Here is a 57,671-nt window from a genome sequence, read left to right as displayed (position 1 = left end):
AAATTAAAAATATGCCAGACAGTTTGAGATATAAAAATTATTTAGCCATAGTAAATGATAAAGTTAATAGTAAGGGCAAGACGTCCTTAAAGAGCAGAGACCTGTTGTATGAGCTGTTTGCGAATGAAAAATCAGTTGATCAACACATTAACGATATTGTTAATTTAGCCTGTGAAGGCGGCTATGATGGAGTCGAAATTGATTATGAAGCTATTAAAGGTACTGACCTCTGGCATATGTATTTAAACTTTACATCTAGACTTTATCAAAAACTAAAAGAACATAATCTTAAGATGAGAATAGATTTAGAATCTTCCGCGCCTATTAATAAATTAAAGTTTCCGGAAGGTCCCGAATATGTAATGATGTGTTATAACCTTTACGGAGCAGATAGCAAACCAGGTCCAAAGGCAGATAAAAAATTTCTTCAGGCTATGGCCGATAAAATGGCAGCTTTACCCGGAAAAAAGTCCCTTGCTATTGCGACGGGGGGATTTGATTGGAGTGAAAACGGAAAGGTTGAAGACATTACGGAGCAAGAGGCTGATTCCTTGTTGAAAAAATACTCAATTATTCCCCAACGGGATTCGGAAAAAAGCAACGCCTTAACATTTAAATATTCCGACCAAAGTGGTTTAAAACATCAAGTATGGTTTGCAGACGGATTAACACTTAGCTCATGGATAACTACTATTAAAAATAAGGGCGATTTCTATATCTCTTTATGGCGATTAAATGGAAACAATAAAGATTCCCTAAAATTACTTAGCAATTCCTGAAGAGCTAAATGAATTGATTTTGACTACGAGATGAGCTTGCAGGTTTTGAATAACGGTTCTGTCTCCTAAAAGACTTAGGCACTCCGCAGTTGAAGTGCCTAAGTCTTTTTTCAAGAGGTTCGTTTCCGCGGTTTATGGAGAGTCTATAGGGAAATTGGATTATTCGAGTTTGTGCCCTATGTCTTTCATTCAACAGCTAAATTTTAAAGGAATTTTATCATTGTGTGTATAACTATATAAAGTTGGACTTAATTTACAATCTTGTGGTCTGGAGTGATCTCTTCCGATAGGGCTGGAAGCAGTGGCGATTTCCAATATTCGAATTTTATGGTTTAAGGACTGGGGGTATATTGTCTTGGATAAGTTAAAACGGCAAAAGGATATAATCCGATATATTGCCCTGGAGCCATGGCTTTTTACAAGTTCGAGTTTGGCTAAGAAGCTGGGAGTTAATCTGATTACCGTACATCGAGATCTGGAAGATTTAAGGGATAATGGCTATATCTTTGAGCAGAACCATGCAGGAGCTCTCTATTTGGAGACGGGGGGGTGGAACGGGGTGCCTCCGGTTAATAAAGCAACTCTCCGGCAAATGGAAATCTTACGGCTTTTGACGGCAAACCCTAAAGGATTGACGCTTACTGAACTTTATCAGAGATTTAATCGGCAAGACGAAGAAGAAGTCAGCGGCAAGACCTTAGAACGGGCTGTAAAAGATTTGGAAAAGAGGAACCTCGTTAAGCGTGTAACTGAAGCTTTCATGGTCTATTCAGAGTCTATGCTTCTCCCTCTTCAGCTATCAGAGAAGGAAAAGATTCTTCTCTTTGAGGCTTTGCAACTTGAACGTGCCTTAGCTCCGATCCCTGAAGAAATGAGATCTCTTGAAGCTAAACTCAAACTCCGCATAGGGGAGACAGCAAAGGCACGGGAAGCTTTATTTGTTCATGGCAGGACTCCCAGTCAGGATATTCACCGGAGTAAATACTGTATGGAACTTGAGGATGCTGCACGATGCAGGAACAGTGTTACGATCCTTTATCGCAAAGAAGAGGAGCCTGTTCGTGAAATTAGGCTAAATCCTTTGGGGATTGTATATTACTGGGTGTTGGACAATTGGTATCTCATAGCGCAAGACGAAAAAAGTCAAAGGATAAAAACGTATCAAATAAACCGTATTTTGGATGTAGAGAGGCTCGAAGATACCTTTTCACCGGTGGAAGGATTTAGCTTACAAAAATGGTTTCAGTACGCTTGGGGAGTTTATCGGGATCATCATCCCAGATTTGTGAAGATTCGATTCTATGATTATTATTCAACGTTAAATCGAGTTAGAATGGAAGTTGCTCAACGCCAAACCTGTCAATTAATTGAGGAAGAGGGAAGTCTCTTGATGATTGATCAGGTTGAAGGGTTGGACGAATTAGCTGTATGGCTGCGCGGGTTCGGGGCGGGTGCAGAAGTACTTGAGCCCCTTGAGCTTAGGGATAAGCTTAAGGATCAGTTTACTCAACTCTTGCATTTGTATGGAGGTAATTCGGATGGACATGATTGAACGTCTTGAGAAGATAATGGCTTTGATCGAGGCCCATCCAGAGGGATTAACGGGGAAGGCTCTATCGGAAGCCTGCGGCGTTCCTTGGGGGACTATGAAACAAGATTTGAGGGCCTTGCTTCTTTCACCAGAGCATTCAATTCCCTTGTATACGGATCATGATGAGAGCAATGATGAGAGTGGAGAAGATCTGCTGAATCCAGATGTTAAGTGGTTTTTGGGAACAGCAGAGAAACAATTTACTCCGGTACACCTTAACGTTAGAGAAGCCTTAGGAATTTTGAGAGCTTTAGAAGTTCTTCAGGAAGAAAACTTCTTAAAAGAAAGTCTCAAACAGAAAATTCTAGCGGGCTTTGATCTGGGTACAGAAGAGACTTATCGCTATATTAAAGGAGATTATACTCCTTTAGAACCTATTAAGGGTGAGATTTTCGCCTCTATCGAGAAGGCAGTTCAGACAAACCGAAAATTAAACATTATTTTTAAAGGCCGGTCTATAATCGTGGACCCTTTGGGGATTGTTTACTATTCTCGGCTAAGAAAATGGTATTTTGTTGCGCGGCAGGGAGACACCATTAAAAATTACAATCTGAATAATATCATAGAGGTCTGTGAAACGGATCAAGCCTACACCTATCCGGAAGGCTTTTCCCTAAAGACGTGGTTTGGCCCCCGCTGGGGAGTGGAATATGGTGAGTTGATTCGGGTCAAAGTACGATTCTTAAATCGTTCGCAAACTTTGGCCAAGGTGCGCAAAGATGTTGCCCATCGTAAGAGTAAACTGTCTCTCATGGACGATGGCTCTCTGATCCTTGAAGATACGATCATCGGCGCTAATGAATTTGTTAACTGGATTCTTGGCTTCGGATCAGCGGCCGAGATTTTGGAGCCTAATGAACTGCGTGAACTAATTTTTAACCAGATTTGTAAGACGTTAGAGAATTACTAAGCAACAATTTCTTGTCTTAATCCTCTGGTACAATTGACATAACAAGGACTGCAATAGAGAGGATGAATTTAATGCTGAAAGAATGCAAGAATGGGGAGCGATTTGCAGGAACTGTTCTAGTAAATGAGTGGAAAGAGGTTCCTTTTCGCCAAAAGCCAGGTGCTTTTCTCACGTTAATTTGCCAAGACCGTTCGGGTGTTCTGCAGGGAAAGATGTGGGAATATCCCCCCCAGGTCCTTGGTTGGCTAAAAGAAGGCCATGATATCTTTAATATCCGAGGGGTAGCCTCTGAATATCGAGGTACTCTCGACTTATCTATTGATGAAATACAGCTGATTCCTAAGGAAGAGATTGATTTAACCACCTTGCTGCCAAGTTCCCCTGTTTCCGCGAACGAGTTGGAAAGCCGTTTGCAAACACTCCAGACTAAAATTCATAATCCATTTCTTCAGTCGCTGCTAAACCACTTTTTAGAACATCCTCGATGGGGCCAAGCCTATCGGCAAGCCCCTGCAGCGGTGAAAATCCATCAAGCATATCTGCGAGGCCTTTGGGAGCATAGTGTCAGAGTAGCGGAATTAGCAGATGGGATTGGGGGACATTTTCCGAGTATTGATCAAGATCTGATTATAACAGGTGCACTCTTGCATGATGTAGGGAAAATCGGAGAGTATTCCTATGATCGGGGCATTAAATTTACGACAGAAGGAAGGCTCCTGGGACATATTATTCTGGGCTTGGAGCTTATTTCTGCGGAAATTTCCAAGATCTCGGAGTTTCCTCAAGAACTGCGCTCTAAGATTCTTCATATAGTCTCCAGTCATCATGGGAAATACGAATGGCAGTCGCCGAAGCGGCCCAAGATCATGGAAGCTTTAGTCATCCACTATGCCGATATCATGGATGCAGAACTTTACCAGTTTGAGCAGGCCAGAAATGACCATCCCGGCGATGAATGGTCCCCGTATATCCATAGTATGGAACGTTACCTCTATTTAAAATAATCATGACTTTCTTGCTTGATATTCCCAGAAACGATTGGCAACGAGGCGCAGGCAAAACGGATGACTTCCCCAGGCGGCAAAGTCATCAAGAGAAATCATTAAGGCATAGGCTTGACGGCATATACGTAGCAGAGGGTAATCTTTGGCGATGTAAGCCAGAACAGAAAGGATGGCTTCACAGCGCTCGGGATGAAATAAATTCTGAATGTAACGGCGGCTATGTCTGGTAAGGTTGAATCTTGCCAAATCGGCGGCTAAGGGTCTAATTTCATCAAGAGTAAAGGATATGACTTCAAATTGGGGTAAATCTGCCAAGACATCTGCAGCTTGTAAAAAACGGATTAAATTTTCTTGGATTTCACAGGGGGGGAAGGAAAATATCCCTGGAGTTTCAGCGAGAATGCGAATACGCTGTAGATTGGATTTCAGGAAGGTATTGCTGGTAAACAGACACGGGAAATAGATGGACAGATAATGGATCAGTGTTGATATTAATTCGTTGCCTTGACAAGCTTGTTGTTCCCAATAGGGTAAAAGCCTGATAACTTCATCGACCAGAGATTGCCCAGGACAGTCAAAGATTTGGTCTAAGAGTTGGTATTCAATGATCGTACTCAGAGATTTACAAGTCGGATTTGCCAGCAGAACTCGCCGGAATTCAGGGTGGACGGCAACAGAGGTGAGTTTATTTTCTGGGCGATTCATCAAATGAGCCTCCCTTGATAATCAAATAACTTAGAAGAAAAAAGAGACCTACTAATGTAGTTTATGTAGTTAACATGGTTCTATCCTTTCCCAACCATCTTATTTAGTGTCGCACTCCCACTCCTACAAGTGGGAGTGGTTCCCATACCTTGCTTGACTAAAACGGTCTGGGAATCTAGGCCTAAATAAGATTGAAACAAAAGATTATCTAGAACAATTGCTTTAAGTTAATATAAGGAGTGAAACTAAAAAATTCTTAATTTAATTAAATTTAACATTAAAGTTAAATTTAAGCGTTATGCGATTAAATTCTTTTAAAAATAGACTAAATAATTTGTCGTTACATGCCAATTTTTACTGAATTAGGCTTGAATAATATGAACAATGGAGCAATATTATTTATTTTGTTCATAATTGCATAATTTTCAAGAACTCTATTAAAGGGATAATACACTTTAATAGAGAATACATTTCTGAGATAGTTATAATAGGAATTACAGATATCAATCGACGTCAAGTTTCCTTTGAGAAGAGTGATCAAGTAATGCTGAAGAATAAAGTTATTGAGCTCGAACAAAAGGTTGCCGATCTCGAGGCCGCTTTAGAGAAAGTACAGAACGACAACAAAATCTGGGATAGGATTTTTACAGAAAGCTATTGGGGCATGATGATTTGCGATGCTGTAAGCTTAGAACTTCTCAAAGTAAATCCCAGTTATGAGCAAATGCATGGTTATGAGACTGCTGAGTTACTTGGCAGAACAGTCTATGATCTTTTTGCCCCAGAATGTCGAAAAGATGTGTTGGATATCATAACAAGTATCCATGACAATGGACATAGCGCTTATACAACTGTTCATCTAAAAAAAGATGGGAGTCGTTTTCCTGTTCACACGGACAGCTTTGAATTTTTACTTGAGGGGAGACGTTTAATCTCCGTTTCTGTTTGGGATATTTCGGAGTTCGAACGGACGCAAAAAGAATTGACGTTGTATCGGGAACACTTAGAGGAACTTGTCAAATCACGTACCAATGACCTTGAACGGGCTAATGAGCAGCTGCAAATTGAGATGATTCGCAAAGAGACCGCTGAAAAGGAATTAGCTAAAGCAGATCAAGTTCTGGTAAACACCTTAAATAGTATTAGTGATGGCTTCATAGCCGTAAATTACCAATGGGTTATAACTTACGCTAATAAGGCTATTATACGGGCACTTGAAAAACGTGGCCTTGATGGGCGGCTCGTAGGTTCTATTTTTGGGACTGCCCATTGGCAAAACGATAGAATGCTATGGAACTCGTGCCAGAAGGTAATGGAAGAGGGGCAGTCAAAACGCTTCGAACTATATTCAGACTTGATGGGACATTGGCTTGAGTTCAGTATTTACCCAACAGAGAATGGTATTTCAATTTTTATTCGCACTATTGATGAACAAAAAAAATTAGAAAAAGTTGTGGAGGAAGAGCATCTTCGTCTTTACACTTTATTTAATGCATTTCCGGGTTTGATTTATGTTATCGAAGAAGGTTACAAGATACGTTTTGCTAATTACAAGTTTAAAGAACAATTTGGTGAGTGTGAAGGCCAACTTTGTTACACTGTTGCTGCAGGCTTAAATGATCCCTGCAGTGATTGTGATATACCATCGATAGGAAAATATACTCTGCGGTCCGGAAATGAATGTCTATATAATCACAGATTATATGAAGTTTTTACCCAACCATATACGGATGTTGACGGAACGAAATTATATTTTAAAGTGCTTATGGATATAACGGACCGAAAAAATGCTGATCGGGAATACTTCCGCTTGGAAAGATTGAATCTGGTTGGCGAAATGGCGGCTGGGATTGCTCATGAAGTTAGGAATCCGTTAACTACTGTCAGGGGATTCTTGCAGTTGCTTTCTACCAGAGATAATGTCCAGCAATATAGCGATTATTTTAAAATCATGATCGAAGAATTGGATCGGGCAAATCTAATTATTACGGACTTTTTAAGCCTGGCAAGGGAAAAAACTGTGGATTTTACTAGTGTAAATTTAGAGAAAATTGCGAAATCATTAATGCCCCTCTTAGGAGCAGATGCCCTTAACCAAGATAAAGATATTAACTTGGAATTAGAACCAGTCCCTGATATCAAGGGAGATGAAAATGAACTCCGCCAACTTCTTTTAAACTTGGCCAGAAATGGGTTCGAAGCTATGCAAAGCGGCGGGGTTCTTTTGGTCAAGACCTTTGAATTCGGTAACTATGTAGTTCTTCAAGTTGCTGATCAAGGTGGAGGTATCGATCCACTGGTGCTTGAAAGAATCGGAACCCCGTTTTTAACGACAAAGGACCGCGGAACTGGGCTGGGTTTGGCAATATGCCAAAATATAGCGGTAAAACATGATGCCGTTATGGAATTTGATACAGATTCCTTGGGAACAAGGGTAAGTGTTAAATTCAATCTAAAGAACAACGAAGTCGAGTAGCTTTTCAAAATAACTCTAATCATGTTTTTAATAAGAATTAAGAAAGAAGCTTGACAAGTCTGCGATGCTTTAATAAATTAAAGGGAGAAAGTATTCGGAGGAGGGTATACCATGTCAAGCGATGAGCGTTTGCAAAATCCTTTAACGGACGCCTTGTTCGAGGCTATTTTGCTTTTGCGAACTAAAGAAGAGTGTTATCGTTTTTTTGAAGATATTGCAACTATCGCTGAAATTAGGGCTCTGGCGCAGCGTTTGGAAGTGGCAAAGATGTTAAAGCGAAATGAGACTTATACTGCCATTGAAAAAGTAACCGGAGTGAGTACTGCTACAATCAGTCGAGTCAAGCGCTGCCTGAATTTCGGAGCAGATGGCTATCAATTAATTTTAAGCCGTCTACCAGAGCAACATGACTAAATTGGCGACTTTGTTTTTGAAATATCGTAATGCAAAGATATTGAACGATACTTAGCAGCTTAGCGAAGGAGAATTATAAGAATGCTTAGAACAAATTTGGGACAACGAATCCCTGAAGGTATGCGTGATTTACTGCCTGAGGAAATTGCTTTACAGGAGAACTTGGAACGTGAAGTTCTAGCTCTTTTTCAGCAATGGTCTTACCAGAAAGTTTTATCTCCAACATTGGAATTTACAGCTTGTGTTCAACCTGATGTTGAACAAGTTGATTCACTCTATAAGTTTTTTGATCGTGATGGTCGAATATTAGCGTTACGTCCCGAATTGACGACTCCTATTGCCCGCCTTGTCAGTACACGTATGCGAGGAGCAAATTTACCGCTTCGTTTGTGCTATGGTGCTGATGTATTCCGCAATTCGTCTGTTCGGTATCGCGAGTTCCGCCAGGTAGGGGTTGAGCTAATAGGTGCTGACCAGGAAATAGCTGATGCGGAAGTAATCGCCCTTGCCGTTGAATCCATAGCGTGCCTTGACCTCGAAAATTTCCAATTTAACCTTGGACATATGGGGATTTTTTCAGGCCTTTTGTTGGAAGCTGGCGTTGAGGAAGGATTTCGGCAAAAATTAGAAGAGGCTCTGGCCAGGAAGGATATGGTGGGCGTAGAACGGTTAGTCCAACAAAGCGGTTTGCCTGAACGAGTTCAGGAACTGTTGCTGCGTTTACCTCATTTTCATGGAGGCGAAGAAATTCTGGACGAAGTTCTGGATTGGAGTTCCCTGCCAACTATTCGTGAAGCGGTAGAGAGTTTGCGACGTATTTATCGTTATTTAAATTATTTTGGAGTTCAAAAGTATGTCTCTCTGGATTTAGGCATATTAAGGGGGTTTTCCTACTATACTGGGGCAGTGTTTGAAGGGTATGTCGCCGGGATAGGTTTTCCTGTACTTGAGGGGGGACGGTATGATTCCTTATATGCTGATTTTGGAGTTCCTCAGCCGGCTACAGGATTTGCTATCCACTTAGGCAGTATGTTAGAACTTTTCCCCTTGCCGTCAATCCCAGGAGCAGATATTTTAGTCTATGGCCCCGATCCCCAAACAATAATTCGTGAGTCTCGAGACTTGAGGCTGCAGGGCAAGAAGGTTGAAATGGCCTTGGAAACTATAGACAGGGATGCTGCCGAGGCTCTGGCCAGACTAAAGAGTATTTCGGAAATTAGGTTAGCCGGTGAGGAGGTTTCGCGAGGATGAACAAAATTGCAGTTCTTACGGGGGGAGGAGATTGTCCGGGGCTCAATGCTGTAATCCGCGCTGTTGTTAGGAGCGCAAACCAATATGGCCTTGAAGTTCTGGGAATTAAGGACGGCTTTCATGGAGCTGTGGAAGGGGATTTTATTCCGTTGTCTTTGGCGGATGTTTCTGGGATCTTGCCCCGTGGCGGTACGATTCTTGGAACAACTAACCGGGATAATCCCTTTCAATACATAACAAAAGTTAATGGAGTTGACCAGCCTCTTGATCGTTCCAAGGATGTCCTGAAAAATTTTAAGGAAGCCGGAGTTGATGCTTTATTAGCCATCGGTGGTGATGGGAGCTTGAACATTTCCTTGAAATTTGCGAATAAAGGTTTTCCGGTTATTGGGATTCCCAAAACCATCGACAATGACCTCATGGCTACAGATCAGACTTTTGGCTTTCAAACTGCCGTGGAAACGGCGCAGGAAGCCTTAGATCGTTTGCATACTACCGCCGAATCCCATCACAGGGTAATGATTCTGGAAGTTATGGGACGGTATGCCGGTTGGATTGCCCTTTATGCAGGCGTGGCAGGAGGTGCTGACGTTATATTGATTCCCGAAATCCCCTATAATCTCAGCAGGATTGCCTATTCAGTACAGCAACGGGCAAAACAAGGAAAAAAATTCAGCATTATTGTTGTGGCTGAAGGAGCAAAGCCTTCAGGTGGCGAGATGGTGGTTGAACGATTATTTCCGGGTCGGTCAGATCCGGTCAAATTAGGTGGAATTGGCAGTGAATTGGGTGACGACCTGGAAAAACATTTCGGTCTGGAAACCCGAGTAACGGTGCTTGGGCATCTTCAGCGCGGAGGCTCCCCTAACTCTTACGATAGAGTATTAGCTTCCCGCTATGGTGTGGCAGCAGTAGATGCTGTACTTGAAGGTAAATTTGGAATTATGGTTGCCCTTCAGGGAAGGGAGATCGTACAAGTTCCTCTTCAGCAAGCCGTTGACCAATTGAAACTTGTGCCGCTAAATGATCCGTTATTAATCACGGCACGCGCTTTGGGAATTGAAATGGGGGACTAAGATCTTCGAAATTTATAAAAATATGAGACAAGGCATTTGGTTGTCTTGTCTCATACCTGTTTTCGTAGTATTACCTTTAAAGTATAAATAGAGGAATAACCTTTTTAGGAATAATTTTGGTGCATATCATGATGTGAGAAGACAGCCGGCATCTTAAAGGTTAATCAAATTTCCTAAAAGTATTGCCAGAGAAGAGGATGGTTGGTATAATACTATTATATTTTAACGCTTTAACAAACTAAAGCATTAAAGAAATGGGGCTGAAGAAAGGGGAAACTCAGTGGACAACGATTTTTTAACTATTGCCTTGCCTAAAGGGAAGTTGCTTATCGACTCTATTCAACGATTGAGTCGTATTGGGATAGAATGTCAACACGTTAATGAAGATTCAAGGAAGCTTTTCTATGATCTTCCGCAGAGTAAAATAAAGATCATTATTTGTAGGGCAACAGATATACCGACTTATGTTGAATATGGGGCTGCCGATTTGGGTATTGTTGGTAAAGATACTCTTTTAGAAGAAAATAAAGATGTCATAGAATTGCTGGATTTAAAATTTGGATATTGCCGTTTTGTTGTTGCCATGCCAGAGGGGAGTGTTCCGCCGAAACATGCCAATGGGGAGTATGATTTAAGCGGCCTGAATCATCAACGAGTGGCTACGAAGTTCCCAAGAGTGGCGGAAACGTATTTCAGTGAGTTAGGCATGCAGGTTAATCCCATCAAACTTCATGGAAACATTGAACTTGCACCTTGTGTAGGCCTGGCAGAAATGATTGTCGATATTGTATCGACTGGGAAAACATTGCGTGAAAACCATTTAGTTGAGGTCGCTCCCATCCTTGAGGCAACCTCTCGTTTAATCGCTAATCGAGTGGCTTATCGTATGAAATATGAAAGAATTAGAGACATTGCTGGAAAACTGCGTAATGATATGAACGAAGATGTTTCAGAAATACAGTCACTATAGCATGAAGGTAAGTAAAAAATAAGAAATCGGATTTCAAATTTGTTGTTTTGAATTTGTTATATTGTTCGATGTATATAAGGAGGATGCAGGACGTGAAGGTAGAGAATTTAAAGGATATTGATTTAAAACGTCTCACGCGAAAATCTTATGGGGATGATAAGGCCCTTGAACAACGTGTTGCAGAGATTTTAGAGCGCGTTCGTGAAAAGGGGGATGAGGCACTCTATGAGATGACGGAGAAATTCGATCATGTCAATCTGCGTCAAAAGGGGTTAAAGGTTACTGAAGAGGAACTTCAAGGAGCTTACCGAGAAGTTGGTGACGATTTTATCCAGGCTTTGCGCAGAGCAAAGGAGAACATCCTGGGCTACCATGAGAAACAGAAGCGAGTTTCCTGGCTGGACCCGGAATCCGATGGGAGTATTTTAGGACAGCTTCTACTGCCCCTCAAGCGAGTCGGGATTTACGTGCCGGGCGGCACAGCGTCCTATCCATCGTCGGTATTGATGAATGCGTTACCCGCTGTCGTTGCTGGTGTTAAAGAAATTGTAATGGTTAGTCCGCCTCGTCAGGACGGTTCGCTGCTTCCCGAAGTATTAGTGGCCGCCGCTGAGGCAGGAGTGACTGAAATCTATAAAGTCGGAGGAGCTCAGGGAATTGCTGCTCTGGCCTACGGCACAGAGAGCATTTTGCGGGTTGATAAAATTACCGGACCGGGTAATATTTATGTAACATTAGCCAAAAAGCAGGTCTTTGGCTGCGTGGATATTGATATGCTGGCGGGACCCAGTGAAATACTGATTTTAGCTGATGAAAGCGGGAAAGCAGAAGAGTTGGCTGCTGACCTGTTGTCCCAGGCCGAGCATGACCGTCTTGCTTCCGCAATTTTAGTATCACCTTCACGTGATCTCCTTGAAGAGACTGTGAAAGAGGTAGAGAGACAGCTGGATGAATTACCGCGAAGAGAAATTGCCCGTGCATCCTGGGAAACCTATGGCGCGGCCATCTTGGTTAACGATTTGAGTGAAGGTATGGCTTTAGCGAACGAAATTGCTCCTGAGCATTTTGAACTGGTAGTCAAAGATCCTTACTCTTGGTTAGGGCAGGTTAAAAATGTCGGGGCCGTCTTTTTAGGCAGGTATTCCCCGGAACCGGTAGGGGATTATTTTGCTGGGCCTAATCATGTATTACCCACCGGCGGAACGGCCAGATTTTATTCTCCTCTCAATGTCGATACCTTCATGAAAAAGGTAAGTGTTATCGGCTACTCGGAGGAAGCTCTTAAACGAGATGCTCAACAGATAGCGCTGCTTGCCCGCCGTGAGGGTCTGGAAGCCCATGCCAGAGCTGTTGAAGTTCGAGTTAACCGCACCCTTTCCCAGTAAACTATAAGACGGAAACAAGTATTAAGGAAGGAGTATAATCCTATGGGAATGATGATAAATGAAATCGAGGAACTTTTGCGTCCAGAAGTGCGGAAGCTCGTTCCTTATAAAGCGAATCATATGCCCCAATGCATTACTCTTGATGCCAATGAGAACCCTTTTTCCTGGCCGGAGGGGATGCGGGAAAAATTATTTGCGGCCAACATACCTTTTAATCGTTATCCTGACGGAATGGCACAAGAACTGAAACAGGCTATCGCTGAGTATGCCCAGTTATCCCCCGAGGGAATCCTGGTTGGCAATGGGTCTGACGAATTAATCCAGCTCCTCCTTCTGACCTTCGGAGGAGGCGGAAAATCATTAGTCATTCATCCGCCGACCTTCAGCATGTATCAAATCGCTGCTCGTTTGACAAGTACGGCGGTTTTGGAAGTTCCTCTGCTTGAGGGCCTCTATTTGGACGTGGAGAAAATGTTACAAGCGGCTCAGTCTCCCGATGTCCATATGCTGATCATTTGTAATCCGAACAATCCAACAGGTTCTTTGTTCCCCCGGAAGGACATACTGAGGCTTGTAAGGGAGAGCGGCAAAATTGTGGTAGTTGATGAAGCTTATGCGGAGTTTTCAGGGGAAACTCTGATTCCCGAACTGGCAAATTTTCAGAACTTGGTAATCTTGAGGACCTTCTCCAAGGCTTTTGGCATGGCAGGCCTTCGTTTAGGGTACTTGCTCGGTCAACCCGGAACAATAGACCTAGTAAATCGCGTTCGGGCACCCTTTAACGTAAATTCTCTCAGTCAGAAAGCCGGGATTCTTGCGTTGGAATATCTAACGGAATATCAAAAGCAGATTCAGAGCATTAAGTCGGAAACCCAAAAGCTCTATCAGGGGTTATCGATAGTTCCCAGGGTTAAGGTATATCCGACAAAGGCTAATTTTATCCTTTTTAAACCGGAGGATGCTGATCGTTGGGCTAAGGAACTTTTACAGAGAGGTTTTCTTGTGCGCAATATGGGGGAACTGCCGGTTCTTGGCAAGTGTTTGCGTATCAGTGCCGGTTTGCCCGAAGAAAATGAGAAATTTTTAAAGGCCATTGCAGAAGTTCATCTGCTTTAAGCTGAAACGCAGGGGTACTTGAAATTTTGAGGGGAGAAAATTATGCGGGAAGCGTATATTGAACGAAAAACAAAAGAAACTGAGATTCGTGTCCGCTTGAACCTTGATGGGGCGGGAGAGGCTGAGGTAGAGACAGGGATAGGTTTCTTTGATCATATGCTCACAGCCTTCGCTCGATTTGCTTATTTTGACCTTGGACTAAAGGCCATTGGAGATTTGGAAGTGGATGCCCACCACACTATCGAAGATTGCGGAATTGTGCTGGGGCAGGCTTTAAAGGAGGCCAGCGGCAACAAGGCGGGGATTGAACGGATTGGCGAGACACTTCTCCCGATGGACGAGGCTTTGGTTCAGGTTGCTCTTGATCTTTCCAACAGGCCTTACTTGGTATGGGATATAAGGGCTTCCGAAGGAACAGTCGGCCAGTTTCCCTTTGAAATGGCAGAGGAATTTTTCAGGGCCTTCGCGGTACATAGTGGACTAACGCTGCATATCCGGCAAATTTCCGGGAAAAATCTTCATCATATCCTTGAAGCAGTATTTAAAGGTGTAGGGAGAGCCCTGGGTTTGGCTTTACGTGAAAATCCACGCTTTAGTGGAATTCTTTCAACAAAAGGGGTTCTCTAAAGAGAACTAAATAGCATTCAGGGAGGTTTGGAAAGTGATAGGAATTGTGGATTATGGACGGGGAAACTTGAGAAGTGTGGAAAAGGCGTTGGAAAAAGTAGGCTTTGAAGCCATGATCATGACTGCTCCGCAAGATTTGCAGAATGTTGATGGTGTTATCCTGCCGGGAGTAGGGGCCTTTGCTGATGCTATGGATGCGTTGAAACGCGGGGAGTGGATTGAGCCGATCATCGAGTTTGCCCGTTCCGGTCGCCCTTTCTTGGGAATTTGTCTTGGGATGCAGGTGCTCTTTGAGGTTGGGGAAGAACATGGCGAACACGCTGGTTTAGGGCTCTTGTCCGGACGGGTGGTAAAATTTCCAACGGGAAGAAAGGTCCCTCACATGGGATGGAACAGTGTGAGCTTGCTTCAACCTTCGCGTTTATTAGAAGAAATTCCGAACGAATCGTTCTTTTATTTTGTCCATTCCTTTTATGCCCTGCCCGAAAATTCACAGGATATTCTTGGCACAAGTGATTACGGAGTTGTCTTTCCGGCCATTGTTGGCAAGGAAAATGTCTGGGGAGCCCAGTTCCACCCAGAAAAGTCCAGCCCTTGGGGGCTTCAGCTTCTGTCTAATTTTGGAAGGTTGGTGAACGAGTATGCTGCTCTTTCCGGCAATTGATCTCAAAGAGGGAAAAGCTGTGCGCTTATTGCAGGGACGCATGGAAGATTCCACAGTCTACGCTGATGACCCTGTTGGGGTGGCTAAGAATTTCGAAGGACAAGGTGCGTCTCACTTGCATGTTGTTGATTTAAACGGGGCATTTAGCGGCAAACCGGTCAATGATGAGGTGATTCGAAAGATTGTCGGGAGTGTTTCCCTGAAGGTACAAGTGGGTGGTGGCATCCGTACGATGGAACGAATTACCGAACTTTTAGAGTTAGGCGTTGAACGGGTTATTTTAGGGACTATTGCCGTTAAAGATCCGGAATTAGTTGCTGAGGCGGCCCGCCGTTATGGTGAACGCATCATTGTCGGAATTGATGCCTTAGGGGGACGAGTTGCCGTACAGGGCTGGGCCGAGGCTACAGAGATGCAGGCTGTTGATTTGGCACAAGCCATGAAGGATGTAGGGGTTAAACACATCGTTTTCACAGATATTGCCCGGGATGGAATGCTTAGCGGGCCTAACATTGAAAGCACGGTTCGTTTAGCTCAAGAGACAGGCATTAACGTTATTGCTTCAGGGGGGATTTCAACCTTAGAGGATGTACGGCATCTGCAGGCCGAACACTTAAGAGGGGTTCCTATTGAAGGGGCCATAACGGGAAAGGCTCTCTATAGCGGTGCTTTTACCTTAAAAGAAGCTTTAGAGGCGGCAAATTATAATCCGCAGCTGAAAATTACAGGAAGCAGGGGGGAATAAAATGTTAAGCAAACGAATTATTCCCTGTTTAGATGTTCATGACGGACGTGTCGTTAAAGGAACAAATTTTGTGCAACTAAGGGACGCCGGTGATCCGGTGGAGCTTGCCGCTCTCTATGATCAAGAGGGGGCAGATGAGCTGGTTTTTTTGGATATTACAGCTTCCTCTGACAAAAGAGAGACCATGGTGGACGTTGTCCGGCGAACGGCGGAGCAAGTCTTCATTCCCTTTACCATCGGAGGAGGGCTGCGGACTATTGAGGATATACGCAAGATGCTGCGGGCCGGAGCGGACAAAGTATCCTTGAATACCTCCGCCGTTCAGAATCCCAGATTAATTGAAGAGGGCGCCTATGCTTTCGGAAGCCAGTGTATTGTTATTGCTATTGATGCTCGCAGCACTGCTCCGGGAAAATGGGAAGTATACATTCACGGGGGAAGAACACCAACAGGCAAGGACGTTTTAGAGTGGGCCGAGGAAGCCGAGAAACTTGGCGCCGGGGAAATCCTCTTAACTTCCATGGATCGGGATGGAACAAAGGCAGGTTATGAGTTAGACTTGACAAGAGCCGTCAGCAGAGCGGTTTCTCTTCCCGTGATTGCCAGCGGTGGTGTGGGAACTCTGGAACATTTGGCCGAAGGGCTTACTTTGGGAGAGGCTGATGCTGTCTTAGCGGCTTCGATTTTTCATTACAAGGAATACAGCATCAACGAGGCAAAAAGGTATTTGGCGGAACGGGGAATTTTAGTAAGGGGACTTGGGTAGGGGACTTGTGTGACACAGCCCTCTGTCCTACGCTCGCAGAGCAAACTAGTCGTTCAAGCGACCGGCTTTGGGGAGCGGGGTTCATCCTACGGCGATAATCTCCACCGGAGACTATCGTGCCATAAGCGCCGTCCGACGGCCATGGATGGCGAGAGGGGGCCATGGCGCTATGGCGGCAGTGAACATCCCTGTTCACTGCCCCGTATCTGGGGTCGGTCACTTTCACGGAGTTTGCTGACTGCTTACGTAAAGACGCCTGGCTGTTGTCACACTGCGTCCCTGGTCTGGGGATGGGGGAACGGTTGCTTGGGAGACGGCACATAAATGTGCGCCGTCTGGATCGAGACAAACGGGCATGTGTCGCAGTGTGTCGCAGGTGTGTCGCAGGGACGGTCCTTTTAACACACTTTTTACACAAAGGGTTTGTCACAAGCGTGCAAGCGTGTCAGAAGGACCGTCCCTCTGACACACCTCAGAAGGACCGTCCCTCTGACACACTCTGACACAACTGTTTACATAAAATTGGAAGGTAGAGATGTGAAATGGAAGAAAATCAAACGGAACTTTTCGATTTATCAGGAATCCGTTGGGATGCTCAAGGGCTTGTGCCTGCGATCGCTCAAGATGTGGAGACAAAAGAAGTTCTTATGCTTGCCTATATGAATGAGGAATCCTTAAGAAGGACGCTGAAGGAACGAAAAGCTTGCTATTATAGCAGGAGCAGGCAAGCTCTTTGGCTGAAAGGGGAAACTTCGGGGCATTTTCAAGAAGTCGTGGATATTAAATTTGATTGTGATCAAGATGCTCTGCTTTTGACGATAAGACAGACAGGGATGGCGTGTCATGAGAACCATTTTTCCTGTTTTCACTATGATTTGGAAAAGGATGGTTTTAAGAAGGTTGGGGAACCTGAAGTAAAACCCGATGTGCCTTTGGGAAGAACCTTGGAATTATTGACTGAGGTAATTCATTCGCGAAACCTTGAGCGGCCGGAAGGTGCATATACCACGTACCTCTTCGAAAAAGGGATTGATAAAATTCTAAAAAAGGTCGGGGAAGAATGTGCTGAGGTAATTATTGCGGCTAAGAATGCGAGTCCGGATGAGATTCGCTATGAGGTCTCAGATTTGTTCTATCACGTTTTGGTGATGCTGGAAGAGCGCGGGGTTAGTGTTGAAGAGATCAGCAAGGAGCTATACACGAGGCGAAAGTGAACTTGTTCAGCTAAAGCTGAATTCGGTTCTTCAGTGGCGAAAGTATCCTGTGGACACTTTCGCCGAAAGCGTCTAGCCCATAACAAATGCGATCGCGCTGAAGGATGAACTCTACTCCCACTGAAGCAAGGTATGGGAACCACCCCTACTTGTAGAAGTGGGAGTCTTACGATTGGCCAAAGTAGACTACAGCGATGAAAGATTATTTGGGGATTGGGATTTAGAGAATAATGTAGTATTATATAGTAAAATGAAAACGCAAAAGAACTCGTCAATCATGCAAAGAAATTTGACCTGATACTTGAAGAAAAAGTGTAGGTGGCTGTTGTGTTTAAGATTACAGAAGATTGTGTTGAAAATAAGCAATTTGTGGAGTATTTTAGTTCTGATGCTAAAAAAGGGACGGAAGAATTTGAGCAATTGATCAAACAATTTGAAGCGGGACCTCAGTATAAATTTCGTATGCGAGATGTCGATGAGGTTGTTTATTTTATTGGATATTCCGATGATAATACCAAAAAAAGTGGGTTTGATCCTTTTGATATGTATGGAGAGTACTATGGTTGCTTTGATATTCAGTATCTTAATGATAAGGGCGAATATGAACGATTGTAGTTGTTTAGTGTTGAAAGAAGTTTTTATTAAAAAAGTAGGGAAAATAGGGCTAGAGGCAATGCTTCTGGCCTTATTCTTATAATATTGTATATTCAATCGTAGGATTTCGGCCACTGCAAGTGGAAGTGGTTCCCATATTCCCTTTAGTTAACTTTGCAGGAGCTGTAAGATATGTTATTAGATAAGGAGTTGAACATATGGAAGAATTTAAGCTGGAAGAATTGGCCAAAAGGCTGCCTTTAGCAGCAGGAATTAATGGGAAAGACGAATATTTTAATTCTGCTGTTTTGGTATTATTAATGTTAGTAAATGGTGAGTACCATTTTGTTTTCGAGAAGAGAGCGGCTTCGATTAGACAGGCCGGCGAGATTTGTTTTCCTGGGGGTAAATTCGATTCGGAGAAGGATAAAAGCTTTCAGGAAACGGCAATTCGAGAAACCGAAGAAGAACTGGGTATTACGGCTGACCAGATCAAAGTTATTGGCCCTTTAGATACCGTGATTGCCACGATAGGAACAACTGTGGATGCATTTTTAGGAATTCTTGATGTAGAGGACATACAGGACTTAAGGATAAATTTCTCTGAAGTTGAGCGGATTTTTACAGTCCCTGTTTCTCATTTTGAAAATAATGAACCTGAGATATATCAAGTAGTCCTTGAAGTTCATCCTTCTCACCTTAATCAAGCAGGTGAAGAAGTGGTAACATTTCCTGCCAAACAACTTGGTCTTCCGGAGCGCTACCATAAACAGTGGGGAAATGTGAAAAGCAATATTTTTGTCTATAAGGTCGGTGACGATACTATTTGGGGGATTACAGCTCGGCTGATCAGGGATGTTGTGACAAAAATTAAGGAAATTTGAGCGTACCATGATGTAAAAATAGGTTACTAAAGCAGGAATGCTCAATTTTTTAGAGAATTCAGAAAGATTGGTTCCAAAAGGTCTATGAGGATTCTTAACTATTTCTAACAATAAGATTATAGGAGGTTTTGCAGAATGGAGGACTTATCAGATTTCCCCGTTCGTGTAACGATACCAATTGCTTGGAGCGAGATGGATGCTTATGGGCATATCAATAATGTCTATTATTTAAGATATTTTGAAACAGCCCGGATTCATTATTTACAAGAAATTGGCTTAATGGATATGAAATTAGAGACAGACCTAGGTCCTATCCTGGCTCAGACAACATGCAAGTACCTGAAACCTTTGCAATATCCTGATCAAATCATTGTTGGAGCTAAGACAAAATCGATGAGTAAGTCAAGTTTTGTCATGGAATACCTGATTGTCAGCGAAAAAATTGGAGCTGCCGCTTTCGGTGAAGGGGTCATTGTCATGTATGATTATAATGCTTCAAAGAAGGTAGAAATACCCTCTGAAATTAGACAACGTATTGAGGAATTGGAAAAACATTCTTTTTAAATTAATAGCCAGATTCAGCATCATCAGAAAGCTCTCATATCGTTTGCGGACTTATGAAGGATTGAAAATAGATTGGAGATAGGATATGCCGCATTTAATAACTACGAGATTGAATGAATTTAAATTAAGATTTGCAGAAATGGACGATGTGCCACTGATTTTGAGTTTTATCAGAGAGCTGGCAGAGTACGAAAAAATGCTCTCGGCAGTAGTAGCAACGGAGGAAGACCTAAAGGAATCATTGTTCCAACGTAAGATGGCTGAGGTCATTATTGGAGAATACAAAAATCAGCCGATAGGTTTTGCTCTCTTTTTTCATAACTTTTCTACGTTTCTGGGGAAGCCTGGAATATACTTGGAGGATTTATACGTAAAGCCGGAAATGCGCGGCAAGGGATTGGGCAAGATAATGCTTTCTTTTCTTGCCCAATTGGCTATTGAACGTCAATGTGGACGTTTAGAATGGTGGTGCCTGGACTGGAATAAGCCATCGATAGAGTTTTATAAGCAGCTAGGAGCAGTCCCAATGGATGAATGGACCGTCTATAGAGTTTGTGATGAAGCATTGCCTAAATTGGCGCTGTACTTTTCTAATTCAAAAGGAAGAGAATCAGTTTGACCATGGATTAAGAGTTAGATAATAATCAGTAGAACTGTCAAGAATGTAGTTGTAAAGAAATAAATTTATGAGTGGAAGGTCTAACCTTGATTTTGACGAATGTTTTTATTGATTAAGAAATCTTTTTTAATATTCGGAAATAATGAAGTAATGGTAATGAAAATAGGGGAAGGTGAAGCAGTTATGAAATTTAAAGATTATACATACCATCGCCCTGACCTCGAGGTTATTAAAACTAAGTTCTCCTCTTTGTTGGAGAAATTTAAGCAAGCTGCGAGTTTAAACGAGCAAGATGCAGCGATGAGCGAAATTAATACTTTACGCAGAGAATTCGAGTCAATGTCGCAATTGGCCTCAATTCGGCATACCATCGATACGACGGATACATATTATGAAAAGGAACAAGAGTATTTTGATGAGACGATGCCGGTCTACGAAGGGCTGATCTCAGAATTCTACCAGGCCTTGGTGAGCTCTTCCTTCCGCAGTTCGTTAGAGGAAAAGTGGGGCAAACAACTATTTACCATTGCTGAGTTGACGTTGAGGACATTTAAACCGGAAATTATTGAGGAATTACAGATTGAGAATAGGTTAGTCACTGAGTACACAAAGCTGATTGCCTCAGCGAGCATTATGTTTGAGGGCGAAGAGCGTAACTTACCCGGTCTTGGTCCCTTCCAACAGTCGGCAGATCGGGCGATGAGAAAAAGGGCTAATGAAGCTCGATATGTTTTTTTTGCCGAACATGAAGAAACACTCGATAGAATTTATGATGAGCTGGTTAAAATCAGGACTACAATCGCCCGAAAACTTGGGTATGAGAATTATATTGAGCTTGGCTATGCTCGAATGTTACGCTCAGATTACAACCCGGAAATGGTAGCTAATTTCCGACGACAAGTTGCAGAGGAAATTGTTCCCGCTGCGACAAAGCTGCGGGAACGGCAGCGGAAGCGACTTGGTTTAGATGTTCTGATGTATTATGACGAAAAGATTAATTTCCCCATGGGAAACGCTAAACCGCAGGGTGACCCGGAATGGATTCTGGACAATGGCCGAAAAATGTATAAGGAACTGTCTTCGGAAACGGATGAATTCTTTACGTTTATGACTAACCATGAGCTTTTGGATTTGGTAAGTAAAAAGGGTAAAGCCGGAGGCGGTTACTGCACATTTATTAGTGAATACCGCTCTCCCTTTATTTTTTCCAATTTCAATGGAACCTCTGGAGATGTTGACGTTTTAACCCATGAGGCAGGTCACGCCTTTCAAGTTTATTGCAGTCAAAATTTTTCCCTGCCTGAATATCAGTGGCCAACTTATGAATCGTGTGAAATCCATTCTATGAGCATGGAGTTTTTTGCCTGGCCATGGATGGAGTCGTTCTTTAAAGAAGCGGCAGACAAATACCGATTTACTCATTTGAGTGAGGCACTCCTTTTTATCCCTTATGGAGTAACTGTGGATGAGTTTCAGCATTTTATTTATTCCAAACCTGAAGCGACAATACAAGAGAGAAAAAGTGCCTGGCGGCAAATCGAAAAGAAATATCTCCCCCATCGCAATTATGAAGGCAATGAATACTTAGAACAAGGCGGATACTGGCATCAACAAAGTCATATATTTAGTGCTCCTTTTTATTATATCGATTATACCTTAGCTCAAATATGCGCTTTTCAGTTCTGGAAAAAATCCAGGGAAAACCGGGAATCTGCTTGGCAAGATTACTTGAAATTATGTCGCCTGGGCGGCTGTCAATCCTTTTTAGGTTTGGTCAAAGAAGCAGATTTAGTGTCACCTTTTGAAAACGGATGTGTCCAAGGTGTTATCCATGCCATTGAAGCATGGCTTGATAACGTTGATGATAGCCAGCTATAAAAGTCTCGTCATGGATTTGAAAATAAATACTTTTTAATTGGAGGCTTTGGGCTTGATTACAGAAGTTTATCCAGGGATTTACAAAAATGAAATACCCTTACCCAAAAATCCCTTAAGGGCTATAAATAGTTATATTCTGCTTTCGGATACAAGAAATCTAGTCATAGATACGGGCTTTAATACCTTAGAATGTCAGGCTGCCTTGCTGGAAGGCCTCAATGAATTGGAGGTTGATCTGAGCAAGACCGATCTATTAATTACTCATATGCATACCGATCACTCAGGTTTAGCTCCTGTTCTGAAGAAACTGGGGGTAAATACTGTATATTTCAGTGAGGTCGACGGAGATCTTTATAATCAAACTTCTAAACGTGATGCTTTCTTTCAGACCCTTAACAAAATTTTCGGCTTTAAAACTGATGTTGCTTCTGCGTTTGGTAAAGAGTTTGGCAAAAGGCTTGCTGAGCCTCTGGAATTTACGCCGTTAGCTGAAGGAGACAAATTACTTATAGGAGATTATTGTTTAGAGGTCGTGGATATTCCCGGACACACTCCGGGACATATTGGCTTATATGATCGAAGTCACAGGCTGTTTTTTTGCGGAGATCATGTTCTCGATGAGATTACCCCCAACATCACCTTCTGGGGATTTGAACAGGATATTTTAGCAACCTATTTGAGAAGCCTCAATAAGGTTATCGAGTATGACATCGATTATCTATTTACCGCGCATCGTAAGATAATAAGAGACCACCGTTCAAGGATTAAAGAACTCATTGCTCATCATGATGAAAGGCTCAGAGAAGTCCTTGATATTCTCTGCGAAGGGAGAAAGACAACCGGCGAGGTAGCTGCTTCGATGCACTGGGATTTGAATTATAAAAAATGGGAGGACTTTCCTCATCCGCAAAAATGGTTTGCTTCAGGGGAAGCGTTGTCACATTTAGAGCATTTGGCGCATATTGGGAAGGTCGATCGTATCGAGGAGGATGAGGCCCTTTTTTATCAGCTTAAATAACAAAGAAGAGTTTTACACGGAAAGGAAATCATGCATAAGAGTTAACGGAATATAGGGAATGGTAAAAAAAGGAGCCATTATTTTACAAAGTTTGTGAAATGATGGCTCCTTTTTTATCTTCAGAACCAAGATTCTGGATGTTATGAACAATAGTAACAAAAAAATGTCCGGAAGTGGGATTATAGTTAAATTATAAAATCACTATAGGAGGGGAACCAATGTCTATCGTAAAAGTAAGTGCATCGGAAATGAATTCACGAATAGAACTTAAGGTTAAACAGACAATCCTTATAAATGTATTCCTGATGACCATAGTCATTCTCGCAGCTCTGGATTTGGTGGTTACTTTATTCAGGGGCGACTCTTTAGCAGTTTACACAAAGTTTCTTCTTGTTGATTTTATCTTGTCAGTATTCGGGGTAGTCTTTTGTTCAGATCTGTTGATACAACAGGGCCAAAAGTTTTTAGGCTATTTCTACTCTTATATGCTTTTTTTATGGTCATGTCTAACAATCATTAAATTAGTTTGTTTTTCATAAGAAGATCAGAGAAAGGACTTTGGAGGATTGAACTTAGGTAGGGAAGCAAAAAACGAAGTTTTGCTGATAAAAAGCTGTTCTGCAGATCGTGGGCAAGAGCAGCTTTGTTATGTAGATTAATCTCTCGAAAATCGTTTTATTATATAAAAATATTGACTAAATCCTATTTTAAGAGGAAGGAGTCCCTGCAGATTTGGCGAATTCTGATAAATGCTGTAGCAAGAAAGGTAAAAATTAGCTATGAAAACGTCTTCTTTTGGCAAGTATGAAAGAATCATTAATAAAGGGACTATGAATGTCATTATTTTCGCTTGTGTTATTATTGTTATCGCGATAATGACTACAGGCATATCCAGCTATGTTATCGTAAAAAATGCCATGATCGAGAAACTGCAGAAACAAGATCTTGTTTATATTTTGAAGTCTATTTCGGCTCAAATTGATGATAGAATCGATAGAGCCAAGGAAACGTCCTTAATTCTTGCCGATAACCCTGAAATTATACAATGGTTTCAAGAGGGTGAAAGGGACGAAACGTTTAAAAAATTGTTTATAGAACAGATGACAGATGTTGCTAAAACCTTGAATTACACCGTGTTTTTTACTAATCGAAGGACAGGTCATTACTGGACAAATTCTAATTTGCTTACCGATACTATGAGCAAGGATAATGCTTCGGATCGCTGGTTTTATGATACTTTGGCTTCTCGCCAAAAAATTAACCTGAACATAGATCATAACATAGTGCTTAACCAAACGAATTTATGGATTAATACCCTGATGGGTGATCCTCATGATCCGGCGGGGGTTGCTGGAGTAGGAGTGGATTTGCAAGATATCTCCAAAGAATTTGGTAATTATAAAATAGGAAATGGGAGTAATTTGTGGCTTATTGATACGACCGGTAAAATAAGTATCTCGGACGATGTTGAGCAAAGCGGGGGACGTCTCTCTGAATACTTACCTGCTGAGATATTTACTGATATTCTAAAAGATGCTTCCAATGGAGAGTCTTTGAAGGTTGTTAGTTATGTCGGCCAAAATGGACAAAAGGATTTAGTTTTTCAAAAGTTAAAATCATGTAATTGGATACTGGTCTTTCAAATTAACCGATCAGAGACCTTAGGACTTCTTAATTCTATTATGATCAATACCTTAGTGAGTGTTGCCGTAGTTCTTGTTTTCTTGATTCTTGTTTTTTATACGGTTTCTTCTAAAATTGCTAACCCTTATAAGAAAGCGCTTCAACTAAATCTTGAATTAGAAAAAGAAATCGAAGAAAGAACTAGTGAACTACGTGAACAAAATTTAAAAATTACGGAGAGTATCTATTATGCCAAAACAATTCAAGAATCAATTTTGCCTTCCTCGGAAGTTCTGCAAAGGATTCTAGGCAACCACTTTGTTCTCTGGAGACCAAGGGATATAGTCGGTGGTGATTTCTATTGGCTTAGAGAGACGAAGGTTGGTTGGATTTTGGTGGTAGGTGATTGTACAGGACACGGCGTACCGGGTGCTTTAATGACAATGGCAGTTAACTCGATACTTAGTAATATCGTTTCTAAAAACGAAGTAATAAGTCCGACTGATATGATCAAGAATCTTAATCATCAATTAAAAGATGCTCTTAACAAGGAAAAAGGTGATTTTACAACAGATGACGGCCTTGATGCTGCTATTGTAAGTTATGAAAGCAGTGGGAGATTATTATTTGCGGGGGCTAAAATGAATATGTGTTTAGCTGCCTCCGGGCAGGTGACAGTTTATGAGGGACATAGGAATGGGATTGGATATATAAAATCGATCTTTAATGATGAAATCTCCGATACCATAGTAAATCTTAGAGCTGGCGACCGAGTATATTTGACAACAGACGGTTATGTCGATCAGAATGGAGGCCCTCATAATTATTCCTTTAGTAAACGCAGATTCCGAACCAACCTTCTTAATACCTTGGATCTCCCAATAACGAAACAAGGCGAATGGCTGGAAAAAGAGCTCACTTCTTATCAAGGTCAGGAACCTCAGAGAGATGATATTACTGTTCTTGGTATAGAGTTTTAAATTATGATTATGGAAAGAGGGGAAAATGGGATGATTCACCTTCAACAGCTAAAAAAATCACTTGAAGAGTACCGTGTATTGATCTGTTTTTCGGGGCAATTCTCCCAAGGTATTGTAGAGCAACTCTGCGATTCTATTAAAGGACAATTGAGCGAAGGCCTGGGAACAAAGCAAAACCCTATGAGAGTAATCTCTATTTTTGTCGAACAGGCTCAAAATATTATAAACTACAATCAATTGAAAAAAAGTCATAAATATTATGATCAACTTTTAGAATCGAGCATTGTGACTATAGGCAAAAATGGGGAAAACTTTTTTGTTACATCCGGTAATGTTATTGATAACAAGGACTTGCAGCCTCTCCTAAAAAAAATCGATTATCTTAATTCACTTCAACCAGGAGATTTAAAGACTCTTTACAAAGAAGTTATGAAAAACGGAGGACTTGAAGAACCTGAACGAAGTGCAGGCTTAGGTCTAATCCATATGGCTCGCAAAGCAAGATCACCTATTGAGTACGAAAGCTATCCGATTAATGAGGAATTATCTTATTTTCAAATCAATGTGAACGGTTAGGAGTTGGAGAAGGATGGAGAGGCTATTCATCAAGGAATCAAAAAGTACGCCCCTTGTAGATTTTGATTCGGATAGGGGTTTGCTCGTTTTAAAGGGACAATCTTATCCGGAAGACCCTTTTGCTTTTTTCAAACCTATAATAGAGTGGGTTAAACAGTATTTAGCAAGTAATCCGAAAACTGTTTCTCTGGAATTTACGTTGACGTATATTAATACCAGCAGTTCAAAGTGCATCATGATGCTCTTAGATGTCTTGGAAGAGTCCTTTGACAATGGATTGACCATCGATCTTAAATGGTTTTGTAATGAGGAAAATGAGTATGAGCAGGAATGTGCTCAAGAATTCCAAGAGGACTATACATTTCCTTTTGAAATAGTACTAGTTTAATGGCTATTCAATAATAAGTTCTTCTGGGATTTGAAGAAAGTGGTGATGTCCTTTGAAAGATCATAAAACGTTCAACAATATTTTTGAAGAAGAAATGGCCGTTTATCACGAGGCTAGGGATTTTTTAAAAAAAGGTGATTTAAAATTTTCCGACCTAATGGTCAAATTTAATAGTTTAATTAATCAGTATTGCCGTTTAATCAATATAACTCGACGGCTCTGCAGCATCAGCGATGTACAAAGCAGAGACTTAAAACGGAAAGAACGAGAGATACAGAATATCTTGGATCATTCGGACCAAGGGTTTCTAACCTTTGGAAAAGATTTGTTGATTCATAAAGAGCATAGTTCAGAATGTATCAGGATATTTGGCCGTAAGATCGTGCATAAAAATATATTGGATCTTCTGCGCAGCGAAAATGAAAATCAAAATAGACTCATTGCCGATGTTTTGCATAAGGTTTTTGATCTTCCTCCCGGGGAAGTTCAGTTGTCTTATATTAATGAACTTCCAAATTTGCTAAAGATACAAGGGAATTATATTAATATTAAATACAAAATGATTTCTGATGGTTTAGACGATCAAAATCAAACATTGATGGTCATTCTTACAGATATCACTGAAAAACGGAAAACAGCTGATCAGGTCTTATTTCTTAGTTACCACGACAAGCAAACATCTCTGTATAATAGAGCCTATGTTGAAAGCATCATTCCTCAACTTCAAATTGAGTCAAATCTTCCCTTAAGTATTGTTATGGCCGATTTAAACACCTTAAAACTTGTCAATGATGTCTTTGGGCACGAAACAGGTGATAAGCTTATTGTTAATGCGGCACGGATATTCCTTTCATGCTGCCGTAAGAGCGACATTGTAGCTCGGTGGGGCGGAGATGAATTTATAATGATACTCCCCGGCGCAAATCAGGAGGTTTGCACAAGAATATGCAATAACATAAAGTCAATGTTTAAGACCCTGCCTGCAGATCCTGTTGATCAGAGCGCTTCTCTGGGATCAGTTACACTCGACAATTGGGAATCTGATATAATCAGCCTAATCGGTGTGGCGGATCGTGTAATGTATAATAACAAATTAATTGAGCGGAAGAAAACAAGGGAGATGTTTGTTTCCAGCGTCGAGAAAGTTCTAGAGATTAAATGTCCTTCCTATCTGGAGCACAATGCTCGAGTTGAAGCCTTAGCCCGTTCATTTGTCAAGCTGCCGGGTGTTGAATTGAACTCGCAAGAAATGGATCGGCTGATCTCGCTGGCTCGTTTTCATGATATTGGCAAGGTTGCAATTCCCAGCGAACTCCTGAAGAAAAGCACTTCACTGACTGAAGACGAGTTTAAAATTATACGTCAATATCCCGAAGTTGGCTATAGGATGGCCCATTCCATGGGAGAACCTCTACTGGCTCAGTCCATTTTGGCTCTTCGAGAATTTTGGAATGGAAAGGGTTATCCGCAAGGCTTGAAAGGAGAACAAATTCCTCAAAGTTCCCGTATTATCTCCATACTTGATGTGTACGACGTTATTACTCATGATCAACCCTATCGTAACAAGAAAACAAATGAAGAAGCTTGTCAAGAATTACAGCGGGGTGCGGGCGCCCAATTTGATCCTCAGCTGGCGAACATTTTTGTAAATAATCTACCATCACTGTTATCCTAGGATAATTTAGGCGGCAGTTTTTTGTAAAGCAAGAACCGAAGCAGTTTGATTCCAAAGGAGGTTAGTAGCTTGATAACTGTTGATTCAAAGGCACTTCGCTATCTTCAGGAGAGAACGTCATCTGTAGTCCTTGGCTTGGAATTAAATCCGTCAATGGGTGGCTGAGCTTGTTCGGCAGAGCACGTAACAGGTAGTTACGTTCCGAAAATTTATCTGAGAGAACCAGAAACTAACGAACTTTTTAATTTTAATTTCCAAGAAATTGGGACACTAAAAATATATTATTCCTCAAGAATCGGGGTTGCACAAGGACATCAAGGTATCAAAATTAAACTTAGAAAGCTGTTGTTCTTTAATTGGCTAACATTAGAAGGAGCTAAGGTACTTTAGTGAACCCGTTCAGCTAAAGCTGAACATTGTTGCTTCGATGACGAAAGTGTCCATGTGGACACTTTCGCCGAAAGCGCCTAGCCCATAACAAATGCTATCGAGCTGAAGGATGAACTCTACTCCCACCGATCCTGACAACTTTTTCATAAATCTTCCACAGTTTGTTCATAGGAAACACATACCTTAGACGTTAAAAAGTAGTAAATTAATAGCAGGCGATAACCTATTTTCACTTTGAAGATCAGGGTTATTGTAAAAACATATGGAGGTGTTTGGTTCCTGCTATGATGAAATCTACAAAAACAAAAACTATTGTAATAGCTACGGCTATTACCACTCTTCTTTCAGCAACAGCTGTTTATGCAGCCACGCCAAGCTACAGTTCCGTACATGCTCAGAATTCTATGCGTGCAGCAAGAGGTGGGTTCCAAAGTCATTTGGTTGGTTTGGTATCCTCAGGTACGCTGACGCAGTCTCAAGAAGATGCCATTCAAAATGCGGTAAGTGCCGTCGTGAAAACAAATGAATCCAGTAGTGGGCTTCAGAAAGGTCGGACTAATGTCTTTAAGACCGCTCTTGATGGTCTTGTAACAGCCGGGACAATAACGTCAGATCAAGAAACAGCGATAGAAAATGCAGTTACCGCCGCAGTAAAGGCCAGTGTGTCTCAAGGTGAATTTAAAAAGGACTTGAGCGATGGCTTTAAAACCGTTCTGGATGGTCTTGTAACGGCTGGGACTATAACTACAGATCAAAAGACTGCGATAGAAAATGCAGTAACTGCCGCAGTGAAGACAAATGGGTCCCAAGGTGAGTTTAAGAAAGGCCAGAGTAATGGCTTCAAAACCGCCCTTGATGGTCTTGTAACAGCCGGGACAATAACGTCAGATCAAGAAACAGCGATAGAAAATGCAGTTACCGCCGCAGTAAAGGCCAGTGTGTCTCAAGGTGAATTTAAAAAGGACTTGAGCGATGGCTTTAAAACCGTTCTGGATGGTCTTGTAACGGCTGGGACTATAACTACAGATCAAGAGACTGCGATAGAAAATGCAGTAACTGCCGCAGTGAAGACAAATGGGTCCCAAGGTGAGTTTAAGAAAGGCCAGAGTAATGGCTTCAAAACCGCCCTTGATAGCCTTGTAACGGCCGGAACCATAACTTCGGATCAAGAAACAGCGATAGAAAATGCGGTTACCGCAGCGATTAAAACGGGTGTTACGAAAGGTGAATTTAAGCAAGGAACTTCCGACCTGTTTAAAACTACTCTAGACAGCCTTGTAACATCTGGGACTATAACCTCAGATGAAGAAACCGCTGTTGAAAGCGCGGTTACCTCTGCAGTGCAGGCAAGAGTATCCAAAGGCGAGTTTAAGGGAGGATCTTCCAACGGAATTAAGACTGCTATAGATGCTCTCGTCACAAACGGAACCATTACTCAAGCACAGGAAGATGCTATCTTTAACAAGTAATATTATGAAATGCTCTCGTGGTATATGTTTCCAATAGCATTGAGTTGGCGACTCATACATGTGGCATCATGAGAAGAAGAGAGAACCCAAATTATAGCGTTCTCTCTTCTTTTCTCCGGGTAATACCTGCCTGACCTTCATCTCTATGCTATGACGTCACTCTTTTGGGCAAAACAACAACTCCGCATCACTTAGGTTATAGAAAGATGGTGCGGAGCTTTCTGTCTTGGCTAAAAACTTGTTTGAATTTGGTTAAACTGGTCAAGTAAGTAGTTATGATCTAAATGAAATGTAGATTTCATTGTCCCTTTAAATCTTGAAATCCTTGATAGATAAGGTCAAAAAGTTGTTTAAGGTCTTGTACTTCAACACAAGAGAAGGCAACGCGCACATCGCTCTCTCCCAGGGAAATAACGCCTATGCCATAATGATCGAGGAGATGAAGGCGCAAAGCTTCGGCGTTCACGCCATGTTTCAGTTTCATACACATAAAGTAGCCAGAATTAAAAGGATAATAATCCCAGGCGTCGTTATAACTTCCTTGACTAAGGATTTCTTTGACTTTAGTGGCACGACGTTTTAAAAGTTCAACTTTTTGATTTCTCTGGACTTGAAATTCAGATGACTGAAGGGCATTTAAAATAAAGGATTGAGCGGGATGAGATGCACTGGAAATTGCTCCCCGAATACTTCCCAAGGCCTTGTTTTCTAAGGCATCCAGAACTGCCGGAGACTCGCTGGCAAAGGTAATAAACCCAACCCGAAAGCCCCAGACAAAATCTTCTTTTGTAGCTCCGTCAACTTTGATTGCCAGTATTCTGGGATGGATGTTGGCAATCCGGGCAAATAAGGATTCTTTGATGGAGTCCTCGTAAAATAACCCAAAATAGGCATCATCAGTAAGAACAACTAAGTTCATACCTTCCTGGGCAACTTCTTTCAGTACTTCGATGATGTTCGTTGCCTCTTCTTCACTTGGAGTATACCCCGTAGGGTTATTGGGAAAGTTAAGCAGTACGACAGCTTTTCCGTGTTCCTTTTTAGAAAGTAAAGCTTTTTTCAAACCTTGAACATTAAACGCTCCCTGCTCGTTATAAAAAGGAAAGGTAACATTTTTTGCTCCTCGACGAACTCCGAAAATGAGATTGTAATTACCCCATAATTTTTCCGGTAAAACTAAAGGATCATTTTCATTCATGAAAAGATCGGCAACAATGCTTAAACCATGGGTCAGAGCATTTGTAACAATGGGATTGCTGAAGGATTTATCCTTTAAGGAAGGGTTTTCATGAAGCATTTTCTTCCGCCAAACCTGCCTCAGTTCAGGTTTGCCTGCAGGAGGTGCATAAGGATACAGATTCTTAGGATCATACTCAGATAATGTGTTATGAATTACGGGCAGGAACATCGGTTGATTTCCTTCCGTTGCAATCCCTATGGTGGCATCAAATCGATGGGCCTTCTGCTTCGCTTCCGCAGTCTGAGTTAAAATCCCTTTAGGATAATACATATTCCTCCCAAGGTCAGACAGTAATTCGTAGACATGAGGATTTTCCTTTTTTATGCGGTCATTTAACTCTTGAGCAATTTCATTCATGAACTCTTCTCCCTTTCTTAAGTAAGCCGATCTCTTTGCTGTAAAGTGAAATAAACTTCGATTTTGCTAGAAATTGAAATTAGGTATGAATTTGAACTAGATTAATCTAGTATCATTTAGAGTTGTTATGATATAGGTAACTAAATTTTACACTAAAATGACGGTTTCCTCCACTAAATGTAGGATAAAAATTTTAGAGATTCTTGGGGGAGTCTTACGAATGGACAAAATGTACTAAAGAAACTATAGCTGGAAGCTAACGCTTCCAGCCTTGTTCACAGAGAGCTGTTTTTTCTTAGGGGGATGGCCCTTATCCGACAATCTTATTTTAATTTGCCTAAAGCAGTTTCGATTCGCTCTAAAGCCTTTTGGATATTCTCTACGGAATTTGCATAGGAGAAACGGAGATAACCTTCTCCATAAGAGCCAAATGAGGTACCTCCCAGACAGGCAACGCCGGCATCGTTCAAGAGATAGTCGGCAATTTCCTTACTGTTTCTGTTAAAGGATTTGAAGTTAGGGAAAACATAGAAGGAACCTTCTGGTAAGAGACAGCTAACTCCTGGGATTGAATTTAAGCCGTTGACCATAAGGTCGCGGCGTCGTTTGAATTCGGCAACCATTCTGTCGACATCTGTTTGCGGTCCAGTGAGAGCCTCCTTGCCGGCCATTTGAGTAAAAGCCGAGGTACAGGAATTTGAATTAACCATTAACTGAGAAATCCGATCCGCAATCTCCGCAGGCATTACTCCATAACCTAACCGCCAGCCTGTCATGGCATAGGTCTTGGAAAATCCGTCGAGAATGATTGTCCAATCCAGCATACCGGGTAATGAAGCAATGGAAAGGGGTTGTGTATTTCCATAAACGATTCGGTCATAAATCTCGTCGGAAAGGACAAGGATTTCTTGACCTCTTACTAAGTCGGCAATGGCTTTGATATCCTCATTAGTGAGTACTCCGCCTGTAGGATTGCCGGGAGAATTAATAATGAGCATTTTAGTCTTAGGGGTAATCAGCTGAGCCAGTTCGTTTACGTCCAGGCGAAATTGATTTTCTTCCCGCAGGGGTATGGGGACCGGCTTGCCGCCAACAAAGCGGATAACTGATTCATAAATGGGAAAGCCGGGGTTAGGATAAATAACTTCGTCACCGGGATTCACAGTTGCCAGAATGGAAAAAAACATAATTGGTTTTCCTCCTGGAACTATGACGATGTTTTCCAGTGATGTGTCGACGTGTTTATGACTGCGAATATACTCGGCAATGGTTTCTCTGACTTCGGGAATACCTGGTGCAGGCGTATAGTGGGTGTACCCGTTTGTGAGAGCAAAGCAAGCAGCATCAATAATATTTTTGGGTGTATCAAAATCCGGTTCGCCGATTTCTAAATGAACGATATCCTTTCCTTGGGCTTCCAGAGCTTTGGCTTTTGCCAAAACTTCAAAGGCAGTTTCTGTACCTAACAGGGACATTCTTTCAGCAAATAACGGTTTCATAGAGTGGCTCCTTTGCAATTTTATTTAAAAATAAGATTAAGAAGCATTATTTAAAACAAAGTTTCTAATATTTTTAACCCTTAATTGAAGCTTTATGTCTTGGCGTGATTACGGCAGCCGTTTCCCAGTATTCAATTCAAGTATATTAATACTAGAGTGTTAGTTTGGATTTGTATACTTTTGCAACAAAGGTTAACACTACCATAAATCATAATGGACAGAATTGGAAGGGAAAATCTTTGAAAATGCGAACTTTTTTGTTACTCAGCAGCTCATCCTTTGCCTTATTCGTAGGTATTATCCTGATATCATCTCGCCTACCTTCTCCAATGCCGGAACAGGCTGTGGAGGGGAAACTTGTCTGGCAAAAAAATAACTGTATAAGCTGTCATACCTTATTCGGCAATGGGGGATATGTAGGAGAAGACTTAACTAATATCACACGGAAGGAGACTCCGTCCCAAATCGTTAACTATCTTATAAAGCCGCCGGTGGTTCCTCCGAATAAATACACTCATCATCCGGGCCTCGCTAAAAAAGACGCGCAAAACCTGGTGCATTATCTGGAGTTCATCAGTACCATACCAACATTAGGGTGGCCGCCTCAGCAAGAGAAGGCGGGAAAAGAATCATGAAATTGCTTAGTTTTTTACCTTTCCTAGGAAAAACGCAAAAACCTGTGGTTCGAAAACAGCAGTTTTTAGCCCAAAAAATAAGCCGCAGATATTGTTTTACGGCAGTAACGTTATTTGCCCTGCAAAGTGTAGTGGCTGTGGCCGGAGCCATAGATCTGGTGATACCTGATTTACCCTCTCCGATTCCTTTTGAGTTCGGCAGGGCAATCCATTTAGGGCTGGCTGATCTTTGGCCACTCATTGGTACTATGGGAATGGTCTACTATTTCATTACAGCAGAGCTTGATCGGGAGATCTATTCTCCCCCGCTGGCTCGCTGGCAGTACTGGATTGTTGTTCTATTCAGTTTGGCTATTTTTACAAGTTTGTCCTTTAAAATTGGAAATGGCCGGGAATTCCTGGAGGGATTGCCCGTCCTGTATATGGGGATTTGTATTTCCTTAGCTTTTGCTACCTACAATCTTCTTCGAACGTTATTCATGGTCAAAAATAATATCACGCCGGCGGCCGCAATTATGACCGTAGGGATAATCTTTCTGCTGCTCTTATTGCTGCCGAATACTATTTTTTATAGTAATCCTATTGCAGATGAGGCAACGAAGTTCTGGGTTGTCCACTTATGGGAAGAAATGGCCTTCGAACTTACTTCTGCCGGCTTTATTGCAACCTTTTATGTTGTTTCTGGACTGGCTGATCGCGCTAAAATAGAGAAGTGGCTCTATCTTGAAGCTTCTTTAGCTGTTATTGGGGGTTTGTACGGAACCGGTCATCATTATTATTGGATTGGCTTTCCCGCCGCTTGGTTAGCCATAGGCTTCTTGGTCAGTATTGTAGAAGTCATACCTGTGGGACTATTAGCCCATATGACCTACACAGGATTAAAATCCAAAAAGATTAGGAGCCGTCGAGAAAAGCTGACACTATGGCTGGTGCTTAGCAGCCTTTTTTATCATATTACGGGTGCATCTCTCTTGGGTCTCTTAATAAGCATACCTTGGATAAACCTATATATGCACGGGACTTATGTTACCTCCGGTCATGCCCACTTGGCGTTATTCGGCAGCCTTGGTTTTGTCGTTTTAGCAGGGTGTTATTACATCCTTAGCCGCGGAAGTGAGCCAACCCTTAAAGGGTACAAAAGCGGCGTTTTAGCGGTCATCTTGCTAAATGTTGGTTTGCTGAGTATGGCTTCGGCTTTATTAACCGCTGGCCTCAAAGAGACTTACCTGTGGCGATATTTGGGTATGGATTTTGAACAAGTGCGGCTGCAGTTGAATCTCTATTTGTTTATAAGGGCCTTCGGGGGAACTATTTTCGCTCTCGGAGATCTTTTCCTGTTCTGGCTTATTTATAAAACATGGAAACAAACATCTCATTAACCTAACTTTAAAATGGGGTCTTATTATGCAAATCATAATAACAAGTTCTTTTTGGCTCTTTTTACTAATTCTCTTGTTAGTCTTGCAGTTGTCTTTAGTCCTCATCGTGATCCTTAAACCAATCACCCGTTACCTGGTAGGGAAAGAGATCAGCTCTTTAATGGACAGGCTTCTTTCAGATAAGTATACTCAGAACCTTATGGAAGTTTGGCCGGCCGGAAAACGAATATCTGTACTTAACATTCTGGAAATAGGGTTTCGCGCCCAGCAGGGTAAGATAATTACTAGACCTCTTGGTTCGCCAAAGCATTTTCCCGGATTTGATAATCTCATGTTTGCTCCCAACGTTATGACACGGTTGTCACTGCCTGAGAATACTTCAATGAATATGAAGGTGACTATTGGTCCTAAAGCTGCCAAGCCGATGATCATCGATATTCCAATTATGATCGGAGCTATGGCATATGGAGTCGCTTTGTCAGAGGAAGCAAAAAGGGCTTTGGCAAGAGCAGCAAAAACATTACAAACATCGACCTGTTCCGGAGAAGGCCCTTTTTTGCCGGAAGAACGCCAAGAAGCAGGAAAATATACGTTACAAATATCACGTTGGGCTTGGGGGGCAAGGACTCAAGAGCAAATTGACGCAGCTGATATGCTGGAAGTTCAAATGGGACAAGGCGCGGATATGGGAAGCGTTAGCATAGAAGCCAAAGAATTTCAGGGCAGAGCTCAGGAACTTTCTGGCTTAGCGCCAGACGAACCGGCTGTAGCTTTTCCTGCACCGCCAGGGATTCAAAAGCTCAGTGATTGGCCGGGGTTTATGAAACAACTGCGAAGACAGTCCAAGGGGCTACCTATCGCCTTAAAAATCATGGCCACGGGGCATCTTGAAAATGATCTGGAAGCTGCTGTTAAATTAGGCTTTGATGCTGTTATAATTGATGGAGCTCAAGGCGGTTCTCATGCCACAACTCCCATCAAGCAAGATGATTTTGGCATCCCCAGCTTCTTTGCCTTATGTCGGGCTGTGCGCTTTTTAAATAAAGCTGGGGTTCGTAATCGGATCAGTTTAATTGTGGCGGGGGGGTACTTTACGCCTGGAGAGTGTCTCAAAGCAATTGCTCTGGGAGCAGATGCCATTTATATGGCAACAGTTCCCCTTTTGGCCTTAACCCATAATCAAGTCGGTAAAGTAATACCTTGGGAGCCTCCAACGACCTTAGTGTTTTATGACTCTCCCACCAAGGGTAAACTTGATATCGATCAGGCAGCTACGAGTGTTGTGAACACTATAACCTCCATGGTTCTTGAAATGGAGGAAGGAATGCGCGCTCTGGGAAAATCATCCTTAAAAGAACTTTCCCTGGATGATCTTGTTGCTTTAGATTCTTTGACAGCTGAAGTGACTGGAGTAAAAAGAATTTACTGAGCAGGTCGGTAGGTACCAGCTATTATTAATTTTCTGGCAAAAAACCGCACTAAGCTGTATTTAATACTTAACAAAACGGCATAAACGTGATATTATTTCCCTAGGCAATTGGAAAAGGGGTATGATATGTTTGCAGAGGAACGTCGTGAGAAGATCCTCTCCAAAATCAAGTCCATGAGACGGGTATTTGCCAAAGAACTTGCGGAAGAATTTCAAGTTTCCATTGATACAATTCGCAGAGACCTTACAGTGATGGAAGAAGACGGCCTCCTAAAAAGGACTCATGGAGGGGCGGTGCTGTTATCCAAAGTTCGAAGATTTCCAATGGATGAGAAGATTAGGTTTAGTGAGGGAACTGAGCATCAAAATGCTGTTGCTAAGCTTGCCGCATCTTACATCGAACAAGGGGATACGATCTTTATTGGCGGAGCAAGTATTCATTATGTACTCTTGAAATATTTGCCTGTCGATCGGGATTATACGGTCATTACGAATGCCTTGATTATTGCCGAAAAACTAAAAAATTTTGCCAACATTGAAACCTATATTGTCTGTGGCAAAATTAAAAGCGAAGAAGGAATCGTTGATCCCATGGCAACTGAATTTATCAGAACCTTGCGGATTGATAAGGCGTTTTTGACTGGGGGAGGCATTTCAGCCAATCATGGTTTGAGCAGTTCAACTCCGGAAGGAGCGATCTTCCAAAGAGTCGTTGCAGAGATCTCACGGCGAAAAATATGCCTGGCGAATTTTGATAAGGTGGGAACGGAATTTTTTGCTCGAACCCTTGATTTGAGAGACTTGGATGTTCTTATCACCGATTGGGAAGCTCCTGATGAAGAACTGGAAAAAATCCAACAGAGGGGCGTAAAAGTTTTAGTTGTGAATGAAGAGAATTAATTTGAAAGAGTTTATGAAAGAGGGTAGTCGAAGGTGAAGGTGAGTTTTTATACCTCCCAAAGGGAGTACTTAGCTAAAAAGGACGAGTTTGATCGTGCCGTTCAGTCTGTTATCGAGAAAGGAAACTTTATCCTGGGCGAGCAAGTTGCTCAATTTGAAAGGGAGATTGAACAATATACAGGGGCTAGATATGCCATTGGAGTTGCCTCCGGGACGGATGCCCTGACGATAGCGTCGGACATTCTTGGCTTTAAAGACGGTAAAGAAGTTATTACATCGCCCTTTACCTTTCTTGCCTCGGCATCCTGCATCACTAAACATAAGGGACGACCGGTATTTGTTGATATTGACGAAGAGACCTTTGCCCTTGACGTTAATAAGATCGAGGAAAAAATCAATCCGCAGACCGTGGGAATACTTCCCATCCATCTCTTTGATCAAATGGCAGATATGGACAGAATTATGGATATTGCTCAGAATCACCAACTAAGGGTGCTGGAAGATGCGGCGGAAGCCTTTGGCATGAGATGGAAAGGCAAAAGCGGACAATATCGGCATGCGGGAACAATCGCTGATTTTGGTGTATTTTCCTTTTTTCCGACAAAAACCCTGGGTGGCTATGGTGACGGCGGAATGATCGTTACCAATGATGAGGAACTTGGGCGCAAAGCCAAGTTTTATCGGGTACATGGGGCATCTAAAAAGTACCATTATGACTATATTGGCTACAATTCACGCTTAGATACTCTGCAAGCTGCAATTTTGAGCGTCAAATTGAAGTATATTGATGATGCCATCAGCAAACGAGAGAAGATTGCGAAGCAATATATTGAAAGCTTAAGTGATTGTGAAGCAATAACCCTGCCCAAGATAAAAGGGGACCAGAAACAAGTTTACTATGTTTTTAACATCCTAGCTAAAAATCGGGATCAATTGGCAGAGCACTTAGCTAAACATGAAATAGGTTACAGTATTTACTATCCTCGTCCCCTTCATCTGCAGCCTTGTTTTAGTTATTTGGGCTATGCAAAAGGAGATTTCCCCGTCGCGGAGAGAGTATCAGAAAATATTATCGCCCTTCCCATATATCCGGAAATCACCAAGGATGAAGTGGAGTTTATCTGCAAGACGATAAAATCTTTTTATAAATAATCATGCTTTTATAGATCGGCTGTAACTTAAATACGTTAAGAAGCAACATAGGGATATGCCCTTACATTATAAAACTTTAACTCAGTTTTAAAGAATAGTGAAAGGAACTTGATCATGACAACTAAGAAAATTCCCTTTTCGCCGCCGGATATTACGGAAGAAGAAATTAATGCTGTAGCAGATGTCTTAAGATCTGGATGGATCACCACGGGGCCAAACTCAGCTCTTTTTGAAGAAGAACTGGCTCATTATTGCGGGACAGGCCATGCTGTTGCCTTAAACAGTGCCACAGCAGGCTTGGAACTTATTTTGAAAGTCTTGGGCATTGGCCGGGGCGATGAAGTGATCACCACGCCTTACACTTATACAGCCACTTCGAACGTGCTCCTCCACCGGGGGATTATGCCTACCTTTGTTGATGTGAAAAAAGACAGTTTCGCAATTGATGAACAAAAGGTTTATGAGGCGATTACCCCAAAGACTAAAGCAATCATGACTGTCGATATTGGCGGAGTTCCTGTTGACTATGAAGCCATCAGGGAAGTCCTAAAGGCTAAAAACCGACAGGATATTACCCTTATCTCTGACTCAGCCCACTCTTTCGGAGCCGTTTATAAAGGTCAAAAGGTCGGAGGACAGATGGATTTTCATGTTTTCTCCTTTCATGCCATTAAAAATCTGACAACGGCTGAAGGCGGTGCTATTACCTATAACGACAATAGTTTTCATGGGAAAGATAATTTATATAAAGAATTCAAGTATACTTCGCTGCACGGTCAGAACAAGGATGCGTTCGCCAAAATGCAAGCCGGGGCTTGGAAATATGATATCCTTACCGATGGTTTTAAGTGCAATATGACGGATATTATGGCTGCCATTGGTCGTGTCCAACTGCGCCGATATGATGAAATGTTAAGGAAACGAGCAGAACTTCATCAGGTTTATAGCAGTGTTCTCGGTGAAAAGGAATGGGCGATTCTTCCTTTCGACAGAAACGAAGTCATGGAATCCTGCCATCACTTGTATACCTTAAGGCTCAAAGGTTTCAGCGAAGACAAGAGAGACCGGATAATCCAAAAGATGGGCGAGAAAGACATCGCCACCAATGTACACTTTATGCCCTTACCTATGTTTACTGTTTATCGAAACCTGGGCTATAGACTTGAAGATTATCCTAACGCCCATGCCCAATATGCCAATGAAATCTCCCTACCCCTTTATTCGAAGTTGTCTCTGGATGACGCCCAATATGTTGCCGAGGAACTGATTGACTGCATTGAATCATTATAAAGTTAATATTAAAGATGCCCTTAGTTTAAAAAGGGGGCAGCCCGCGCATTCTATGTGCAAGGCTGCCTCCTTTTTATGCTATCGGACATATACTTTTCTTTAGAACATGAGAGCAACCAACCTGCCGCTTGTGCCAAAGTCTTCGTGCCGAGGTGCGAACAATTGGCAAACTGGTGTCATCGAGTGGCTCTCTAAGGTTTGCGGAAAAGTCTCCTGAATATTGGAAGAAAATAAATTATTAAAATTGTCAGTAAAATGCGGTGTCAAGATTGGTTTTCTTTAAATTGTAATATCAGCTGGCCGGGCTTAAGATGAATTTAACAAATCAAAGGAGGTATGGATATGTCGGCAAATGTAAGTTCCCTTGTCAGCGGTGGTGGAAAGACAAAAGCAAAGATCCAGAAATTCGGCGGTTTCCTGGCTGGAATGGTTATCCCCAATATCGGCGCCTTCATTGCCTGGGGGTTGATCACTGCTTTTGTTATTCCGACAGGATGGTGGCCCAATGCTTATTTAGCGAAAGTGGTCAGCCCGATGATTTCTTATCTATTGCCCCTTCTAATCGGTTATACGGGCGGCAAACTGATCTATGGTACCCGAGGCGGAGTTGTCGGTGCCATCGCCACGACGGGTATCGTTGTGGGAGCTTCCATTCCAATGTTTCTCGGCGGCATGATCATGGGACCACTGGGCGGTTGGGTCATTAAAAAGTTTGACCAACTTGTCGAGGGTAAAGTGCCAACCGGTTTTGAAATTCTGGTTAACAATTACTCGGCCGGAATCTTAGGAGCCTTGCTTTCAATCCTAGCCTATCTTGTGATCGAGCCTGTTGTCCAGGGTTTTTCCAATGTCTTAGGCAGTGCGGCTGTTGCTGTAACCAATGCAGGATTACTTCCCCTGATTTCGATTTTCATCGAACCTGGTAAGATCTTATTTTTAAATAATGCGATTAATCATGGTGTTCTAGCGCCTTTAGGAATTCAGCAAGTTAAAGAAGTGGGCAAATCCATCTTCTTCCTTCTGGAGACGGATCCCGGGCCTGGTCTGGGAATTTTAGCCGCCTATTGGTTGTATGGCAAGGGTATGATCAAGCAATCTGCTCCTGGAGCAATCGTTATTCAATTCTTAGGCGGTATTCATGAAATCTATTTCCCTTATGTACTCATGAAACCGTTCTTATTACTCGCCGTGATCGGTGGAGGAATGGCCGCTGATTTTACCTTCGTCGTGACCCATGCCGGATTAGTAGCTACTCCGTCACCAGGCAGTATTTTTGCAGAAATGGCCATGACTCCAAAAGGCGGGTTCTTGCCTGTAATGTTTGGGATCGCTGTCGGCGCAGTAGTTTCTTTCCTGATTGCTTCAGTTATTTTAAAACGGGATAAAACTGAAACCAGCGGAGAAGACCTTGTCAATGCTCAGCAGATGGTTACGCAAATGAAAGCTGAGAGCAAAGGACAAAGTAACGTACAAAAAGCCGTACAAATGCCAAAGCTGATAATATTTGCTTGTGAAGCTGGTATGGGTTCGTCGGCTATGGGAGAGTCTATTCTCAAGAAAACAATCAAAGATGCAGGTTTGACTATCGAAGTGCGGCATACGGCGGTCAATCAGATTCCCGCGGAAGCTGATGTTGTCTTTACCCAGGAAGGACTGGCAAACCGTGCGGCTGAGGTCGCACCAAAGGCAGAAATCGTCACAGTTAAGAACTTTTTAGATAAAACAACGTATGTGGAGTATGTCAACAGCTTAATTAAATAGGTTGTGAGAATGTGGAAGAATTAACTGTTCGGCAAAAGTTTATCATGAATAATCTGATGGAGAAAGGTCCCCTAACCCTTAAGGGCCTTTCTCAACAAATTGACGTCAGCGAGAGGACAATTTCCCGGGAGACTTCTGCCCTAAATGATTGGTTGAAGCAATACAAGGTACGTATCTCGGAAAGCGGAGGAAAGCTCTATGTTGACGGAACAGAACAGGATTTAATTAAGGTCAGGGAAAGTTTCAAAGAATTCCCCACTCTATGGCTGCTTACTCAGGAGCAGCGTCAAATCTTGATCACGGCCCAGCTTCTCTTAGCTGATGAGCCTCTAAAATCAGCTTATTTTAGTCATCAATTTAACGTGGTTGAAGGGACTATTAGTTTCTACCTGGACAAGATTCAAAGCTGGCTGGAAGATAAAAACCTGACTCTGGTTCGTAAAAGAGGGTATGGTCTGGAAGTCACAGGCTCAGACTGGTATAAGCGTAACGCTTTTGTTGATTTAATCTACAATTATAAGCCTCTAAGTGAGTTACTGACGTTTCTTTATGAAGACAGCAAAGATTATCTGCTGCTGGCCTTTTTCAAAGTTACCTTTGGAGAAGCTTTAACTTCTTTAACCAAAGATATCATGGATGAAATCAATGAAAATGTGTCTCTGACAAACGATATTAAGTTTTTCAGTGCGTATATCCACTTACTGCTGGTTATTAAACGTACTGAGTGCCAGAATCCCATTGAATTGCCCCCTCAATTGGTGCGGGATATAATCACCTCCAAGGAATTTGGCTTTATGACTCAAGTCCAGGAAATTCTTCGTGATTATGGGATTGATCTCCCGGAGAGCGAACTTGCTTATTTGGCAATTCACTTACAGGGCGATAGGAAGTTGTTTCAGGATGAGAATGAAGCTCAAAAGCTGGGTTTCGAGTTAGAAGATTTAATTCGGGAAATGATTTATCTTACTGAAAAAAAGCTTAATCAAAAAATCATTGGTGATGAAACTCTTCTTAATGGGTTAACTCAGCATCTTAATCCGGCCTTATATCGTTTGACAATGGGACTTGAAGTAAGAAATCCAATCATTAACGAGATCAGGCACTATTACGCCCAGCTATATAATGCGGTTTCTTATGCATGTCGGCATGTTTTCTCGAAATATAACTTAACGATTCCCAGTAATGAAGTTGGGTATATTACCATGCATATTGGCGCAGCTATTGAGAGACAAAATAAGCTTGAGAAAAAGAACAGGATGCTTATTATTTGTCCCAATGGTATGAGCACGGCTAAAATGTTGTATCATAAAATTCGCAATGAATTCCCTGAATTAGAAACCATTGACATCTGTTCTTTGCGGGATATGCACGCTAAGATAAAAGACGGCTATACCATGGTGGTTTCGACGGTTAATATCGAGCCTGAGATTGTGCCTGAGCTAACGGTCGTTTCTCCGTTTCTGCCGCAAGAGGATATTGAAAAAGTGAAAGCAGCTTTAACAAAGGCTGGCCAAGAGAGTGCTCTAAAAAAGAACATCTCGTTACCCGTCTGCGAACCTGACGAGCTGGAACAAGATTTGGAAACGGTCAATGTCATGCTGCAGAAGTTTCACTTGAACTCTCTGCAAGCGGAAACTTATCAAGACACGATTCAGGGTATTGTCCAAGGCATACACGAGGCTCATATTATCGAAGACAAAGCGCGAATTTATAATTTGATAGCTAAACGAGAAGAAAAAGGGAATGTAATTATCCCCGGCCGTCATATCGCTCTCATTCACTTTCGTGCGGAGGATATTCCCGAACCCTTTGTCAGTGCCTTTCGGCTTAAACATTTTATTGAAATTAAAGGATTCGGATACTCTTCTGAAAATATTGATACGTTTTTTGTCATGCTGGCACGCAAAGACGAAAGCAATTACCTTCTTGAGTTGCTTGGGAAAATCAGCGTTGCTCTGGTTGAGAATGATTATTTTGCTGAGGTTTTGCGTTTTGGTGATTTGAAAGATATACGCAGTGAATTAGTTGAAATCCTAAATAAGGAGGAAGAGTCGTGAATCAAGAGATCTTTAACGAAGACAATATACAACTTGGCCTGGTATCTGAATCAAAGGGGAATGCCATTTTAAGAGCCGGGGAACTTCTGAGGAAGAACGGGTATGTTCGAAGTGAATATCTGGAAGGGATGACAAAGCGAGAAGAGAGTCTGACGACTTATGTGGGAAATGGCATTGCCATTCCACATGGGCTTCCGGAATATATCCAATATATTCAAAAGTCCGGACTTGTCATGCTGCAATACCCTGAAGGTGTTGATTTTGGCGAAGGGAATATCGCCTATGTATTAATTGGAATTGCCGGTAAAGATGATGAACATCTTGAATTGTTATCGACCATCGCCTTAGTTTGCCAGGAAGAGGAGAATGTGACAAAGCTTAAACAAGCCGCAAGCAAGCAAAAGGTTCTGGAAATCCTTTCTGGCGGTGAGGCATAGATGATTAAAACTGTCACCTTGAATGCGGCGGTGGACAAGACAGTGGAAGTTCAAGATTTTCGCCTGGGGTCTGTCAACCGCATCACGAAACTTCAGATGGATGCCGGCGGTAAAGGCATTAATGTTTCTAAGGTTATTCGTGCCTTAAACGGCGAGAGTATGGCCTTGGGTGTCTTAGCTGGCCGCAATGGCGAGTTTATCCAGGCTGAGATCGAACACAGGGGTATCTCTCATGATTTTCTTTTTGTTCAGGGGGAGACCCGTACAAACTTAAAAATTGTTGATCCTCTGAATTCAACCTTTACAGATATCAATGAACCAGGAATCATGATTTCTGAGGCAGCTATTCAAGAGATTGAAGATAGGATCTTCAAAGACCTTGATTCAGAAACGAGCTTAGTCCTTTCCGGCAGTATTCCCGGTTCTGTGCCTTCTTCTATTTATCGGCGCTGGCTGGAACGGGCAAAAGCCCTGGGCGGAAAAACGTTTTTAGATGCTGATGGCGAACTGCTTCGTGAAGGGCTTAAAGCAAAGCCATATCTTGTAAAGCCTAATCGTCATGAGCTTGAACATTTTCTCGGTCAAAAACTCTCTGGTCTGGATGATATTGCCAAGGCGGCCCGCGATTTACTGAGTCAAGGGGTGGAAGTGATCGTCGTATCGTTGGGTTCGGAAGGTGCACTTTTCGCCTATCAAGAGCAGGTCATTCATGCTCAGGCCTTGCCCGTTGAAGTCAAAAGCACCGTAGGAGCAGGGGATGCTATGGTCGCTGCCCTGACCCTTGTTCCGCCGGGTGAGGATTATTTGCTTCGAGCGGTTCGCTGGGCAATAGCCGCGAGCGCCGCGCAAGTCATAACTCCCGGTACTCAACCGCCAGAGTTAGCTAAGGTGCTCTCTTACCTTGAGCAGGTTCAGTATCAGAGACTTGCTTGAGGCTAAGAGCAGATATCGTTATTAAATAGTAAGGCTCCCTTTTCCTACAAGTTCACTAGCTTCGCATCAGACGGATAATTTTGAAATTCGCTATTTAACATCAGGAGGGGTAATCAATGAAAACCAGAGCAGTACGCTTATATAATGAAAATGATCTCCGCTTAGAAGAGTTTGAACTACCGGAGATAACCGATGAGGAAATTTTAGTAGAAGTTATTTCTGATAGTGTCTGCATGTCAACCTATAAAGCAGCTATTTTGGGTAAGAACCACAAAAGGGTGCCTCAAGATGTCGATGTCCACCCAATTATCGTGGGCCATGAGTTCGCAGGCAATATCGTTAAAGTCGGAGAAAAATTAAAGGGCCAGTTTAAGGAAGGAAATAAGTTTGCCTTGCAGCCGGCTTTGAACTACAAGGGTACCATGTGGTCTCCCGGCTATTCTTATCGCTATTTTGGAGGAGACGCCACGTATAATGTAATCCCGCGGGAAGTCATGGAAATTGGCTGTTTTCTGAACTATCAAGGAGAAGCCTACTACGAAGCTTCTTTAGCGGAACCCATGTCCTGCATTATCGGAGCTTTCCATGCCAGCTATCATACGAGTATGGGAAGTTACGAACATCGCATGGGGATTGTCGAGGGCGGTAAAATGGCCTTATTGGCTGCCGCCGGACCGATGGGCCTAGGGGCCATCGACTATGCTCTCCATGCTGACCGCCGTCCTTCCTTGTTAGTCGTTACGGATGTTGATGAGGAGAAGCTTTCTCGAGCCCGCACAATTTTTACGGAACAGGAAGCTAAAAAATGCGGTGTAGAGTTGCTATTTGTCAATACTAAGGATGTTGAGGATGTTCCCGCTAAGCTGCGGTCTTTGACAGGTGACACAGGTTTTGATGATGTTTTTGTCTTTACGCCTATAAAACCCGTCGTTGAACAGGGCGATCAGATTTTGGGACGTGACGGTTGTCTTAACTTTTTTGCCGGCCCGACTGATCCGAAGTTCGGAGCGCATTTGAACTTGTATAATGTTCACTATGGTTCGACTCATATTATGGGTACTACCGGAGGGAATACGGAGGATCTTCTGGAATCGCTGAAACTGACGGAAGAGAAGAAAATTAATCCTGCCGTCATGGTTACTCATATTGGCGGTTTGGACGCCGTGGCCGAAACCGTTTTAAACTTACCTCATATCCCCGGAGGGAAAAAGCTGATTTATACGCACATTAATATGGAATTAACGGCCATTGAGGATTTTGCCAAGCTGGGTGTTAATAATACGCATTTTGCCTGTTTAGCAGATATCGTTGCCAACAATAAAGGGCTTTGGTGTGCCGAAGCAGAACGCTATCTTCTTGAGAAATGGAGGGCTAAATGATGCTAACTCGTGAATTAACAATCAACAACAAATCTGGTCTGCATGCGCGTCCGGCATCCCTGTGGGTGCAAACAGCCAGCCGTTTTCGCAGTAACATTAAAATTAAACATGGCAATTCCGTTGTCGATGGTAAGAGCATCTTAGGCATCCTTTCTTTAGGCCTGTCAACAGGGAGCGTTTTTGAACTCTTAGTTGAGGGCGAGGATGAAACAGAAGCTGTTGTTGCTTTGGAGAAATTAATGATTGATCTTGAATCCCAAGATAGGTAGGTAAATCTTATGGAAAACAAGATTTGGCATGGGCTTGGGGTTTCGGCGGGACATGCCGCCGGACCAACTTGGTTCTTGAAAGGATTCCAAGCAGAGACGGCAGGAGAAACTTCTCAAGGTTCTGTTGAGGAGGAAAGGGTACGTTTGCAACAAGCTGTCCTTCGTACTGAGCAGAATTTAACCGGCTTGGAAGAGAAGGTAAGAGCTGAGCAAGGTGAGGAAGTGGCTCAAATATTCGTTGCCCACAAGCTTTTACTCAGTGATCCTTCTTTTATTGGTGAGGCTTATCAACGCTTAGAAAATGGACAACTAAACGCTGAACAGGTTCTTCAGGAGGTAGCGGGGGAAGCTGTGCAAATGCTGCGGAGTTTGGAGGATCCCTATTTTCAAGAGCGTGCTGTGGATGTCCAGGATGTATTGGGACAATTACTGAAGAACCTTCAAAATGTTCAAGATGATGTTTCTGATCTCTTTCCGCAAAGCGGGAATTATATCGTTTTGTCCAATGAGTTGACGCCTGCTCAAACCATTGCCTTACCGAAGGATAGAGTGCTTGGCTTTATCGTTCGTCAGGGAGGGAAAACTTCTCATGCTGCCATTTTAGCTCGCACCTATGGCATTCCGGCTCTCGTCGGCGTCAACGATGGATGGGGAGATTTAACGGCTCAGAAATGGCTTGAACTGGACGGTGAGGAAGGCTGGGTTCAGGCATCAGCGGAAAACCAAGTTATCTTTGCTAACATTGATGCAGGAGAAGAGGTGATTTTCGGCGAGAATTCCTTACTCCAGGGGATGACTTTAGCAGCAAACATTGGCAGCCCGGGTGATTTGTCTCTTGTCCGGAAATTTAAGGCTCAAGGGATTGGCTTATATCGAACGGAGTTTTTATTTATGGGAGAAGAGCTTCCCAGTGAAGAAGATCAGTTGGAAGCGTATCGTCAAGTCATTGCCGACTGTTCACCCCACTTGACGGTCATCAGGACCTTGGATATCGGGGGGGATAAAAAAGCCCCCGCCTTAAACCTTCCGCAAGAAAAAAATCCTTTTCTCGGTGTTCGTGCCCTGAGGTTCACATTGCGGCGCCCTGAACTTTTTCGTCAGCAGCTGCGGGCTATTTGGCGGGCATCTGCTGCAGGGCCGACGGCAGTTATGTTTCCCATGATTGCCACTCTGGAGGAACTTGAACAGGCTAAGGAAAACCTATGGGCCGCCCGCGAGGAAGTATTACAGGCCGGTTATGAGATCGGAGGCCTTCAGGTCGGGATGATGATTGAAATTCCCTCTGCAGCTTGGCTGGCAGATAAGTTCGCCCCTTTGGTTGACTTCTTCTCAATTGGAACCAACGACTTAACTCAATATATGTTGGCTGCTGACCGGGAAAACCCTGAACTGGCTGAGCTTAATCAGCCTTATCACCCAGCGGTCTTAGGGATGATCGCCCGAGTCAGTCAAGCTGCGCTTGAGAAGGGGATCTGGACGGGAATTTGCGGCGAAGCCGGAGGAGACCCACTTTTGGCGCCCTTTTTCAAAGCGGTTGGTATCAAAGAGTTAAGTATGGCACCGGGTTCGTTAGCTAAAGTTCGAACTTCATTGGGAAAAATGGAGATGTCGGCGGAAGAACAAGAAACATTGGTTAAATCTGTGCTTGCTTGTGCCAGGCCCTCAGAGGTAATTAAGGTACTTCAATCATCTCAGGTAACTTAATCGTTGAGAGCATACAAGGTTATTTTGAACTCAGGAGGAGACTTAGACTGGTAACTGTTGAGCAATTAGTAGAGGAATTTGGCTTTAGAGTTATAGCCGGGCAGAGGGGTATGGATAAGGAAATAACCGATTACAGTCTTAAGCGCCCCAGCGCCGAATTGGTCGGCTATCTGACCTATTTGACTCCCCAGAGAATTCAAATCTATGGGAGCACAGAATTAGGGCTGTTTGATCAGCTTCCCCCTGAAGTGCGTCAAGAGAATTTGGCGAAGGTCATGGTTCAGGAAGTTCCCTGCCTTATCATCACTAGGGGATTGGCGATTCCTCAAGAATTTGTTCACTTAGCTGAAGCTAGAGGCATACCCCTCTTGGCATCTGACCGCTCTACGACGCAGCTCTACTATTTGCTCATTCGTTTCCTTGCCAATCGATTGGCGCCATCCACTCTGGTTCACGGTGTCTTGGTCGACGTTTTTGGGATTGGGGTACTCATTACGGGGGATAGCGGGATCGGGAAAAGTGAAACTGCTCTGGAATTGATTCGCAGCGGACACTTATTGGTGGCAGATGATGCTGTTGAGGTGCAGCGGGTTGATGAGGAGAATTTACACGGCAGGGCACCCCAAACCATCCGGCATCTTCTTGAGGTAAGAGGTCTCGGAATTTTGGATGTCACAAAGCTGTTTGGTGCAGGGGCTGTCCGCGAAGAAAAAGAAATTCATCTTCTTGTCGAGCTGGAAGAATGGCAAGAAGGGAAGTATTATGACCGCTTAGGTCTTGATCCTCCTCAAACTTCGACTATACTTGGTATTCCCGTCCCCAAAGTGACAATACCGGTTCGGCCCGGCCGTCAGCTTGCGTCCATTATTGAGGTCGCTGTCATGCAAAATCGCCTGCGAAGCAAACGGATGTAAGGAATTTCGCGTTTATACGAGCTTTTATGGAAGTGATATTGTAGGAATTGTGAGCGTACTCAGCAACAAAATAGGTCGATTTAAAAAGACTGTTATGAGCCGGCTGGTGGCCATAACAGTCTTTTTGTGCAATTACAACGTGTAGTTATCCGATCGTAAGACTCCCACTTCGACAAGTGGGAGTGGTTCCCATCTTTTGCTTTAGTGGGGGTAAAGTCCATCTTTCAGTGCGATTGCGTTTGTTAGGGGCTAGGCGCTTTCGACGAAAGTGTCCACAGGACACTTTCGTCACCGAAGCCCTGATGTTCAGCTGTAGCTCAACGAGTTCACTTCGTTCATACTTTCCAGCGATAAGTTATTTAATCTTTTATATCGACCAAAAATCCTTCTTGTGTTAGAACCTCGCAAACCTGCTGCAAAACTTCTTCTGTGGGCGCTTCAATGGTATGAAGATGCAGACCGCCGGTTAAAGACGACAATAAGTGCGCATGGTTTTCTGACATTTGGGCCATGAATTTCTTGACGTCCAAGCGGCTCTTTAATTGGAGCGGACGAAAAATATTCCCATATACAGAATGCTCCACTCCGACATCGAGTACACTAACGCCATGGTCAACTAAGATATTCAATTCTTTCTCCGTATCTAAAGGCGAATGACGACTATAAATGATTTTTTGCAGGCCTTTTGTGCGCAGATCTGAGGAATAGATATATCCTTGTGGCGTAGCAATCACCGGTTCCTCTGAAGCTCTCAGAAGGGCTATATCTTGAACAATAACCTGGCGACTGACTCCTGTGAGTTTGGCTAAGGAGGCAGCCTTGATAGGTTCCTTGGTGTCTTTTAAAAGTTTTAACAAGTGATTCCGGCGTTCTCGCCCCGATAAACCTTCTTTTTGGCTCATTTCATCACCTACTTTATAGTTGATTTTAATACGGGAGTTGAGAAATTGTCAAATGGTGTCTTGACACCTGTAAAGATATTGTGATAAAACAAAGTAAGCAATGAATCAAGTTCTTGCTAAAGGAAGGTTCATTACATTAGAAGTCCCATAGTTTTATGGAGAAAGAGGAAGTAATATGAAGATCAGTGAACGTTTAGAGCAGTTGCCGGTTTCGAGATTTCATTATGTTTTACTTATTACAGCGGGTTTAGGCTGGATGTTCGATTCGATGGACACTGGAATTGTGTCTTTCATTCTTCCGGTTTTGATGAAAGAGTGGCATTTGAGTCCGGAACAAATCGGAAACATTGGGAGCATCGGACTCCTTGGCATGGCGTTAGGAGCAGTAATTTCAGGGACTATTGCGGACAGGATCGGACGCAAAAAGGTCTTTGCCTTTACCTTAGTGGCTTACAGCATAGCGACAGGATTATGTGGACTATCTTGGAATCTGACGTCTCTGCTGGTTTTTCGGTTTATTGTTGGTTTTGGACTTGGCGGACAGCTGCCTGTTGCGGTTACCTTAGTCAGTGAATTTTCGCCAGTTAAACATCGAGGTAAATTTCTGGTTTTACTGGAAAGCTTCTGGGCCTTTGGCTGGCTGTTGGCTTCCATAATTTCTTATCTTATCATTCCAAAGTTTGGCTGGCCGATCGCCTTCTTTATTGGTTTTCTCCCGGCTTTATATGTCCTATTCCTCTGGCGATCAATCCCGGAGTCGCCGCGCTATCTTTTAAGCAAAGGGCGAATGCAGGAAGCTGAAGCAATCGTAGTTAAAATTGAAGAGGAATGTAACGTTTCATCAAGTAAGAAGCACTTATCTGAAACGGAAACTAAGGAGCTGGCGGAATCAGTAACTCAGTCTAATCAAGCGAAATTTAAAGAATTGTTCTCCCCGGCATTCTTACGGCGGACAATTTTTCTTTGGCTTTTATGGTTTGGGATCGTCTTTTCGTACTACGGGATTTTTACTTGGCTTCCTTCTCTGTTAGCCCTTAAAGGCTTTTCCCTGACTAAGAGTTTTAGCTATGTAATGATTATGACTCTTGCCCAGATTCCCGGGTATTTTAGCGCCGCTTATTTTGTGGACAAAATTGGACGCAAAACGACTCTCGCCCTCTATGTTGCGGGAACGGCAATTACCGCTTACTTTTTTGGACAAGGAGTCACTGCCTCGGCAATTCTGATTTCGGGATCGCTGATGTCCTTCTTCAATCTGGGAGCATGGGGAATTATCTACACTTATACTCCCGAACTATATCCAACCCATGCCAGAGCTACCGGTTCAGGCTGGGCAGCAGGCTTCGGCCGGATTGGCGGCATTTTAGCACCCCTCGTTGTTGGGGATATGATCGGGAAATTTCATCTCGGAACGGGATCAGTGTTTGGCCTTTTTACCCTTGTCTTGATCGTCGTCGTTTTGGATGTCGTTATTTTAGGCGAGGAGACAAAAGGACAGTCTTTGGAAAAGCTGGCCTCCGAGCAATAGAAGTGGAGATATAGCTGCAGCCAGTGAATAAACTGATGCCCTGAGGAATGTGATCTAATAAAAATCACTTCCTCAGGGCATCAGTATTTGTTGTTGGGCTCAAATATTTTGCCGGGTTGAGGACTTGTGTACTTCAGGGTTCAGACAATTTGGAGGCAGTTCTCCTTTCATTGCTGCTATAATGTTGGCTGCAGCAATAGTGCCCATTTTAGTGCGGGTCTCTATCGTAGCGCTTGCGATATGAGGGCAAAGAGTAACATTGTCGAGTTTGCTTAACCCTTCCGCCAGGTTTGGTTCCCATTCATATACATCGAGACCTGCCCCCCAGATCTCCCCGGTCTCTAAGGCTTTGACGAGGGCTAATTCATCAACCACCGGGCCACGTGACGTGTTTATTAAGATAGCTGTTTTTTTCATTTGCTTGAATTCCTTCTCGCCGATAAGATGAAATGTTTCAGGAAGAAGGGGAGTATGGATCGATACATAATCTGAATTCTGGAGAAGTTTTTCTATACTTACATACTGTCCGCCGGTTTCATGTTCAAACAGTGGGTTTGCCTTTTTTCCGGTGTAAAGGACTTTCATATCAAAGGCTTTCGCTCGTTTCGCAAACGACAGACCGATTCTTCCCGGCCCTATAATGCCAACAGTTTTGTTAAAGATGTCTTGCCCTAAAAACAGCATCGGTCCCCAACCTTCATATTTTCCCATTCGAGTATAGTTATCTGATTCGACAACTCTCCGGGCAACGGAAAATAATAGCGCCCAAGCCATCTCAGCCGTAGTATCAGTCAGCACTCCGGGAGTGTTGGAGATCATAATTCCCTGTGCTGTTGCGGCAGAAATATCGATGTTGTTATAACCAACGGCATAATTGGCAAAGATTTTAGCCCGGTTTGCTGCTCTGAGCACCTCTGCGTCGATCTGATCAGTTAGTAAACATAGAACAGCATCCCGTCCCTGAATCTTTTGCAAAAGTGTTGATTTCGGTAGAGGTTTCCCTTCGCGATTTACTTCAAGATCGCAATGTTCCGCCAGCATGTCCAGCGCCGGTTGGGGTATTTCGTTTGTTACGTAAACATTCCATTTAGTCATATTTGACCTCCGATTATGTAAGTTTTATGGACTAATAGTTAAGAGTGATAGTTTTTAACTATAAATTTAATATAAGGTATTATTTGCTTGAGTTCGAAGTTTATGTTCATTGAACCTTAGAACCTACAGATATTCATCGAATTTGAATAGTAATTTGTAATTAACGAGCTTTACCGCTTCTCCATGCAATGAGTTCACTCTTTTCGGGGAAGTTACTGGCCCTAAAATAGGCGCGGTAGAGTCAAAAAGGATTAAGATGCGGAACAACCTTATTAAATCATGCTCCGCAAACTGTTTACAGTCAAGGGCAACTATGTTGCACGTTAGAGTAATCAGAGCTTAAAATAAAGTGAGTTATTTTTCACGTACAGAATTGCTTTTTTAGTCAGAAAAGCCCTGATTACTAGCTTGTAATCAGGGCCTTTTGCGTGCGATTTTCTAGTTCATTCCTGCACTTTTTACCAACCTTCGAAACTTTACATAACAGCCTACTCGCCAGATCATCATATAAACGGTAGCCAATACTAAGGTTAGACACAATAAACTCATGGCAGGCATCAAATTATATAAAATATTCTTTAAGGCAAGACGTAAAATGATAACTCCCAAGAAGACAAACAGGAAGAACTTGTTTTTCTTAATATAGATTTGATTTTGTCTGAATTCATAATCAGTAGTCCATAAGACAGGAATAGCTAATATTCCTCCGAGAATAATCGTACTAAATACTGAAATTAATGATACTGAAGGTAAAACCAAAACACCAATCCGATTGACAAATAGTTTACTTGCCGTAAACGTTATGAGAGCAAGGTAGAGAATTAATGGATAAAAGATTGCTAATCCGTTATTTCCAATAGGTTTTTGGGTGCGTCTTGCTAAAGACCAAATGATCCTTATTATTATGACTCCGGCTACGATAAAGGGTACAATAGCATTCATTATTTCCTGCCTCCTAAATGGATTTTACTTTAAGATTTTTGCGCTTGAAACACTATTTATTCTAAGCTATTTGAGCAAATGATAAATCCATCTGAAGAATGAAATCGACATAATAGAACCTCTATCTATAGATAGAGGCTGTCAAAAGACCATTTTAAAAGGCAGTATCTATCTTTTGATAGAAGTCATTACTGTTAGTTTATGATAGTATTAATTTGCTAAGATAAATGAACTCGTTCAGTAAAAAACTGAACATCGGGGACTCTACCCCCACCTATGCAAGGTACGAGAACCACTCCTCCTTGCAGAAGTGTGAGCCTTATGATTGGATAAAGGTGAAGTACGATGTTTTATGAAAAGATTAGGTTTGAGTGGCGGCGCTCTCTGCCCATTACCTTCATCCTGCTTTTTTTTATGCTTAATGCGGGAATGTTTCAGGGCAGTTACTTGTTGGTGGCAATTCGGTGTTTGACTTTATTAGTTTACACCAGTTTTTGGCTGCCTCCTCACGAATGGTGGAACCTTAAAAGGATCTTAATGGCTACTATTGCTGTTAGCATCATAGTTGTAATGTCTTTGTTACTACAAAACAATTTAATTAGTATTTATATGATGATTATTTTGACATTTCCTGCATCGTACTGTTTAAAGGACCGAGTATATTTCTATTACTTATTTATTATTCTCTTAGAAATATTTTCTTTATTAACGTTATTTGGGCACCACAATTATTCTCAATCGTTGTCAATTCTGATTTTTTTTATTGGTATTGCCGTTTCAATTCGAGCCAGAGTAACCAGACAGGAAGCCAACAAACTTAGTCAGCTTCATCTTAAGGAACTTGAAAAAGCTCACAAAGAACTTCAGCAGGCAGCGGTTACAACCATGCAGCATGCTGTCTTAGACGAACGGACAAGGATTGCTCGAGAAATTCATGATGCCATAGGGCACAGCCTGACATCATTGATCGTTCAGCTGCAGGCCCTGCGGTTTATGATTGAAGACGATCCGGATCAGGCGAAGCAATCGGTGGAAGAAATGTTGACAGTGGCTCGCCAGGGTCTGCAAGATATTCGAGTATCCGTGCATGCTTTGGCGGCCGATAGGTCGGCTCTAGGCATTGCTCCGCTGCAAGCCCTTGTTTCTAAAACGAACGCTACCTCGAAGCTGGAATGTACTTTCAGGGCAAACTCTCAGGCCGAAGATTTGCCCTCTGAGGCAGGAGCCGTGTTGTTCAAAGTTCTTCAGGAAGCCATAACGAATATTCTTCGCCATTCTCAAGCGACTAGAGTGGAAGTGGATGTTTCCGTTTCAGGAAGGGATTGCAGCATGACCATTAAGGATAATGGCAATTTCAGCGCGAATCGGTGTGCTTGGGAAGGCTATGGCATAAAAAGCATGCGGGAACGAGTGCAGGAAGTTGGCGGGAGTATTATGTTTAACCCAGTTCAACCGTCGGGATTAAATATAATCACTCATATACCCATTCCTCCCCAGGATTTATAGTAAGAAGGAGAGTAGTGCGAGAATGATAGCTCAAGGTGTGATTAGAGTGCTCTTAGCTGATGACCAGACCATGATTAGACAGGGTTTAGGCTATATCATTAAAATGCAGAAGGATATGCAGCTTGTAGGTGAAGCTGCTAATGGTGATGATGCGGTGAGACGAACGTTAGAAACCAAGCCGGATGTAGTTTTGATGGACGTGCAAATGCCCGGACTTTCCGGCATTAAAGCAACAAGGGAGATTCTTAAAGATATGCCGGAGGTTAAAGTGGTTATCCTTACTACATTTGAAGTTCAAGATTATGTTTATGAGGGAATAAGGTCAGGTGCAGTTGGTTATCTTCTTAAAGACGCAGATACGGACGTGATGCTGGAAACCATAAGGGCTGCTTACCGAGGGGAAGCTGTGTACCGTACAGGTTTGGCCGCAGGGGCTCTTGTCAGGGCTTTGTCTCCAGAAGTTAAGGCGAGTCAGAATCAAATTGAGCTTCTGGAACCCCTTACTGAACGGGAAAAAGAGGTCTTACAGCAGATGGCCTTTGGCTTAAAAAATGATCAAATTGCCGAAACTCTCTTCATAACAGAAGGAACTGTGAAAACCCATATTCATCGTCTGTTGCAAAAGTTTGGCGCTGAGGATCGAACTCAACTTGTTGTTAAGGCTTTACGCGGCGGTTTGGTCAAGTGATTTATCCTTTATCCTCATCTAAGACCCCCATCATAGCCCTGATGAACCCTAAAGAGTTTAAAACATTATTAGAGACAAGAAGAAAGATGGATAAAAATGTATCCTTAATGCAATACTTATAGTTAATCTAAGTAAAATAAGGAGGGACTCGGATGAAAAATGTAACGATGTATACTAGCGATACCTGACCTTATTGCTCTATGGCGAAGGAGTTTCTTTCGCAGCATAATATTTCGTTTCAAGAACGAAATATCAGTACCGATGAAGAGGCGTTGAACGAGCTGCAAAGCAAAAATATTAGTGGAGTTCCTGCATTCATTGTCGGTAATGATACGGTGGTTGGCTTTAATAAGAATAAGATTTTGTCTTTGCTTCAGTGAAGGTATTATTTAGAAGGATGCAGCTTGATCAAGGAATATATTTCCGGAATAAATAAACGTAATCAGGTAATACTACAATCATAAGGGTACGTAATGGTCGAGCCAAGATTTATATATGCTTTAACAGGTGTATATAAGTCGGCCAAAGATTATAAGCAGGTGCTTAAAGGTGTTTGTTTATAGTCGGCGGGAAGATTTTTTTTGGTAGGGAAAAGCTTTAGAGCAGTTTAAGGGATTGCTTTAGGGTTCCAACTTATCAGGAAATGTCGAGCTAAGATTTTGCAAGGTGTTGAACTTGTACAACCATATATTAAATGATATATGCCTGTATAAGAACGCGCAGGTCAGATATAGCCGTAAGGTTATGTCTGGCTCAGTAGATACCTTGTTTAGTCGAACGAACCATCAATTTAGGTGGGAACTTGCTTAGCCTTAGTCGCAAGATTATTGTTAGGTGATAAACGATCTATGTTGGTGCTAGATAAGACCATTGCGTGCTCTTATATTATCAATTCTCTTAAATTAACAACTTCATTACAAATTCTCGAGTGCTGAAATAAACCAATGTTGTTTTATTTCAGCACTTTTGTTTTATCCAACGTAAGACTCCCACTTCAAGTGGGAGTGGTTCCCATACCTTGCTTCGGTGGGGGTAGAGTCCATCCTTCAGCGCGATAGCATTTGTTATGGTTCAGCTTTAGCTGCACGAGTTCACTATCAGAAGTGCTCAAGAACATAGCAACTTGTACAATTTCGCAGTTATGTAACAAGTTTGGATAATGTCTTTAAATGCTTTGCAGCAAATAGAAGATCAGGAACATGCCAACGGCTAAAACAGAGATGCTCAGTAAGATATTAAGGAATGATGAGGGCTGATAAGTATTGGTATCGATTTGTAAATCAACGTTTCGATATTTCAGATAGGCTAAAACACTCATAAGAGA

The 57,671-nt window shown here is 42.5% G+C and carries 54 protein-coding genes (2 of these 54 only partly in view); 47 read left to right on the top strand and 7 right to left on the bottom strand.

Features of this window, described 5'->3' with window-relative positions; translation table 11 throughout:
* The 4 genes from ACPUYX_RS16170 to ACPUYX_RS16155 form a co-directional block, all read left to right on the top strand.
* Window positions 1–779: the 3' portion of a glycosyl hydrolase family 18 protein gene (locus ACPUYX_RS16170; protein WP_426380665.1), read on the top strand. 256 nt of this gene lie to the left of the window's left edge; only the last 779 of its 1,035 coding nucleotides appear in the window; its start codon lies beyond the left edge, outside the window; its stop codon occupies window positions 777–779.
* Window positions 780–1,134: 355 nt separating this feature from the next.
* The gene (locus ACPUYX_RS16165) at window positions 1,135–2,331 is read left to right on the top strand and encodes a WYL domain-containing protein (protein WP_426380664.1); all 1,197 of its coding nucleotides are present in this window, start codon (window positions 1,135–1,137) and stop codon (window positions 2,329–2,331) included.
* A complete protein-coding gene (locus ACPUYX_RS16160) occupies window positions 2,318–3,280 on the top strand; it encodes a helix-turn-helix transcriptional regulator (RefSeq protein ID WP_426380663.1) in 963 nt (320 codons plus the stop codon). The genes ACPUYX_RS16165 and ACPUYX_RS16160 overlap by 14 nt, the downstream gene beginning before the upstream one ends.
* A 71-nt stretch (window positions 3,281–3,351) precedes the next feature.
* Window positions 3,352–4,284, top strand: coding sequence for a 3'-5' exoribonuclease YhaM family protein (locus tag ACPUYX_RS16155; protein WP_426380662.1), 933 nt, complete (start codon window positions 3,352–3,354; stop codon window positions 4,282–4,284).
* Here the strand turns inward: ACPUYX_RS16155 and ACPUYX_RS16150 are convergent, their stop codons facing one another.
* Window positions 4,285–4,989, bottom strand: a complete 705-nt coding sequence (locus ACPUYX_RS16150; protein ID WP_426380661.1) for a hypothetical protein — start codon at window positions 4,987–4,989, stop codon at window positions 4,285–4,287.
* Window positions 4,990–5,533: 544 nt separating this feature from the next.
* On the opposite strand from ACPUYX_RS16150, the gene ACPUYX_RS16145 reads away from it, so the two are divergent.
* From ACPUYX_RS16145 to ACPUYX_RS16025, 25 genes are all read left to right on the top strand, one after another.
* A complete protein-coding gene (locus ACPUYX_RS16145) occupies window positions 5,534–7,465 on the top strand; it encodes a PAS domain S-box protein (protein WP_426380660.1) in 1,932 nt (643 codons plus the stop codon).
* A gap of 111 nt (window positions 7,466–7,576) precedes the next feature.
* On the top strand, window positions 7,577–7,879 hold the full coding sequence (locus tag ACPUYX_RS16140; RefSeq protein WP_426380659.1) for a YerC/YecD family TrpR-related protein: 303 nt from the start codon (window positions 7,577–7,579) through the stop codon (window positions 7,877–7,879).
* Between the two features lie 81 nt (window positions 7,880–7,960).
* Window positions 7,961–9,130, top strand: coding sequence for an ATP phosphoribosyltransferase regulatory subunit (gene hisZ, locus ACPUYX_RS16135; protein WP_426380658.1), 1,170 nt, complete (start codon window positions 7,961–7,963; stop codon window positions 9,128–9,130).
* The gene (locus ACPUYX_RS16130; RefSeq protein ID WP_426380657.1) at window positions 9,127–10,206 is read left to right on the top strand and encodes a 6-phosphofructokinase; all 1,080 of its coding nucleotides are present in this window, start codon (window positions 9,127–9,129) and stop codon (window positions 10,204–10,206) included. The genes hisZ and ACPUYX_RS16130 overlap by 4 nt, the downstream gene beginning before the upstream one ends.
* A gap of 280 nt (window positions 10,207–10,486) precedes the next feature.
* Entirely contained in the window at window positions 10,487–11,176 is a 690-nt protein-coding gene (gene hisG, locus ACPUYX_RS16125) for an ATP phosphoribosyltransferase (RefSeq protein WP_426380656.1), read from the top strand.
* Between the two features lie 83 nt (window positions 11,177–11,259).
* Complete coding sequence (gene hisD / locus ACPUYX_RS16120) at window positions 11,260–12,561, top strand: histidinol dehydrogenase (RefSeq protein ID WP_426380655.1); 1,302 nt, start codon at window positions 11,260–11,262, stop codon at window positions 12,559–12,561.
* A gap of 51 nt (window positions 12,562–12,612) precedes the next feature.
* Entirely contained in the window at window positions 12,613–13,677 is a 1,065-nt protein-coding gene (gene hisC, locus ACPUYX_RS16115) for a histidinol-phosphate transaminase (RefSeq protein ID WP_426380691.1), read from the top strand.
* 42 nt (window positions 13,678–13,719) lie between these two features.
* Window positions 13,720–14,304: an imidazoleglycerol-phosphate dehydratase HisB gene (gene hisB / locus ACPUYX_RS16110; protein WP_426380654.1), complete on the top strand. Its 585-nt coding sequence runs from the start codon at window positions 13,720–13,722 to the stop codon at window positions 14,302–14,304.
* Window positions 14,305–14,338: 34 nt separating this feature from the next.
* Window positions 14,339–14,968, top strand: coding sequence for an imidazole glycerol phosphate synthase subunit HisH (hisH, locus tag ACPUYX_RS16105; protein WP_426380653.1), 630 nt, complete (start codon window positions 14,339–14,341; stop codon window positions 14,966–14,968).
* Window positions 14,946–15,713, top strand: coding sequence for a 1-(5-phosphoribosyl)-5-[(5-phosphoribosylamino)methylideneamino]imidazole-4-carboxamide isomerase (gene hisA / locus ACPUYX_RS16100; RefSeq protein WP_426380652.1), 768 nt, complete (start codon window positions 14,946–14,948; stop codon window positions 15,711–15,713). The genes hisH and hisA overlap by 23 nt, the downstream gene beginning before the upstream one ends.
* Window position 15,714: 1 nt before the next feature.
* Window positions 15,715–16,479, top strand: a complete 765-nt coding sequence (hisF, locus tag ACPUYX_RS16095; RefSeq protein ID WP_426380651.1) for an imidazole glycerol phosphate synthase subunit HisF — start codon at window positions 15,715–15,717, stop codon at window positions 16,477–16,479.
* A gap of 9 nt (window positions 16,480–16,488) precedes the next feature.
* A complete protein-coding gene (locus ACPUYX_RS16090; protein ID WP_426380650.1) occupies window positions 16,489–16,803 on the top strand; it encodes a hypothetical protein in 315 nt (104 codons plus the stop codon).
* A gap of 218 nt (window positions 16,804–17,021) precedes the next feature.
* Window positions 17,022–17,693, top strand: coding sequence for a bifunctional phosphoribosyl-AMP cyclohydrolase/phosphoribosyl-ATP diphosphatase HisIE (gene hisIE, locus ACPUYX_RS16085; protein WP_426380649.1), 672 nt, complete (start codon window positions 17,022–17,024; stop codon window positions 17,691–17,693).
* 327 nt (window positions 17,694–18,020) lie between these two features.
* Entirely contained in the window at window positions 18,021–18,308 is a 288-nt protein-coding gene (locus ACPUYX_RS16080; RefSeq protein WP_088227028.1) for a hypothetical protein, read from the top strand.
* 197 nt (window positions 18,309–18,505) lie between these two features.
* Window positions 18,506–19,171, top strand: a complete 666-nt coding sequence (locus tag ACPUYX_RS16075; RefSeq protein ID WP_426380648.1) for an NUDIX hydrolase — start codon at window positions 18,506–18,508, stop codon at window positions 19,169–19,171.
* A 135-nt stretch (window positions 19,172–19,306) separates the two neighbouring features.
* The gene (locus ACPUYX_RS16070) at window positions 19,307–19,735 is read left to right on the top strand and encodes an acyl-CoA thioesterase (protein WP_088227026.1); all 429 of its coding nucleotides are present in this window, start codon (window positions 19,307–19,309) and stop codon (window positions 19,733–19,735) included.
* A gap of 85 nt (window positions 19,736–19,820) precedes the next feature.
* Window positions 19,821–20,354 (top strand): N-acetyltransferase family protein, encoded by a 534-nt coding sequence (locus ACPUYX_RS16065; protein WP_426380647.1) that lies wholly within the window; start codon window positions 19,821–19,823, stop codon window positions 20,352–20,354.
* Between the two features lie 183 nt (window positions 20,355–20,537).
* Window positions 20,538–22,232 carry a M3 family oligoendopeptidase gene (locus tag ACPUYX_RS16060; protein WP_426380646.1) on the top strand — a complete coding sequence of 565 codons (1,695 nt, stop codon included), beginning with the start codon at window positions 20,538–20,540 and terminating at the stop codon, window positions 22,230–22,232.
* A 52-nt stretch (window positions 22,233–22,284) separates the two neighbouring features.
* A complete protein-coding gene (locus ACPUYX_RS16055) occupies window positions 22,285–23,250 on the top strand; it encodes an MBL fold metallo-hydrolase (protein ID WP_426380645.1) in 966 nt (321 codons plus the stop codon).
* 218 nt (window positions 23,251–23,468) lie between these two features.
* Entirely contained in the window at window positions 23,469–23,789 is a 321-nt protein-coding gene (locus ACPUYX_RS16050; RefSeq protein WP_426380644.1) for a hypothetical protein, read from the top strand.
* A gap of 240 nt (window positions 23,790–24,029) precedes the next feature.
* Entirely contained in the window at window positions 24,030–25,853 is a 1,824-nt protein-coding gene (locus ACPUYX_RS16045; protein ID WP_426380643.1) for a SpoIIE family protein phosphatase, read from the top strand.
* A gap of 3 nt (window positions 25,854–25,856) precedes the next feature.
* Window positions 25,857–26,429: a SiaB family protein kinase gene (locus ACPUYX_RS16040; RefSeq protein ID WP_426380642.1), complete on the top strand. Its 573-nt coding sequence runs from the start codon at window positions 25,857–25,859 to the stop codon at window positions 26,427–26,429.
* Between the two features lie 13 nt (window positions 26,430–26,442).
* Entirely contained in the window at window positions 26,443–26,817 is a 375-nt protein-coding gene (locus ACPUYX_RS16035; RefSeq protein ID WP_426380641.1) for a DUF1987 domain-containing protein, read from the top strand.
* A 52-nt stretch (window positions 26,818–26,869) separates the two neighbouring features.
* Entirely contained in the window at window positions 26,870–28,492 is a 1,623-nt protein-coding gene (locus tag ACPUYX_RS16030; RefSeq protein ID WP_426380640.1) for a diguanylate cyclase, read from the top strand.
* 674 nt (window positions 28,493–29,166) lie between these two features.
* Complete coding sequence (locus ACPUYX_RS16025) at window positions 29,167–30,351, top strand: hypothetical protein (protein ID WP_426380639.1); 1,185 nt, start codon at window positions 29,167–29,169, stop codon at window positions 30,349–30,351.
* A gap of 298 nt (window positions 30,352–30,649) precedes the next feature.
* Here ACPUYX_RS16025 and ACPUYX_RS16020 read toward each other — a convergent pair whose 3' ends face one another.
* Together ACPUYX_RS16020 and ACPUYX_RS16015 are read right to left on the bottom strand one after the other, a co-directional pair.
* Window positions 30,650–31,948 (bottom strand): aminotransferase class I/II-fold pyridoxal phosphate-dependent enzyme, encoded by a 1,299-nt coding sequence (locus ACPUYX_RS16020; RefSeq protein WP_426380638.1) that lies wholly within the window; start codon window positions 31,946–31,948, stop codon window positions 30,650–30,652.
* A gap of 323 nt (window positions 31,949–32,271) precedes the next feature.
* Window positions 32,272–33,447 (bottom strand): pyridoxal phosphate-dependent aminotransferase, encoded by a 1,176-nt coding sequence (locus ACPUYX_RS16015; protein ID WP_426380637.1) that lies wholly within the window; start codon window positions 33,445–33,447, stop codon window positions 32,272–32,274.
* A gap of 245 nt (window positions 33,448–33,692) precedes the next feature.
* On the opposite strand from ACPUYX_RS16015, the gene ACPUYX_RS16010 reads away from it, so the two are divergent.
* The 14 genes from ACPUYX_RS16010 to hprK all read left to right on the top strand — a co-directional run bounded on the left by ACPUYX_RS16010 (window position 33,693) and on the right by hprK (window position 49,686).
* Window positions 33,693–34,082, top strand: a complete 390-nt coding sequence (locus ACPUYX_RS16010; RefSeq protein WP_426380690.1) for a c-type cytochrome — start codon at window positions 33,693–33,695, stop codon at window positions 34,080–34,082.
* Window positions 34,079–35,461, top strand: a complete 1,383-nt coding sequence (locus ACPUYX_RS16005) for a cbb3-type cytochrome c oxidase subunit I (protein WP_426380636.1) — start codon at window positions 34,079–34,081, stop codon at window positions 35,459–35,461. The genes ACPUYX_RS16010 and ACPUYX_RS16005 overlap by 4 nt, the downstream gene beginning before the upstream one ends.
* A 25-nt stretch (window positions 35,462–35,486) precedes the next feature.
* Complete coding sequence (locus ACPUYX_RS16000) at window positions 35,487–36,890, top strand: FMN-binding glutamate synthase family protein (RefSeq protein ID WP_426380635.1); 1,404 nt, start codon at window positions 35,487–35,489, stop codon at window positions 36,888–36,890.
* Window positions 36,891–37,016: 126 nt separating this feature from the next.
* The gene (locus ACPUYX_RS15995) at window positions 37,017–37,790 is read left to right on the top strand and encodes a DeoR/GlpR family DNA-binding transcription regulator (protein ID WP_426380634.1); all 774 of its coding nucleotides are present in this window, start codon (window positions 37,017–37,019) and stop codon (window positions 37,788–37,790) included.
* A 33-nt stretch (window positions 37,791–37,823) separates the two neighbouring features.
* Window positions 37,824–38,942 carry a DegT/DnrJ/EryC1/StrS family aminotransferase gene (locus ACPUYX_RS15990; RefSeq protein ID WP_426380633.1) on the top strand — a complete coding sequence of 373 codons (1,119 nt, stop codon included), beginning with the start codon at window positions 37,824–37,826 and terminating at the stop codon, window positions 38,940–38,942.
* A gap of 114 nt (window positions 38,943–39,056) precedes the next feature.
* Entirely contained in the window at window positions 39,057–40,232 is a 1,176-nt protein-coding gene (locus ACPUYX_RS15985; RefSeq protein ID WP_426380632.1) for a DegT/DnrJ/EryC1/StrS family aminotransferase, read from the top strand.
* 342 nt (window positions 40,233–40,574) lie between these two features.
* Window positions 40,575–41,993, top strand: a complete 1,419-nt coding sequence (locus ACPUYX_RS15980) for a PTS mannitol transporter subunit IICB (RefSeq protein WP_426380631.1) — start codon at window positions 40,575–40,577, stop codon at window positions 41,991–41,993.
* Between the two features lie 11 nt (window positions 41,994–42,004).
* Entirely contained in the window at window positions 42,005–44,050 is a 2,046-nt protein-coding gene (locus ACPUYX_RS15975) for a BglG family transcription antiterminator (RefSeq protein WP_426380630.1), read from the top strand.
* Window positions 44,047–44,487, top strand: coding sequence for a PTS sugar transporter subunit IIA (locus ACPUYX_RS15970; RefSeq protein WP_426380629.1), 441 nt, complete (start codon window positions 44,047–44,049; stop codon window positions 44,485–44,487). The genes ACPUYX_RS15975 and ACPUYX_RS15970 overlap by 4 nt, the downstream gene beginning before the upstream one ends.
* Window positions 44,488–45,420, top strand: coding sequence for a 1-phosphofructokinase (gene pfkB / locus ACPUYX_RS15965; protein WP_426380628.1), 933 nt, complete (start codon window positions 44,488–44,490; stop codon window positions 45,418–45,420).
* Window positions 45,421–45,536: 116 nt separating this feature from the next.
* Window positions 45,537–46,799: a zinc-binding dehydrogenase gene (locus tag ACPUYX_RS15960; protein WP_426380627.1), complete on the top strand. Its 1,263-nt coding sequence runs from the start codon at window positions 45,537–45,539 to the stop codon at window positions 46,797–46,799.
* The gene (locus tag ACPUYX_RS15955; protein WP_426380626.1) at window positions 46,796–47,068 is read left to right on the top strand and encodes an HPr family phosphocarrier protein; all 273 of its coding nucleotides are present in this window, start codon (window positions 46,796–46,798) and stop codon (window positions 47,066–47,068) included. The genes ACPUYX_RS15960 and ACPUYX_RS15955 overlap by 4 nt, the downstream gene beginning before the upstream one ends.
* A 9-nt stretch (window positions 47,069–47,077) precedes the next feature.
* Complete coding sequence (gene ptsP, locus ACPUYX_RS15950) at window positions 47,078–48,772, top strand: phosphoenolpyruvate--protein phosphotransferase (protein ID WP_426380624.1); 1,695 nt, start codon at window positions 47,078–47,080, stop codon at window positions 48,770–48,772.
* The gene (hprK, locus tag ACPUYX_RS15945; protein WP_426380689.1) at window positions 48,754–49,686 is read left to right on the top strand and encodes an HPr(Ser) kinase/phosphatase; all 933 of its coding nucleotides are present in this window, start codon (window positions 48,754–48,756) and stop codon (window positions 49,684–49,686) included. The genes ptsP and hprK overlap by 19 nt, the downstream gene beginning before the upstream one ends.
* 359 nt (window positions 49,687–50,045) lie before the next feature.
* Here the strand turns inward: hprK and ACPUYX_RS15940 are convergent, their stop codons facing one another.
* Complete coding sequence (locus ACPUYX_RS15940; RefSeq protein ID WP_426380622.1) at window positions 50,046–50,588, bottom strand: transcription repressor NadR; 543 nt, start codon at window positions 50,586–50,588, stop codon at window positions 50,046–50,048.
* A 175-nt stretch (window positions 50,589–50,763) separates the two neighbouring features.
* Between ACPUYX_RS15940 and ACPUYX_RS15935 the strand changes: the two genes are divergently transcribed.
* Window positions 50,764–52,116 carry an MFS transporter gene (locus tag ACPUYX_RS15935; protein WP_426380621.1) on the top strand — a complete coding sequence of 451 codons (1,353 nt, stop codon included), beginning with the start codon at window positions 50,764–50,766 and terminating at the stop codon, window positions 52,114–52,116.
* Between the two features lie 99 nt (window positions 52,117–52,215).
* On the opposite strand, the gene ACPUYX_RS15930 is transcribed toward ACPUYX_RS15935, so the two are convergent.
* Together ACPUYX_RS15930 and ACPUYX_RS15925 are read right to left on the bottom strand one after the other, a co-directional pair.
* Window positions 52,216–53,211, bottom strand: coding sequence for a 2-hydroxyacid dehydrogenase (locus ACPUYX_RS15930; RefSeq protein ID WP_426380620.1), 996 nt, complete (start codon window positions 53,209–53,211; stop codon window positions 52,216–52,218).
* A gap of 438 nt (window positions 53,212–53,649) precedes the next feature.
* Entirely contained in the window at window positions 53,650–54,153 is a 504-nt protein-coding gene (locus tag ACPUYX_RS15925; protein WP_426380619.1) for a CcdC protein domain-containing protein, read from the bottom strand.
* Window positions 54,154–54,498: 345 nt separating this feature from the next.
* Between ACPUYX_RS15925 and ACPUYX_RS15920 the strand changes: the two genes are divergently transcribed.
* The 3 genes from ACPUYX_RS15920 (at window position 54,499) to ACPUYX_RS15910 (ending at window position 56,727) form a co-directional block, all read left to right on the top strand.
* Entirely contained in the window at window positions 54,499–55,659 is a 1,161-nt protein-coding gene (locus ACPUYX_RS15920; protein ID WP_426380618.1) for a sensor histidine kinase, read from the top strand.
* A 22-nt stretch (window positions 55,660–55,681) separates the two neighbouring features.
* Window positions 55,682–56,347 carry a response regulator gene (locus ACPUYX_RS15915; protein WP_426380617.1) on the top strand — a complete coding sequence of 222 codons (666 nt, stop codon included), beginning with the start codon at window positions 55,682–55,684 and terminating at the stop codon, window positions 56,345–56,347.
* A 152-nt stretch (window positions 56,348–56,499) separates the two neighbouring features.
* Complete coding sequence (locus ACPUYX_RS15910; RefSeq protein WP_088226997.1) at window positions 56,500–56,727, top strand: glutaredoxin family protein; 228 nt, start codon at window positions 56,500–56,502, stop codon at window positions 56,725–56,727.
* A 785-nt stretch (window positions 56,728–57,512) separates the two neighbouring features.
* Here ACPUYX_RS15910 and ACPUYX_RS15905 read toward each other — a convergent pair.
* A protein-coding gene (locus tag ACPUYX_RS15905) for a YidH family protein (protein WP_426380616.1) crosses the window boundary here: on the bottom strand, window positions 57,513–57,671 show its 3' end. It continues 249 nt past the right edge of the window; the window shows 159 of its 408 coding nt (coding positions 250–408); its start codon lies beyond the right edge, outside the window; its stop codon occupies window positions 57,513–57,515.

This window comes from Desulfosporosinus sp. SYSU MS00001, assembly GCF_049943955.1.
GTDB lineage: Bacteria > Bacillota > Desulfitobacteriia > Desulfitobacteriales > Desulfitobacteriaceae > Desulfosporosinus.
This window is presented reverse-complemented; position numbering and strand designations above follow the sequence as displayed.

What these genes read in the sequence shown, in the direction of transcription:
- ACPUYX_RS16160 (WP_426380663.1), top strand. Translation starts at nt 2,318, where the DNA reads ATGGACATGATTGAACGTCTTGAGAAGATAATGGCTTTGATCGAGGCC.
- ACPUYX_RS16155 (WP_426380662.1), top strand. Translation starts at nt 3,352, where the DNA reads ATGCTGAAAGAATGCAAGAATGGGGAGCGATTTGCAGGAACTGTTCTA.
- ACPUYX_RS16150 (WP_426380661.1), bottom strand. Translation starts at nt 4,989, where the DNA reads ATGAATCGCCCAGAAAATAAACTCACCTCTGTTGCCGTCCACCCTGAA.
- ACPUYX_RS16145 (WP_426380660.1), top strand. Translation starts at nt 5,534, where the DNA reads ATGCTGAAGAATAAAGTTATTGAGCTCGAACAAAAGGTTGCCGATCTC.
- ACPUYX_RS16140 (WP_426380659.1), top strand. Translation starts at nt 7,577, where the DNA reads ATGTCAAGCGATGAGCGTTTGCAAAATCCTTTAACGGACGCCTTGTTC.
- hisZ (WP_426380658.1), top strand. Translation starts at nt 7,961, where the DNA reads ATGCTTAGAACAAATTTGGGACAACGAATCCCTGAAGGTATGCGTGAT.
- ACPUYX_RS16130 (WP_426380657.1), top strand. Translation starts at nt 9,127, where the DNA reads ATGAACAAAATTGCAGTTCTTACGGGGGGAGGAGATTGTCCGGGGCTC.
- hisD (WP_426380655.1), top strand. Translation starts at nt 11,260, where the DNA reads ATGCAGGACGTGAAGGTAGAGAATTTAAAGGATATTGATTTAAAACGT.
- hisC (WP_426380691.1), top strand. Translation starts at nt 12,613, where the DNA reads ATGATAAATGAAATCGAGGAACTTTTGCGTCCAGAAGTGCGGAAGCTC.
- hisB (WP_426380654.1), top strand. Translation starts at nt 13,720, where the DNA reads ATGCGGGAAGCGTATATTGAACGAAAAACAAAAGAAACTGAGATTCGT.
- hisA (WP_426380652.1), top strand. Translation starts at nt 14,946, where the DNA reads ATGCTGCTCTTTCCGGCAATTGATCTCAAAGAGGGAAAAGCTGTGCGC.
- hisF (WP_426380651.1), top strand. Translation starts at nt 15,715, where the DNA reads ATGTTAAGCAAACGAATTATTCCCTGTTTAGATGTTCATGACGGACGT.
- hisIE (WP_426380649.1), top strand. Translation starts at nt 17,022, where the DNA reads ATGGAAGAAAATCAAACGGAACTTTTCGATTTATCAGGAATCCGTTGG.
- ACPUYX_RS16075 (WP_426380648.1), top strand. Translation starts at nt 18,506, where the DNA reads ATGGAAGAATTTAAGCTGGAAGAATTGGCCAAAAGGCTGCCTTTAGCA.
- ACPUYX_RS16070 (WP_088227026.1), top strand. Translation starts at nt 19,307, where the DNA reads ATGGAGGACTTATCAGATTTCCCCGTTCGTGTAACGATACCAATTGCT.
- ACPUYX_RS16065 (WP_426380647.1), top strand. Translation starts at nt 19,821, where the DNA reads ATGCCGCATTTAATAACTACGAGATTGAATGAATTTAAATTAAGATTT.
- ACPUYX_RS16060 (WP_426380646.1), top strand. Translation starts at nt 20,538, where the DNA reads ATGAAATTTAAAGATTATACATACCATCGCCCTGACCTCGAGGTTATT.
- ACPUYX_RS16050 (WP_426380644.1), top strand. Translation starts at nt 23,469, where the DNA reads ATGTCTATCGTAAAAGTAAGTGCATCGGAAATGAATTCACGAATAGAA.
- ACPUYX_RS16045 (WP_426380643.1), top strand. Translation starts at nt 24,030, where the DNA reads ATGAAAACGTCTTCTTTTGGCAAGTATGAAAGAATCATTAATAAAGGG.
- ACPUYX_RS16040 (WP_426380642.1), top strand. Translation starts at nt 25,857, where the DNA reads ATGATTATGGAAAGAGGGGAAAATGGGATGATTCACCTTCAACAGCTA.
- ACPUYX_RS16035 (WP_426380641.1), top strand. Translation starts at nt 26,443, where the DNA reads ATGGAGAGGCTATTCATCAAGGAATCAAAAAGTACGCCCCTTGTAGAT.
- ACPUYX_RS16025 (WP_426380639.1), top strand. Translation starts at nt 29,167, where the DNA reads ATGATGAAATCTACAAAAACAAAAACTATTGTAATAGCTACGGCTATT.
- ACPUYX_RS16020 (WP_426380638.1), bottom strand. Translation starts at nt 31,948, where the DNA reads ATGAATGAAATTGCTCAAGAGTTAAATGACCGCATAAAAAAGGAAAAT.
- ACPUYX_RS16015 (WP_426380637.1), bottom strand. Translation starts at nt 33,447, where the DNA reads ATGAAACCGTTATTTGCTGAAAGAATGTCCCTGTTAGGTACAGAAACT.
- ACPUYX_RS16010 (WP_426380690.1), top strand. Translation starts at nt 33,693, where the DNA reads ATGCGAACTTTTTTGTTACTCAGCAGCTCATCCTTTGCCTTATTCGTA.
- ACPUYX_RS16005 (WP_426380636.1), top strand. Translation starts at nt 34,079, where the DNA reads ATGAAATTGCTTAGTTTTTTACCTTTCCTAGGAAAAACGCAAAAACCT.
- ACPUYX_RS16000 (WP_426380635.1), top strand. Translation starts at nt 35,487, where the DNA reads ATGCAAATCATAATAACAAGTTCTTTTTGGCTCTTTTTACTAATTCTC.
- ACPUYX_RS15995 (WP_426380634.1), top strand. Translation starts at nt 37,017, where the DNA reads ATGTTTGCAGAGGAACGTCGTGAGAAGATCCTCTCCAAAATCAAGTCC.
- ACPUYX_RS15985 (WP_426380632.1), top strand. Translation starts at nt 39,057, where the DNA reads ATGACAACTAAGAAAATTCCCTTTTCGCCGCCGGATATTACGGAAGAA.
- ACPUYX_RS15980 (WP_426380631.1), top strand. Translation starts at nt 40,575, where the DNA reads ATGTCGGCAAATGTAAGTTCCCTTGTCAGCGGTGGTGGAAAGACAAAA.
- pfkB (WP_426380628.1), top strand. Translation starts at nt 44,488, where the DNA reads ATGATTAAAACTGTCACCTTGAATGCGGCGGTGGACAAGACAGTGGAA.
- ACPUYX_RS15960 (WP_426380627.1), top strand. Translation starts at nt 45,537, where the DNA reads ATGAAAACCAGAGCAGTACGCTTATATAATGAAAATGATCTCCGCTTA.
- ACPUYX_RS15955 (WP_426380626.1), top strand. Translation starts at nt 46,796, where the DNA reads ATGATGCTAACTCGTGAATTAACAATCAACAACAAATCTGGTCTGCAT.
- ptsP (WP_426380624.1), top strand. Translation starts at nt 47,078, where the DNA reads ATGGAAAACAAGATTTGGCATGGGCTTGGGGTTTCGGCGGGACATGCC.
- ACPUYX_RS15940 (WP_426380622.1), bottom strand. Translation starts at nt 50,588, where the DNA reads ATGAGCCAAAAAGAAGGTTTATCGGGGCGAGAACGCCGGAATCACTTG.
- ACPUYX_RS15935 (WP_426380621.1), top strand. Translation starts at nt 50,764, where the DNA reads ATGAAGATCAGTGAACGTTTAGAGCAGTTGCCGGTTTCGAGATTTCAT.
- ACPUYX_RS15930 (WP_426380620.1), bottom strand. Translation starts at nt 53,211, where the DNA reads ATGACTAAATGGAATGTTTACGTAACAAACGAAATACCCCAACCGGCG.
- ACPUYX_RS15925 (WP_426380619.1), bottom strand. Translation starts at nt 54,153, where the DNA reads ATGAATGCTATTGTACCCTTTATCGTAGCCGGAGTCATAATAATAAGG.
- ACPUYX_RS15920 (WP_426380618.1), top strand. Translation starts at nt 54,499, where the DNA reads ATGTTTTATGAAAAGATTAGGTTTGAGTGGCGGCGCTCTCTGCCCATT.
- ACPUYX_RS15915 (WP_426380617.1), top strand. Translation starts at nt 55,682, where the DNA reads ATGATAGCTCAAGGTGTGATTAGAGTGCTCTTAGCTGATGACCAGACC.